The organism is Marinobacter lutaoensis (assembly GCF_001981305.1).
GTDB classification, from domain to species: domain Bacteria; phylum Pseudomonadota; class Gammaproteobacteria; order Pseudomonadales; family Oleiphilaceae; genus Marinobacter; species Marinobacter lutaoensis.
This window is the reverse complement of the sequence record NZ_MSCW01000003.1, coordinates 1-55295: the sequence shown is the minus strand read 5'-3', so window position 1 is coordinate 55295 and position 55295 is coordinate 1. Positions and strand designations below refer to the sequence as shown.

64 protein-coding genes (1 of these 64 running past the window's edge) are annotated in these 55295 nt (G+C 61.1%); 7 read left to right on the top strand and 57 right to left on the bottom strand.

Translation table 11 applies throughout. The features are described 5' to 3' along the window. A protein-coding gene (locus BTO32_RS04210; RefSeq protein ID WP_175618635.1) for an O-antigen ligase family protein crosses the window boundary here: on the top strand, positions 1–1331 show its 3' portion. The gene continues 31 nt to the left of window position 1, outside the view; only the last 1331 of its 1362 coding nucleotides appear in the window; the start codon falls outside the window, past its left edge; its stop codon occupies positions 1329–1331. 1 nt (position 1332) lies between these two features. Here BTO32_RS04210 and BTO32_RS04205 read toward each other — a convergent pair whose 3' ends face one another. From BTO32_RS04205 to glnE, 4 genes are all read right to left on the bottom strand, one after another. Beyond that, positions 1333–1842, bottom strand: coding sequence for a hypothetical protein (locus tag BTO32_RS04205; protein WP_076723203.1), 510 nt, complete (start codon positions 1840–1842; stop codon positions 1333–1335). Between the two features lie 92 nt (positions 1843–1934). Beyond that, on the bottom strand, positions 1935–3038 hold the full coding sequence (locus tag BTO32_RS04200) for an ELM1/GtrOC1 family putative glycosyltransferase (RefSeq protein WP_076723202.1): 1104 nt from the start codon (positions 3036–3038) through the stop codon (positions 1935–1937). A 68-nt stretch (positions 3039–3106) separates the two neighbouring features. Then, positions 3107–4030 carry a branched-chain amino acid transaminase gene (locus BTO32_RS04195; RefSeq protein WP_076723201.1) on the bottom strand — a complete coding sequence of 308 codons (924 nt, stop codon included), beginning with the start codon at positions 4028–4030 and terminating at the stop codon, positions 3107–3109. Positions 4031–4109: 79 nt separating this feature from the next. Further along, the gene (gene glnE, locus BTO32_RS04190; RefSeq protein WP_076723200.1) at positions 4110–7013 is read right to left on the bottom strand and encodes a bifunctional [glutamate--ammonia ligase]-adenylyl-L-tyrosine phosphorylase/[glutamate--ammonia-ligase] adenylyltransferase; all 2904 of its coding nucleotides are present in this window, start codon (positions 7011–7013) and stop codon (positions 4110–4112) included. Positions 7014–7093: 80 nt separating this feature from the next. Between glnE and BTO32_RS04185 the strand changes: the two genes are divergently transcribed. Beyond that, complete coding sequence (locus BTO32_RS04185; RefSeq protein ID WP_076723199.1) at positions 7094–8260, top strand: potassium channel family protein; 1167 nt, start codon at positions 7094–7096, stop codon at positions 8258–8260. A gap of 5 nt (positions 8261–8265) precedes the next feature. Here the strand turns inward: BTO32_RS04185 and BTO32_RS04180 are convergent, their stop codons facing one another. From BTO32_RS04180 to typA, 5 genes are all read right to left on the bottom strand, one after another. After that, on the bottom strand, positions 8266–9120 hold the full coding sequence (locus BTO32_RS04180; RefSeq protein ID WP_076723198.1) for a CYTH domain-containing protein: 855 nt from the start codon (positions 9118–9120) through the stop codon (positions 8266–8268). A gap of 101 nt (positions 9121–9221) precedes the next feature. After that, on the bottom strand, positions 9222–10199 hold the full coding sequence (locus BTO32_RS04175) for a porin (RefSeq protein ID WP_076723197.1): 978 nt from the start codon (positions 10197–10199) through the stop codon (positions 9222–9224). A 491-nt stretch (positions 10200–10690) separates the two neighbouring features. Next, positions 10691–11155, bottom strand: a complete 465-nt coding sequence (gene dtd / locus BTO32_RS04170; RefSeq protein ID WP_076723301.1) for a D-aminoacyl-tRNA deacylase — start codon at positions 11153–11155, stop codon at positions 10691–10693. 82 nt (positions 11156–11237) lie between these two features. Beyond that, positions 11238–12200 carry a prolyl aminopeptidase gene (gene pip, locus BTO32_RS04165; RefSeq protein WP_076723196.1) on the bottom strand — a complete coding sequence of 321 codons (963 nt, stop codon included), beginning with the start codon at positions 12198–12200 and terminating at the stop codon, positions 11238–11240. Between the two features lie 135 nt (positions 12201–12335). Next, positions 12336–14147, bottom strand: coding sequence for a translational GTPase TypA (gene typA / locus BTO32_RS04160; RefSeq protein WP_076723195.1), 1812 nt, complete (start codon positions 14145–14147; stop codon positions 12336–12338). A 413-nt stretch (positions 14148–14560) separates the two neighbouring features. Between typA and glnA the strand changes: the two genes are divergently transcribed. Beyond that, the gene (glnA, locus tag BTO32_RS04155; RefSeq protein ID WP_076723194.1) at positions 14561–15964 is read left to right on the top strand and encodes a glutamate--ammonia ligase; all 1404 of its coding nucleotides are present in this window, start codon (positions 14561–14563) and stop codon (positions 15962–15964) included. A gap of 171 nt (positions 15965–16135) precedes the next feature. After that, positions 16136–16660 (top strand): DUF4124 domain-containing protein, encoded by a 525-nt coding sequence (locus BTO32_RS04150; protein ID WP_076723193.1) that lies wholly within the window; start codon positions 16136–16138, stop codon positions 16658–16660. Here BTO32_RS04150 and BTO32_RS17670 read toward each other — a convergent pair. After that, positions 16653–16877 carry a hypothetical protein gene (locus BTO32_RS17670; protein WP_139339019.1) on the bottom strand — a complete coding sequence of 75 codons (225 nt, stop codon included), beginning with the start codon at positions 16875–16877 and terminating at the stop codon, positions 16653–16655. The genes BTO32_RS04150 and BTO32_RS17670 overlap by 8 nt on opposite strands. A gap of 27 nt (positions 16878–16904) precedes the next feature. Between BTO32_RS17670 and glnL the strand changes: the two genes are divergently transcribed. Together glnL and glnG are read left to right on the top strand one after the other, a co-directional pair. Continuing rightward, on the top strand, positions 16905–17996 hold the full coding sequence (gene glnL / locus BTO32_RS04145) for a nitrogen regulation protein NR(II) (RefSeq protein WP_076723192.1): 1092 nt from the start codon (positions 16905–16907) through the stop codon (positions 17994–17996). Beyond that, entirely contained in the window at positions 17993–19426 is a 1434-nt protein-coding gene (gene glnG, locus BTO32_RS04140; RefSeq protein WP_076723191.1) for a nitrogen regulation protein NR(I), read from the top strand. The genes glnL and glnG overlap by 4 nt, the downstream gene beginning before the upstream one ends. A gap of 56 nt (positions 19427–19482) precedes the next feature. On the opposite strand, the gene BTO32_RS04135 is transcribed toward glnG, so the two are convergent. The 19 genes from BTO32_RS04135 to BTO32_RS04045 form a co-directional block, all read right to left on the bottom strand. Continuing rightward, positions 19483–23160 carry a DUF6701 domain-containing protein gene (locus tag BTO32_RS04135; RefSeq protein ID WP_076723190.1) on the bottom strand — a complete coding sequence of 1226 codons (3678 nt, stop codon included), beginning with the start codon at positions 23158–23160 and terminating at the stop codon, positions 19483–19485. Next, complete coding sequence (locus tag BTO32_RS04130) at positions 23157–23570, bottom strand: hypothetical protein (protein ID WP_076723189.1); 414 nt, start codon at positions 23568–23570, stop codon at positions 23157–23159. Before BTO32_RS04130 ends, BTO32_RS04135 begins: the two co-directional genes overlap by 4 nt. Beyond that, positions 23560–24330 carry a type II secretion system protein gene (locus BTO32_RS04125; protein ID WP_076723188.1) on the bottom strand — a complete coding sequence of 257 codons (771 nt, stop codon included), beginning with the start codon at positions 24328–24330 and terminating at the stop codon, positions 23560–23562. Before BTO32_RS04125 ends, BTO32_RS04130 begins: the two co-directional genes overlap by 11 nt. Further along, on the bottom strand, positions 24330–24824 hold the full coding sequence (locus BTO32_RS04120) for a type IV pilus modification PilV family protein (protein ID WP_076723187.1): 495 nt from the start codon (positions 24822–24824) through the stop codon (positions 24330–24332). Before BTO32_RS04120 ends, BTO32_RS04125 begins: the two co-directional genes overlap by 1 nt. Further along, on the bottom strand, positions 24821–25282 hold the full coding sequence (locus tag BTO32_RS04115) for a prepilin-type N-terminal cleavage/methylation domain-containing protein (protein WP_076723186.1): 462 nt from the start codon (positions 25280–25282) through the stop codon (positions 24821–24823). The genes BTO32_RS04120 and BTO32_RS04115 overlap by 4 nt, the downstream gene beginning before the upstream one ends. A 76-nt stretch (positions 25283–25358) precedes the next feature. Continuing rightward, positions 25359–25856 carry a prepilin-type N-terminal cleavage/methylation domain-containing protein gene (locus tag BTO32_RS18190; RefSeq protein ID WP_139339018.1) on the bottom strand — a complete coding sequence of 166 codons (498 nt, stop codon included), beginning with the start codon at positions 25854–25856 and terminating at the stop codon, positions 25359–25361. A gap of 39 nt (positions 25857–25895) precedes the next feature. Continuing rightward, on the bottom strand, positions 25896–26420 hold the full coding sequence (locus BTO32_RS04105) for a prepilin-type N-terminal cleavage/methylation domain-containing protein (RefSeq protein WP_076723185.1): 525 nt from the start codon (positions 26418–26420) through the stop codon (positions 25896–25898). 44 nt (positions 26421–26464) lie between these two features. Further along, complete coding sequence (locus tag BTO32_RS04100) at positions 26465–27043, bottom strand: hypothetical protein (protein ID WP_076723184.1); 579 nt, start codon at positions 27041–27043, stop codon at positions 26465–26467. Positions 27044–27047: 4 nt separating this feature from the next. After that, a complete protein-coding gene (locus BTO32_RS04095; protein ID WP_076723183.1) occupies positions 27048–28277 on the bottom strand; it encodes a type II secretion system F family protein in 1230 nt (409 codons plus the stop codon). Further along, positions 28277–30028, bottom strand: a complete 1752-nt coding sequence (locus tag BTO32_RS04090; RefSeq protein ID WP_076723182.1) for a GspE/PulE family protein — start codon at positions 30026–30028, stop codon at positions 28277–28279. The genes BTO32_RS04095 and BTO32_RS04090 overlap by 1 nt, the downstream gene beginning before the upstream one ends. Then, a complete protein-coding gene (locus BTO32_RS04085) occupies positions 30028–31113 on the bottom strand; it encodes a tetratricopeptide repeat protein (protein WP_076723181.1) in 1086 nt (361 codons plus the stop codon). The genes BTO32_RS04090 and BTO32_RS04085 overlap by 1 nt, the downstream gene beginning before the upstream one ends. Continuing rightward, positions 31110–31949, bottom strand: a complete 840-nt coding sequence (locus tag BTO32_RS04080) for an ExeA family protein (RefSeq protein ID WP_076723180.1) — start codon at positions 31947–31949, stop codon at positions 31110–31112. Before BTO32_RS04080 ends, BTO32_RS04085 begins: the two co-directional genes overlap by 4 nt. A 1-nt stretch (position 31950) precedes the next feature. Continuing rightward, positions 31951–33660: a pilus (MSHA type) biogenesis protein MshL gene (gene mshL / locus BTO32_RS04075; RefSeq protein ID WP_245820267.1), complete on the bottom strand. Its 1710-nt coding sequence runs from the start codon at positions 33658–33660 to the stop codon at positions 31951–31953. Further along, a complete protein-coding gene (locus BTO32_RS04070; RefSeq protein WP_076723179.1) occupies positions 33657–33980 on the bottom strand; it encodes a hypothetical protein in 324 nt (107 codons plus the stop codon). The genes mshL and BTO32_RS04070 overlap by 4 nt, the downstream gene beginning before the upstream one ends. Before the next feature lies 1 nt (position 33981). Further along, positions 33982–34662, bottom strand: coding sequence for an MSHA biogenesis protein MshJ (locus BTO32_RS04065; RefSeq protein WP_076723178.1), 681 nt, complete (start codon positions 34660–34662; stop codon positions 33982–33984). After that, positions 34659–35276 carry a PilN domain-containing protein gene (locus BTO32_RS04060; RefSeq protein ID WP_076723177.1) on the bottom strand — a complete coding sequence of 206 codons (618 nt, stop codon included), beginning with the start codon at positions 35274–35276 and terminating at the stop codon, positions 34659–34661. Before BTO32_RS04060 ends, BTO32_RS04065 begins: the two co-directional genes overlap by 4 nt. Next, positions 35273–36187 (bottom strand): type IV pilus biogenesis protein PilM, encoded by a 915-nt coding sequence (locus tag BTO32_RS04055; RefSeq protein WP_084206778.1) that lies wholly within the window; start codon positions 36185–36187, stop codon positions 35273–35275. The genes BTO32_RS04060 and BTO32_RS04055 overlap by 4 nt, the downstream gene beginning before the upstream one ends. A gap of 208 nt (positions 36188–36395) precedes the next feature. Continuing rightward, on the bottom strand, positions 36396–36926 hold the full coding sequence (gene ssb, locus BTO32_RS04050; RefSeq protein ID WP_076723176.1) for a single-stranded DNA-binding protein: 531 nt from the start codon (positions 36924–36926) through the stop codon (positions 36396–36398). A gap of 56 nt (positions 36927–36982) precedes the next feature. Further along, a complete protein-coding gene (locus BTO32_RS04045) occupies positions 36983–38353 on the bottom strand; it encodes an MFS transporter (RefSeq protein WP_076723175.1) in 1371 nt (456 codons plus the stop codon). A gap of 189 nt (positions 38354–38542) precedes the next feature. Here BTO32_RS04045 and uvrA point away from each other — a divergent pair, with 189 nt between their 5' ends. Further along, positions 38543–41368, top strand: a complete 2826-nt coding sequence (uvrA, locus tag BTO32_RS04040; protein WP_076723174.1) for an excinuclease ABC subunit UvrA — start codon at positions 38543–38545, stop codon at positions 41366–41368. A gap of 63 nt (positions 41369–41431) precedes the next feature. On the opposite strand, the gene rplQ is transcribed toward uvrA, so the two are convergent. The 28 genes from rplQ to rpsJ all read right to left on the bottom strand — a co-directional run bounded on the left by rplQ (position 41432) and on the right by rpsJ (position 55055). Continuing rightward, complete coding sequence (gene rplQ / locus BTO32_RS04035; RefSeq protein WP_076723173.1) at positions 41432–41827, bottom strand: 50S ribosomal protein L17; 396 nt, start codon at positions 41825–41827, stop codon at positions 41432–41434. A gap of 33 nt (positions 41828–41860) precedes the next feature. After that, the gene (locus BTO32_RS04030; RefSeq protein ID WP_076723172.1) at positions 41861–42865 is read right to left on the bottom strand and encodes a DNA-directed RNA polymerase subunit alpha; all 1005 of its coding nucleotides are present in this window, start codon (positions 42863–42865) and stop codon (positions 41861–41863) included. Positions 42866–42900: 35 nt separating this feature from the next. After that, the gene (gene rpsD / locus BTO32_RS04025) at positions 42901–43521 is read right to left on the bottom strand and encodes a 30S ribosomal protein S4 (RefSeq protein ID WP_076723171.1); all 621 of its coding nucleotides are present in this window, start codon (positions 43519–43521) and stop codon (positions 42901–42903) included. An 18-nt stretch (positions 43522–43539) separates the two neighbouring features. Further along, positions 43540–43929, bottom strand: a complete 390-nt coding sequence (rpsK, locus tag BTO32_RS04020) for a 30S ribosomal protein S11 (RefSeq protein ID WP_076723170.1) — start codon at positions 43927–43929, stop codon at positions 43540–43542. 13 nt (positions 43930–43942) lie between these two features. After that, on the bottom strand, positions 43943–44299 hold the full coding sequence (rpsM, locus tag BTO32_RS04015) for a 30S ribosomal protein S13 (protein WP_076723169.1): 357 nt from the start codon (positions 44297–44299) through the stop codon (positions 43943–43945). Between the two features lie 145 nt (positions 44300–44444). Beyond that, a complete protein-coding gene (rpmJ, locus tag BTO32_RS04010) occupies positions 44445–44558 on the bottom strand; it encodes a 50S ribosomal protein L36 (RefSeq protein ID WP_004580765.1) in 114 nt (37 codons plus the stop codon). 30 nt (positions 44559–44588) lie between these two features. Next, positions 44589–45911, bottom strand: coding sequence for a preprotein translocase subunit SecY (secY, locus tag BTO32_RS04005; RefSeq protein ID WP_076723168.1), 1323 nt, complete (start codon positions 45909–45911; stop codon positions 44589–44591). 17 nt (positions 45912–45928) lie between these two features. After that, a complete protein-coding gene (gene rplO / locus BTO32_RS04000; RefSeq protein WP_076723167.1) occupies positions 45929–46363 on the bottom strand; it encodes a 50S ribosomal protein L15 in 435 nt (144 codons plus the stop codon). 1 nt (position 46364) lies between these two features. Continuing rightward, positions 46365–46553: a 50S ribosomal protein L30 gene (gene rpmD / locus BTO32_RS03995; RefSeq protein WP_076723166.1), complete on the bottom strand. Its 189-nt coding sequence runs from the start codon at positions 46551–46553 to the stop codon at positions 46365–46367. Between the two features lie 4 nt (positions 46554–46557). Continuing rightward, complete coding sequence (rpsE, locus tag BTO32_RS03990; RefSeq protein ID WP_076723165.1) at positions 46558–47058, bottom strand: 30S ribosomal protein S5; 501 nt, start codon at positions 47056–47058, stop codon at positions 46558–46560. A gap of 12 nt (positions 47059–47070) precedes the next feature. After that, a complete protein-coding gene (rplR, locus tag BTO32_RS03985) occupies positions 47071–47418 on the bottom strand; it encodes a 50S ribosomal protein L18 (protein ID WP_076723164.1) in 348 nt (115 codons plus the stop codon). A gap of 9 nt (positions 47419–47427) precedes the next feature. Then, positions 47428–47961: a 50S ribosomal protein L6 gene (gene rplF / locus BTO32_RS03980; protein WP_076723163.1), complete on the bottom strand. Its 534-nt coding sequence runs from the start codon at positions 47959–47961 to the stop codon at positions 47428–47430. Positions 47962–47970: 9 nt separating this feature from the next. Continuing rightward, the gene (gene rpsH, locus BTO32_RS03975) at positions 47971–48363 is read right to left on the bottom strand and encodes a 30S ribosomal protein S8 (protein WP_076723162.1); all 393 of its coding nucleotides are present in this window, start codon (positions 48361–48363) and stop codon (positions 47971–47973) included. Positions 48364–48452: 89 nt separating this feature from the next. Beyond that, a complete protein-coding gene (rpsN, locus tag BTO32_RS03970; protein WP_076723161.1) occupies positions 48453–48758 on the bottom strand; it encodes a 30S ribosomal protein S14 in 306 nt (101 codons plus the stop codon). Between the two features lie 12 nt (positions 48759–48770). Beyond that, the gene (gene rplE, locus BTO32_RS03965; RefSeq protein ID WP_076723160.1) at positions 48771–49310 is read right to left on the bottom strand and encodes a 50S ribosomal protein L5; all 540 of its coding nucleotides are present in this window, start codon (positions 49308–49310) and stop codon (positions 48771–48773) included. 15 nt (positions 49311–49325) lie between these two features. Then, on the bottom strand, positions 49326–49646 hold the full coding sequence (rplX, locus tag BTO32_RS03960; RefSeq protein WP_076723159.1) for a 50S ribosomal protein L24: 321 nt from the start codon (positions 49644–49646) through the stop codon (positions 49326–49328). A gap of 17 nt (positions 49647–49663) precedes the next feature. Further along, positions 49664–50032 carry a 50S ribosomal protein L14 gene (rplN, locus tag BTO32_RS03955; protein ID WP_076723158.1) on the bottom strand — a complete coding sequence of 123 codons (369 nt, stop codon included), beginning with the start codon at positions 50030–50032 and terminating at the stop codon, positions 49664–49666. 18 nt (positions 50033–50050) lie between these two features. Then, positions 50051–50317: a 30S ribosomal protein S17 gene (gene rpsQ, locus BTO32_RS03950; RefSeq protein ID WP_076723157.1), complete on the bottom strand. Its 267-nt coding sequence runs from the start codon at positions 50315–50317 to the stop codon at positions 50051–50053. A 1-nt stretch (position 50318) separates the two neighbouring features. After that, the gene (gene rpmC, locus BTO32_RS03945) at positions 50319–50510 is read right to left on the bottom strand and encodes a 50S ribosomal protein L29 (protein WP_076723156.1); all 192 of its coding nucleotides are present in this window, start codon (positions 50508–50510) and stop codon (positions 50319–50321) included. Beyond that, positions 50510–50923 (bottom strand): 50S ribosomal protein L16, encoded by a 414-nt coding sequence (gene rplP / locus BTO32_RS03940; RefSeq protein WP_076723155.1) that lies wholly within the window; start codon positions 50921–50923, stop codon positions 50510–50512. The genes rpmC and rplP overlap by 1 nt, the downstream gene beginning before the upstream one ends. Positions 50924–50935: 12 nt before the next feature. After that, positions 50936–51619, bottom strand: coding sequence for a 30S ribosomal protein S3 (gene rpsC, locus BTO32_RS03935; RefSeq protein ID WP_076723154.1), 684 nt, complete (start codon positions 51617–51619; stop codon positions 50936–50938). 11 nt (positions 51620–51630) lie between these two features. After that, the gene (rplV, locus tag BTO32_RS03930; RefSeq protein ID WP_076723153.1) at positions 51631–51963 is read right to left on the bottom strand and encodes a 50S ribosomal protein L22; all 333 of its coding nucleotides are present in this window, start codon (positions 51961–51963) and stop codon (positions 51631–51633) included. 16 nt (positions 51964–51979) lie between these two features. Beyond that, positions 51980–52255, bottom strand: coding sequence for a 30S ribosomal protein S19 (gene rpsS / locus BTO32_RS03925; protein ID WP_076723152.1), 276 nt, complete (start codon positions 52253–52255; stop codon positions 51980–51982). 23 nt (positions 52256–52278) lie between these two features. Beyond that, positions 52279–53106: a 50S ribosomal protein L2 gene (gene rplB / locus BTO32_RS03920; RefSeq protein WP_076723151.1), complete on the bottom strand. Its 828-nt coding sequence runs from the start codon at positions 53104–53106 to the stop codon at positions 52279–52281. A 17-nt stretch (positions 53107–53123) separates the two neighbouring features. Further along, positions 53124–53417: a 50S ribosomal protein L23 gene (rplW, locus tag BTO32_RS03915; protein WP_076723150.1), complete on the bottom strand. Its 294-nt coding sequence runs from the start codon at positions 53415–53417 to the stop codon at positions 53124–53126. Continuing rightward, positions 53414–54019, bottom strand: a complete 606-nt coding sequence (gene rplD, locus BTO32_RS03910) for a 50S ribosomal protein L4 (protein ID WP_076723149.1) — start codon at positions 54017–54019, stop codon at positions 53414–53416. Before rplD ends, rplW begins: the two co-directional genes overlap by 4 nt. A gap of 11 nt (positions 54020–54030) precedes the next feature. Then, on the bottom strand, positions 54031–54669 hold the full coding sequence (gene rplC, locus BTO32_RS03905) for a 50S ribosomal protein L3 (RefSeq protein ID WP_076723148.1): 639 nt from the start codon (positions 54667–54669) through the stop codon (positions 54031–54033). A gap of 74 nt (positions 54670–54743) precedes the next feature. Further along, a complete protein-coding gene (gene rpsJ / locus BTO32_RS03900; RefSeq protein WP_004580743.1) occupies positions 54744–55055 on the bottom strand; it encodes a 30S ribosomal protein S10 in 312 nt (103 codons plus the stop codon). Between the last annotated feature and the right edge of the window lie 240 nt (positions 55056–55295).

Sequence of the window (55295 nt, the reverse complement as noted above, 5' to 3'; positions counted from 1 at the left end):
CCCCCCCTCCAGCCCCCCCCGTCACCCGGGAGCGGCTCATCCGACTGGCCGGGTTGTTGATTCTCGCCGCCTTCAGCGCCACGTATCTTCTCTCGGAGGACGCCGCCCGGTATCTCAAGCCCCTGCTGCTGCTCATGGGATGGGGTGGCTTCTGCCTGTTTGGCGGCACACTCAGACGGAGCGCACCGGCCCTCTTCCTGATCTCGGCCCTCGTCATTGTACTGGCCTCGTGGGGCCTGTCCTGGCTCGATCACCCCCAGTGGGCCGAAAGCTCTCCCAAAGTCCATCGACTGACCAACTGGTGCGTCTTTATCGCCGTGGCCTGGCTGCTGAGGGGCAAAAGTTCCTGGACCCTGGCGGTCTGGAGCCTGGCCGGCCTGGCCCTGCTGGTTACACCATGGGTTCGGGGAGACGGCATCCAGGAATGGCTGAACGGGCTCAATGGTGCACGGGTCGACTTTGGCCTCAACAATGCCCAGCACACCGGCATGCTCACGGGCACGGTTTTTCTGGGAATCCTCGCTTACACACGGAAGATACTGACGCCAGGCCGATGGCAATGGGCCCGCACGCTGGGTTGGGTGGCGGCCCTTGTCGTTTTTGGCACCGCCGTGGTGATCAGCCAGACGCGGGCGGTGTGGATCGGAGTGTTCGCCGCGCTCTGCCTTTATTTCATTGGCTTCCTGGTCTGGATATGCCGGATGCCGCCTCAGTACAAGGCGCGCATGCTCCTGGCCACGCTCAGTGGCCTGATATGCCTCACAGCCCTGGCCGTCTACACGCTCGAACCGGTCATCGAGAAACGACTCCAAGCAGAACACGAAATCATCGAGGGGCTGGCGTCGCTGAAGCTCAAAGACGACGAGTTTTCCAGCATTTCCTACCGCACCAACAGCTGGAAAGCCGCCATTCCCTGGATTCTGGACCGCCCGCTGATAGGTTGGGGCGGCAATGGGCGCGGCCTCGTCCTTGAGCACTCCCCCAACCTGCCCGACTGGTTTATGGCCAAAACCGGCCATCTGCACAGTACCTATGTAGACACCCTGGTGAACTTCGGCCTGCTTGGGCTGGCTCTGTTTCTGGGGATCCTGGGGTGGACACTGGTCCGGGCATGGCAAGCCTGGCGACAGGATTACATGAGCAGCGAGATGTTCCTGTTCCTGCTCGCGTTTTCCATATACTGGCTGACCATCAACCTTACCGAGTCCTATATGTACTATTCCACCGGGCAATATGCCTTTGCCCTGGTGATCGGCGGCATGGTGACCCGCATATGGCGCATGCAGGCAGACCGGAAGTGGCCGTCTACGAACCGAACCACGGATGCTTGACTTACTCCGGCTGCGGCACCCTTGCGGAGAACCGGTAGCCGGCAAGAATTTTTCTGGCAACGAGGCGATCGGCAAATGCCTTGTTCCGCGCCCTGAACGCGCGTCTCACCGCCTCAGGGTCCGGCAGACAGGCGCCGGAGGCCTCCAGCTCCAGTCCCCGCAACGTCGTCACCAGCGCCCGTTCATCCCCGCGATCGTACTGCACGACCTTTTCCGGGGGGAGACCCAAGCCTGAAAACAAGCTATGAAACTTGGATGAATAGCCAATCAGGGCCACGGTTCTTCCGGACAGCAGCCCCCAATAGGCACCATGATAGGAGTTTGTGACGATCGATTTCGACCGGGCCAGGGCTTCGGAAAAGGCTTGCTCCGCGCAGTTGTTGTACAGCAGCTCCCAGCCCCGGTGTCGGGCAACTGTGGCCAGCTCGGCAAGTTCGCCTTCCCCGGAGACCTTGGGGTCCGCGTTTAGGAACAGCAGGGTATTCTGGGAGGTAACCGGGCTGTCCAGCATGCGGTGAAGGCAGCTGCAGCAGGGGACAAAGTGCGTATCGTCGACAACCCGATTCCGGTCCCGGCAGCTCCATTCAAGAAATGGCAGATGGTTTATCGGCTCCGGGTCCGCCACATCCCGAAGGGACTCCCCCACGCCCCACAGCACGGTTTTTTGGGGATCAATGCCGTGCTTCTGAACTCGAATGTCATTAGGTCACGGGCTTTCAGGCCGGACAATTGGCCCAGATCGACTCGCAGTACCCGCTGATTCCTTTCGAGAGACTCCAGCAACGGGGTGATCAGGCTGTTGAACCCTGCCCCTTCCGGCCTCAGGCATACCGTTCGCAACCTCTGGTTGACCGCTTCGGACACCATGGAAGCACTGTCCTCCGTGATCAGGACAGTGTCGGAACGACCGAGCAGGTCGCGCAACCCGGACCGGTCGCCCCGCCCCCAGACAACAAGCTCGTCCACCCACTCAGGATGCTGTCTGGCGAACGCCATCAAGGTCGTCTCCGCCGTGGCACCGGTTCTGGGCGAGGTACTGACGATCCATTGTATCCCCAGCGCGCGGGAGAGCCGCTCCATTTCCTGGCAGAGCAACCGGAAAAATTCCTCCCCGTAGTGATAGCCTTTGGCATCTCCCCCCACGATCAACGACCAGACAGGCGTTGAAGTCCGATCCGGCATCGTGGCTTTGGCCGGCGCCCCGTATACCTCGGTCGGCAAGGTTTCCAGCACGATGTCTGCATCCGCGCAGAACGTGGAGGGCGTCGACACGACGGTGTCGAAATCCCGTGTTGAGAAATGCCTTGGCGCTCCCAGAAAGACGGTTCTCGCCCCGGTGCCCGCGCCGAGAATCATGGCCGGGTACTCAAAGGGAGGTGTCTTGGCGATAATGACGTCCCGATCCGTCACCCGGACATAACCGTGCCTGAGCGCCAGCCAGGACAGGACCGCTGCAAACGGTCGAATACCTCCGGTCGACCGTTTCAGACGGACCAAAAGCCGACAGAAAAGACGAAACAGCTTGGATCGTGAACGCAGTTCGAACCGCTGCCTCATCACCGTATGTTCCGGAAAGATAGACTTCGCGATGGCCGCCAGCTGCTGATTGCTGCCATGGTGCCTCGACTGAAGTATAAACACCGTCCCTTTCACCACCGTCCCCATCACCAGATTTCCCCGGCCCGCCAGCCCCTGGTACAGCGGCATAAAAAAACCGCACCACGTGAGTGCGGTTTCAGCCGACTGTGAATCCAGAGAACCGCCAGCGGCTTCGCTCAGTGGACCAATGTGAGCCAGTGGCCAAACTGGTCACTCCGCCCCTTGACGGCATCGAAGTACATGGCCTGCAACTTCTCGGTCAGCGGGCCCCGCTTGCCGGCGCCGATCACCCGGCCGTCCAGCTCCCGGATCGGCAGCACTTCGGCCGCGGTGCCGGTAAAGAAGGCTTCGTCCGCGATGTAGATTTCGTCACGGGTAATGCGCCGCTCGCGCACCGGGATGCCCAGTTCGCGGGCGAATTCGATGATGGTCGCGCGGGTGATCCCCTCAAGGCAGGAGGTGAGCTCTGGCGTGTGCAGAACCCCGTCCCTCAGGATGAAGATGTTTTCCCCGGAGCCCTCGGCAACGTACCCCTCGTTGTCCAGCAGCAGTGCCTCGTCGCAACCGCAGGCAATGGCTTCGTTCAGCGCCAGCATGGAGTTGATGTAATTGCCGTTGGCCTTGGCCTTGCACATGGTGATGTTGACGTGGTGCCGCGTGTAGGAGGAGGTCCGAACCTTGATTCCCCGCTCCCGGGCTTCCGGAGACATGTAGGAGGGCCAGCTCCAGGCCGCCACCATCACGTGGACCTTCAGGTTATCGGCGCGCAACCCCATGCCCTCGGAACCGAGGAACACCATCGGGCGCAGGTACGCCTCATCCAGGTTGTTCTCGCGCACCGCGGCGCGCTGGGCCTCGTTCACGTCGTCCTTGGTGAACGGCATCTTCATGTTGAGGATATGGGCGGAGCGGAACAGCCGGTCCGTATGCTCCTGGAGCCGGAAAATTGCCGGGCCGTTCGCGGTGTTATAGGCTCGCACACCTTCAAAACACCCAAGTCCATAATGCAGGGTATGAGTCAGCACATGGGTTTTGGCTTCCCGCCAGGGAACCATTTCGCCATCGAGCCAGATAAGGCCATCGCGATCAGCCATCGACATTCTGAGTTGCTCCTAAAAAAGCGGTTTTCGGGGAATCGGCATTCTAGCAGGAAATCTCGACGAAAATAAATTTAGCTTACTAATCAAGCATGACCTTGTGCCACATTTCGCGGATATAGGCCCGCTCCTCCGGAAACGCCTGCCCATCCACCTGGCTGTTCAGGTTTTGCAGGGCGCGGCGGTGAATCGTTGAGCGCAGAGTGATGAAGGATTCACGGAGCCGTTCGGTATCGTTCCGGGGCAACACACCAACCCGGCCCAGCTCTTCCAACTGGCGGATGTTGTCCGACCATCGCGTCAGCTCCGGGTAGTCTGCGCTCCAGGCAAGGACCAGATACTGGACCATAAACTCAATGTCGACGATACCACCGGCATCGTGCTTGATATGAAACACGTCCGCCCGCCGGGACTCGGGGGTTCCCAGGCTGGCCCGCATTTTCTCCCGCATCGCCACCACCTCCTGGCGCAGGCGCTCCCGGTCGCGGCGCTGGCACAGGATGTCACGGCGGATGGCTTCGAATGCCGACAGTGTCCCCCGGCCACCCGCCACCCCACGGGCCCGGGCCAGGGCTTGGTGCTCCCATGTCCAGGCTTCGTTGCGCTGGTACTTTTCAAACGCCGCCAAGGTCGACACCAGCAGGCCGGAGTTACCCGAAGGCCGAAGCCGCATGTCCACTTCGTAAAGCTGACCGGAAGGGGTCTGGGTGCTGAGGATGTGGACAATGCGCTGCCCCAGGCGCGTATAGAACACGGCGTTATCGATGGGCCTGTCGCCATCGGTGGTCAACGAGGGGTCGGCACCGTGGATGAACACCAGATCCAGGTCCGAGGTGTAGCCCAGCTCTATCCCCCCCAACTTACCGTAGCCGATGATGGCGAAGTCACTGGTGCAGGGCGAGCCGTCCGCCCGCCGGGGGTAACCGTGCCGGTTTACCAGGCTGGACAGAGCCAGCTCCACTACGTGATCCAGCACCACCTCGGCAATCCAGGTCAGATAATCGCTGACCTTCATCAAGGGCAGCGTGCCCTTGAGTTCCGAGGCGGCCACGCGCAGGGTGTGCGCCTTTTTGAAATGGCGCAGCGATTCCATCTGCTCCTCCAGATCGTCCTCGGGGATCCGAAGCATCTGCTGCCGCAGGTCATCCTCGAGCTCCTCCTTGGTGGGCGGATGGTACAGGCTCTCAGCATTGAGCAACTCGTCCAGCAGCAACGGCGTCTCTGCCAGCTGACGGGCGATCCAGGGGCTGTCACTGCACAATGAAACGAGCTGGGCACGTGCCCCCGGGTTCTCCAGCAGCAGCACCAGATAGGCCGTCCGGCGCAGCACGGCGTGCACCAGTTGCAGGACCCGGGACAGGGTTTCGGAGGGATGGGGTACCTCGGTCACGGCATCCAGCAGGACCGGCATGCACTGGTTGAGGCGCTGCCGCCCCTGGGTCTGCATGGTCTGGACCGTGCGACTGTCTCGCAATGCCCGAACCTCCCGATAGCTGTCCTCGGGCCGTTCATACCCCCGGCTACGCAACCAGGCCACGGCCGCCGCATCCTCCATCTCGGTCAGCCAGATCTCCTGCCACTCCTCGGCCAGGGCCGGCTCCTGACGCTCGTCCTCTTCACCGGAGGCAATGATATTGGCGAAATGGGCGGCAACCCGCTGGCGATGGCGCTCCAGTTCCGTGGCGAAGGCATCCCAGTCGTCAAAGCCCATGATCAGGGCTACCCGGGCACGATTCAGGGCATCCTCAGGCAGAACCTGGGTCTGCTTGTCGGCCACGCCTTGCAGGGCGTGTTCCAGGTTGCGAAGGAAGACGTAGGCCTGTCGCAGTTCTCCCACGACCCCCGGAGGAAGCAGCTCCAGGCGCTCCAGTTCGGACAGGATCGCCAGCAGCGCCCGCTGTTGCAGTTCCCGGTCACGTCCGCCCCGAATCAGCTGAAACGCCTGGACGACGAATTCGATTTCCCGAATGCCACCACGACCAAGCTTGATGTTGGTCTCCAGCCCCTTGCGGCGGACCTCCCGGCGAATCATGGCCTTCATGCTGCGCAGCGACTCGAACGCGGAAAAATCAATGTACTTCCGATAGACAAACGGGCGCAGGCTGTCCATCAGTACCGCGCCGGCCCGACGATCACCCGCCACCACGCGGGCCTTGACCATGGCATAGCGCTCCCAGTCCCGCCCCTGATCCTGATAGTACGCTTCCAAAGCGGCGAAACTGAGAGCCAGAGCCCCACTCTGCCCGTATGGGCGCAGCCGCATGTCGACGCGGAAAACAAAACCGTCGGCAGTCATCTGGTCCAGAGCCTGAATCAGGCGCTGCCCCAGGCGGATGAAGAACTGCTGGTTATCGACGGCCCGGCGCCCGCCACGGGTCTCGCCGTTGCTGGGAAAGGCGAAGATCAGATCGATGTCCGAGGACACATTGAGCTCACGGCCTCCGAGCTTCCCCATGCCCAGGACCACCATTGACTGGGGCACGTCCTCCCCGGTCACCGGGTCCGGACCATAGGGGGTCCCCAGCTGGTCACAGGTGTCGGGGTACAACCAGTCCAGTGCGGCCTGGATGCAGGTATCGGCAAAGTCACTGGCGGAGGTCATGGTTTCGTTCAGGTCGGCCCAGCGCAGCACATCCCGCCAGATGATCCGAAATTGAATCTCCCGCCGGAACCGGCGCAGGGCCGCGTGCAGAGAGGCTTCGTCCTGAACGCCGGCCAGGTGCTCCCGGCAGCGTGCCGCCAGGTACTCGGCGGTGGTCGGCTCGGACAACGGACGAGAGCGCACCAGCTCCGCCACCTGAGCCGGGTGGCGTTCAAGCACCTGGCACAGGAACAGGCTGCGGCCGAGGGCATCGGCAACCACCGTCTCGCCCATACCGCTGCCCCGCCCGAGCCAGCCTGGAACCCCATCCGGAAACACCGACGGCCAACGCTCGGCCACATCCCTGGCGATGGCCGGCGGCAAGGCATTCCATCGCTCGGACATAATGCAAACCCCTGTCTCTCTGTTATATTTCCGGTACTGTATAACGAACTCACCCACGACTGAACAGGCCCCGCGCCCGGATGCAGAGAAACCGCCGCCCGCTCAACCCGGAACATGCCCGAACCCACCTGCCGATGGGACGGCTGATCCTCTCGCGCATGAAGCGCCTGTTCCTGATCCTCGCGGCGCTGCTGGCCACCCAGATTCTGATCATCTGGATGGTCGAGGATCTGACCTTGTTCGAGTCCGTCTGGATCACCATGACCACCGTGTCCACAGTCGGCTATGGTGACTACGCTCCCCAGACCATGATCGGGAGAATCAGCACCATCCTGATCATGTTCGTGGGCGCAATCACACTGCTGACCCTGATCGTCAGTGACTTCATCGAATACCGGTTCTACCGCCGGGAACGGATCATCACCGGACGCTGGATCTACGCCATGAAAGAGCACATTGTCATCATCAACACGCCCCGCAGTGGCGGAGCCCAGTATTTCATGCGCTTCGCCTCCCAGGTGCGCTCCATTCCGGGTTACGAAACCGTGCCGATCATGCTGCTCACCCGGCAGTTTCCCGAGGGCCTGCCCACGGAGCTGTCGGACTGCGGCGTGGTTCATTATCATGGTACCGGCAGCGACCCGGCGGCCCTGAAAGCGGTCCATGCCGGCAGCGCCCGACATATCATTGTGCTGTCCGCCGATGAGTCCGATCCCACCTCCGACAGCCTGACCTTCGACATCGCCCACCGATTGGCCGAGGCCAACCTGAGCCGGCTCACCACGGTGGAGTGCGTCAGCGACCACAACCGCGAACGGTTCAAGGCCCTGGGCATCCGCACCACCATCCGTCCGGTCCGGACCTATCCCGAAATCATGGTTCGGGCCGTCGTTGCTCCGGGCTCGGAAAAAGTGCTGGAAGACCTGTTCAATTACGAGCGGGACCACCCGCATCGCTACGAACTGGCCCTGGACGACCTGACCTGGGCCGACATTGTCAGCGCCCTGATCCGGCATGGCATTGGTACCGCCCTGGCCTACATCGACAAGGATGATGAGGTGATCTGCCACCCCCCCACCAACGAGGAGGTGGAGGGGAAAGGGCTGATCGTGCTGGTGAAATCGGCCGAGACACCGACGGTCGAGGCCGTGGAGGAGGCGCTGGCCCGTTATCGGCGCTTCCTGGCCAATTGGCATGAAAAGAGCCGGGCATCTGCGCCTCAGGAACCGGATACCGGTTCCCGGTAGTCCGCTCAGACGGCGGCCAAACTCAACTGGAGCTGCCCGAGGGCAGTCTCCCGGGCCAGTGAACGTACCAGGCGCCCCGCAGCCAACTCGGCCACGACCCACTGGAAGGCAGCTCCCTGCCCGACCCGTTCCGCGGCATCCGCAACGGTATCCAGGCGCAGGCGGGCGATGGGTACCGGCACCTCCAGCATCCAGGCGAGCCCGAGCAGATGCAGGAAATCCGTCACAGACAGGGACGCATCGGACGGCGCCAGAACCGGACGGTGCATTCCGGCCAGGAAATAGCCCTGCTCGGCCTTGCTCACCAGGTTCAGAAACACCGGCACTTGACCGGCAAGTGCCATCGCCAGTTCCAGAAGGCGCCCGGAAGCCCCGGACTTGAGTTCGAACTCCACCTCACACAGGGGAGAGCGCCGAGAGCCACTGACCACCGCTCCCTCGTCCAGAGCCATTTCCACCTCGGCGTCCCAATGGTTCAGCCGCCACGTTCGCCGACGAAAGTTGGTTTCGAAAACCACCGACAGCCGCTCGAGGTTGATGACACTCGCCAGTGGCGTTTCCGCCAGCAACGACACGTCCAGATTGGCACTGGAAAGCGGCCATTCCCATTCCTGCCGGCGATGGGCCCCTGCCACGAAATCCCCCCGAGTTTTCAGGGTCTGAACATAGTTCGTCCCCAGCCGGCGCACCCGCAATGCTGCCTGCTGCCGGTTCAGGACGGCATCCGGCGTGTCGTAATAGCGATTGAACAGCGCCTGCTCGGCCTCGTACCGGGCATCGGACCGGGCCGAGGCCCACAACGCCACCCGATTCAGGTCCGGTTCTGCCACGGTCAGTTTGATTTCCAACTCTTCCGCCATTGCTTTACCTACATCCACTCACTCCGGTGCCGAGCATACACAAAAAAACCGGCGGCCCGAAGGCCGCCGGTTTTCAGCTACTGGATTCGCGAAATCGCGGATCAGAAGTAGTAAACGGCACCAACCGCAGCGATGGTCTGCTCGTCGCCAGAACCGCCTTCCAGAGAGTAGATCTCTTCGTCGGCGTTGGACAGGTAGCCTTCGAAGTAGACGTACATGTTGTCAGACAGGTTGTGCAGAGCTTGCACCGCCAGGGTGTCGTTCTTGTCACCGCTGTCGTCGTCATCGTTGACCTGATAGGACAGGGCGAACTGGTTCGCACCCAGGGTGTAAACACCCATGATGCCGAATACGTCGGCAACGTCCTTGCGGGTCTGGTACTCACCGGTCAGGCTCAGGTCGCCCATGGTGTAGGTCGCGCGCAGACCGTAGGTGTTTTCATTGTTGGCGCTGAGATCGGAGCTGCTGCTGTACGCCAGGTGGCCGTCGTTGGAGTCCATGGCGAACGCCAGTTCCAGCGCGTCAGCGCTGTAGATGGCCGCCAGCTGGTACGGATAGGACTTGCCACCGGTCTTGCCGTCGCCGTTCACCTGAACCGCCGCACCCAGTTTCAGGCCACCGAAGGACGGGGACTCGTACTGGATCAGGTCACCTTCGCCGGTGTCGTAGCTGCCACCGATGTCGGAACCGACTTCGTGGAAGTTGGCGATGGTATCGATGGCGCGCTCGTAGGTGGAGTCGTCGGAGCCAACCCAGATCTTACCGAAGGTGTCGCCTTCCACACCGATGTAAGCTTCGTCCAGCTTGTCGATACCGCTGCTGCCGGCTTTGTCGTCAGCGTTGATACCTTCCAGCTCCAGCTTCAGGAAGCCTTTGATGCCCGGAGCGATTTCGTGGCTATGAGTGACGCCCAGGGTGGTTCCGTTGTCGAAGTGATCAATAGCAGAACCGCCGCCGTCAACGTTGGTCTGAGTGATCGCGTACTGGATGTTACCGTAGATGGTCGGCATTTCCGCGGCAGCGACAGCGCCAGAGAAAGTTGCTGCTGCAACAGCAGATGCGATGAGCGTTTTTTTCATGTTGCGTCTTCCTTTTTGAGTTAACTCAGGTTTAGCGACGGGTATTGCTTCCCGATTTTTTAGGCACCACCAGACGGGCTGGATGTGCCGGATTCTGCGCTATCTCCGTGTCACTTTCGTGACAATCCGATAACCTTTCTTCTTCTTTCTGAAAATCTGCAGCCCTTTTCAGCTCAATCACTTACAGAGCTTTTTTAAAGCTCCGCATGATGAACCTATTTTAATACAAAGAACCTATATTTGCAAATTTTAATCAGCGCTTTTTTAGCTCGTTTGGCACCATCAACGCAAGTCTTTATTAGATGTCGCACCAACGCGCGATATGAACAACCTGTTACAAATCCGGGGCCAAAACTCGCTTTTCCTTTCCAATTCAGCACACTACAAAAAACGCCTGGGCGTTTTGCCGGACCAAGGCCAGCCTTGGAGCCCCACGGAGCACCAAAAGTTCTCCACACCGCCAGGGTCGCACCAAATCAGTGCAGACCGCGTTATTTCCCCACCTCGCCCGGTGCCACCTCCAGCAGGAAGGTGACCGGTCCATCGTTGATCAGACGCACCTGCATGTCCGCGCCAAACTGCCCCTCCGACACCCGCTCGTGGCCCAACGCTTGGCGTGCCTCTTCCAGGAACCGGCGGTAGAGCGCCTCGGCCCGGGCCGGCTCCGCCGCCCGGGAAAAACCAGGGCGTGTGCCGGATCGAGTGTCCGCGGCGAGGGTGAACTGGGGAACAACAAGCAAGGCGGCGCCCTCATCCATGACACTTCGGTTCATGCGGCCTTGGGCATCGGGAAAAATTCGGTAGGACAGGATTCTTCGGCACAATTCCCTTGCCTGGCGCGTTCCATCACCCCGTTCGACTCCCAGCAGAAGCAGGATACCTTGGCCAATGGCGCCTATCGGACGACCACCGACCTCGACACTCGCTTCCGATACTCTCTGGATCAGCCCTTTCATTCGCTGCCTGATCGACGGGAAATTACGAATCGGCAAGAGTGTATCGGCGCCGTGGCCGAACCGCAACCCGTCTCAGACTTTTTTACCCCACGTTCCGGTCGGTTTTGGCCACCACTTCCTCCACCCCCCGGATCAGGGCGTCGACAATCGCCGGCTCCGTGGCAGAATGGCCGGCATCGCGGATAATGCGCAACTCCGCCTCCGGCCAGGCCCGGCTCAGCGCCAGAGCATTGTCCAGCGGGCACACCATGTCGTAGCGACCATGCACGATCATGCCCGGAATACCCGCGAGCCGGCCGGCATTCCGGACAATCTGATCCGGTTCGAGAAACGCTTGATTGATGAAGTAATGGCATTCGATCCGTGCCAGGGCAATCGCCACATGGGGATGCGCAAAATGCTCGACAACCCGGGGGTTCGGATGCAGGGTGGCGCAACGCCCCTCCCACACGGACCAAGCCTTCGCGGCCTGAATTTGCTCCAGCTCGTTGCTGCTGGTCAGGCGACGGTAATAGGCCTGCACCAGATGCTCCCGCTCCGATTCAGGGATGGGCGCCAGGAAGTCCTCCCAATAGTCCGGAAACACCCGGCTGGCACCTTCCTGGTAAAACCAGTGGATGTCTCGGGGGCGACACAGGAAAATTCCCCGCAACACCAGCCCCAGCACGCGCTCTGGGTGAGCCTGGGCGTACACCAGACTCAAGGTGGAGCCCCAGCTGCCCCCGAACAGCAACCAGCGATCGATTCCGAGGAACTGGCGCACCGTTTCCATATCCTGTACCAGCTTGTCGGTCTGGTTGCCGGCCAGTTCCGCCAGCGGCGTCGAGCGCCCCGCTCCCCGCTGATCCATCAGGATGATCCGGAAGCGCTCGGCATCGAAGAAGCGGCGCTGGTAATCCTCGCACCCGCCGCCAGGGCCTCCGTGCACCACCAGCACCGGAAGCCCATCGGGGTTTCCGCTTTCTTCTATGTACAGCTCGTGGGGCGGCTCGACGGCCAGACGGTGACGGGCGTAGGGTTCAATCTCAGGATAGAGGGTGAGCATGGGCACCAGTCCAATACAGTGAATGTCACCCCAGAGTTTAACCGAGGTCGCACGACTCAGGGCAATGCCGGCGGCCCAGCCCCATAAAAAAAGGCATGCAGAAACTGCATGCCTTTTGATCAGCGCGTGGCGCGACTACTTTTTGTTGGCCCGGCGACGCTCGTTCTCCTTGAGCAGTTTTTTCCGGATCCGAATCGACTGTGGCGTCACCTCCACCAGTTCATCATCATCGATGAACTCCAGGGCCTGCTCCAGGCTCATCCGGATCGGCGGGGTCAGCATGATGTTCTCATCCGAACCCGCAGCGCGGATGTTGGTCAGCTGCTTAGCCTTAGTCGGATTGACCACCAGGTCGTTGTCCCGGTTGTGGATCCCGATGATCATGCCTTCATAGACTTCGGTACCCGGCTCCACGAACAGCCGACCACGTTCCTGCAGGGTCATCAGGGCATAGCCCAGCACCTTGCCGTCCACCATGGACACCAGAACGCCGTTGTTGCGATGCTCGATCACGCCGCCCTTGACCGGCCCATAGTGATCGAACACGTTGGTCAGGATACCGCTGCCCGACGTCATGGTGAGGAACTGGTTTCGGAAACCGATCAGCCCGCGGGCCGGCATGACAAACTCCATACGGGTCCGCCCCCGGCCATCGGGCACCATGTTCTTCAATTCCGCCCGGCGATTGCCCATGGCTTCCATGATCGCGCCCTGGTGCTGCTCTTCCACGTCCACCACGACGAATTCGTAGGGCTCGTGGATTTCGCCATCCACGTCCTTCTGCACCACTTCAGGGCGGGACACCCCCAGCTCGAACCCTTCCCGGCGCATGTTTTCGATCAGTACCGAGAGATGCAGCTCTCCGCGGCCGGACACCTTAAACTTTTCAGCCGAGTCGCCCGGCTCCACCCGCAGCGCGACGTTATGCAGAAGCTCTTTTTCCAGCCGTTCCTTAATGTTGCGGCTGGTCACGAACTTGCCTTCCTTACCCGCGAACGGGGAGTCGTTGACCTGGAAGGTCATGCTCACGGTCGGCTCGTCCACCGTCAGGGGCGGCAACGCCTCCGGATTGGCCGGGTCACAGAGCGTGTCGGAAATGTAGAGTTCGTTCAGGCCACTGATGCACACAATGTCACCCGCCGTGGCCTCTTCCACCGGCACCCGCTGGAGCCCATGGAAGCCCTTGACCTCAAGCACCTTACCGTTACGTTTCTTGCCTTCGCGGTCAAGCACCGCCACCGCCTGGCCCGGGCGCAGCCGTCCCCGGGTGATGCGGCCGATGCCGATGACGCCGACGTAGCTGTCGTAGTCCAGCTGCGACACCTGCATCTGGAACGGAGCGTCCAGGTCGACTTCCGGTGCCGGCACATTTCGGACGATCGCCTCGAACAGCGGCGTCATGTCTTCCGCCAACTGATCCGGCTCGGGCCCGGCGACACCGTTCAGCGCGGAAGCGTAGACGATGGGAAAGTCGAGCTGTTCGTCGGTCGCCCCCAGGCTGTCGAACAGGTCGAACACTTCGTTGATCACCCAATCGGGGCGGGCCCCCGGACGGTCCACCTTGTTGACCACAACAATCGGGCGCAGCCCGCGGTCAAACGCCTTCTGCGTGACGAAACGGGTCTGGGGCATGGGCCCGTCTTGGGCATCCACCAGCAGCAGCACCGAATCGACCATCGACAGGACCCGCTCTACCTCACCACCAAAATCGGCGTGGCCCGGGGTGTCCACGATGTTGATCCGGTAGTCCTGCCACCGGATGGCCGTGTTCTTGGCCAGGATGGTAATTCCGCGTTCCCGCTCCTGGTCATTGGAATCCATGACCCGTTCGTCGCCGGCATTCTTGCGATCCAGAGTACCGGACTGCTGCAGCAGTTTGTCGACGAGGGTGGTCTTGCCATGGTCGACGTGCGCGATGATGGCAATGTTACGAAGCTTTTCAATCACAACTGATATCCTGAGGCTGGTTAAGCGGCGCGCAGTATATCGAAAACTGGTTGCCGTTAATATGAAGATTGACGACACACCCGCGCGCGCGGCAATTGCACCACTTTGAATCACAAATAGACGGCATGCACCACATAGGTGCGCAACTTTGGTGCGCATGGACCGGGCCCAATCCCCCCTTCCGCGTGACGAAGCGCTCGAAAATGGCGCCACTGCGCCGTTCTGGCGCAGGCGTCCAAAACTGGCAAGCCCCTTGCTTCAGTCTGAGCAGCCGAAATATGTGGGTAACGGTGAACAGCTTTTGATAAGCTGCCTGAACCTGAACCTTACGATCGGACTTCAGGCACCCTGGACGATCCGGCACAACGCATATGAAACAACCCGTACTCGGGTCCACTCACGGAGCATGCACAATGTCCAAAACGATTGATTTGATCAAAGAACACGAAGCCAAATGGATTGACCTGCGTTTTACCGACAGCCGCGGTAAAGAGCAGCACGTGACCCTGCCGGCCAGCGAAGTCAACGAAGATTTCTTCGCGGATGGCAAGATGTTCGATGGCTCCTCCATCGCCGGCTGGAAAGGGATCAACGAATCCGACATGATCCTGATGCCGGACGACACCACCGCCGTGCTGGACCCGTTCACCGAAGAGACCACCGTTAACATCACCTGTGACATCGTCGAACCCTCCACCATGCAGGGTTACGAGCGCGACCCCCGTTCCGTTGCCCGTCGCGCCGAGGAATACCTGAAATCCACCGGTATCGCCGACAGCGCGCTGTTCGGTCCGGAGCCCGAGTTCTTCGTGTTCGACTCCGTGAAATGGAGCGTGGACATGAAGGGCGCCATGTACGAGCTGCATTCCGAGGAAGCGGCCTGGGTATCCGGCGAGGACTTCGACCGCAACAACATCGGCCACCGCCCAGGTGTCAAGGGCGGCTACTTCCCGGTACCGCCGGTAGACAGCCTGCATGACCTGCGGGGTGCCATGTGTGCCGCCATGGAATCCATGGGCCTGAACATTGAGGTTCACCACCACGAAGTGGGCACCGCCGGCCAGTGCGAGATCGGCGTGGGCGCCAACACCCTGACTCGCAAGGCGGATGAGGTCCAGATCCTGAAATACTGCGTGCACAACGTCGCGCACGCCTACGGCAAGACGGCGACTTTCATGCCAAAGCCGGTGGTTGGTGACAACGGTTCCGGCATGCACGTGCACCAGTCCCTGAGCAAGGACGGCAAGAACATCTTCGCCGGCGACGGCTACGCGGGCCTGAGCGAGATCGCCCTGTACTACATCGGCGGGATCATCAAGCACGCCAAAACCATCAACGCCTTCACCAACGCCTCTACCAACAGCTACAAGCGCCTGGTACCGGGCTTCGAGGCGCCGGTCATGCTGGCCTACTCCGCCCGCAACCGTTCCGCCTCCATCCGGATTCCGTACGTGAACAGCCCGAAAGCCCGCCGCATCGAGGTGCGCTTCCCGGATCCGTCCGCCAACCCGTACCTGGCCTTCGCGGCCATGCTGATGGCCGGCCTGGATGGCATCCAGAACAAGATCCACCCGGGCGACGCCATGGACAAGGACCTGTACGACCTGCCGAAGGAAGAGGCCGCCAACATCCCGACGGTTGCCGCCACCCTGCAGGAAGCCCTGGACTGCCTGGAGCAGAACCACGAGTTCCTGACCCGCGGCGGCGTGTTCACCGAGGATATGATTGCCGGCTACATCGACCTGAAGCGGGCGGAAGTCGAGCGCCTGAACATGACCACCCACCCGGTCGAGTTCGAGCTGTACTACTCCTGCTGATCGGCTCACCGATACGCACGGACAAGCCCCGCTGCTGCGGGGCTTTTTTGTGCGCTCCCGCACACAGGCCCGCCCTTAACGATATGTAACCAAACTCGCCGGGGCATGGCGTTGAAAAGGCACGAACGGCTGCCGATAATCAGACCAAAGCAATTTCACGGGGCAAACCCTATGAAGGCATGGTACGGATTGGCAGCGGGCATCCTCATTCTGGCGGCGGCTCCGGTCTCGGCGGAGGTCTACCGGCATGTGGACGCCCAGGGCAACGTGACCTTCTCGGATGAGCCCATCGAAGGCGGGGAAGCCATCGAGGTCAAACCCGTGACCACCATCACCCTACCCAAGCCCCAGGTGGTCCAGGAAACCCGCAAGCTTCGAGCCGAGGTTCAGCGCGAGGGCGCGGTCTACGACAGCGTGTCCATCACCTATCCAAAGCAGGACCAAGCCTTTCACAGCGGCAACGGCGACATCCAGTTCCAGGTAACCAGCACCCCCGGCCTGCAACCAGGCCACAAGTACGAGCTGACCCTGGATGGCCAGCCGGTCGGACAGTCCGAGTCTGGCAACATCCTGGTCAACAACGTGTTCCGGGGCACCCACGAGGCCCGTGTCCACATCATCGATGAAAACGGGGTTCAGGTTAAAACCGGGCCCAGCGTGACCTTCACCGTCCACCGTCCTTCGGTTCTCAACTGACCTTCGCTTGCATCATTTTGGTGCGTACGCCCCATAAAAAGGCCATACTCTGATCATCAACGGGGCGACCGCTACCCGGGCCGCCGGCCGGCTTCGTAGCCATGCACCAGGGTACGGCAACCATGACGCGCCATTTCGAGCCAGTGCCCGAACTTTGCCCTTTTTTAATCTGGCCGTTGTCAATGTGGTTCAGTTCTTGCAATTTCACTACCGCCATCGATAAAACGACCGACAGGAATACCCCATGGCTTTCGCCCCGGCTTCTAACGACGGATACAAGAGCATTCTGGATAGCCTGACAACGGCGGTGCTCGTCCTCGAAGAGAACCTGAGAATCCGCTACCTGAATCCGTCCGCCGAGAGCCTGTTCGAAACCAGTATGACCCGCAGCCAGGGACAACCTTTCCAGGACATCCTGCTGGCCTCCGAGGATGCCCTGAAAACCCTGTACGCGGCCCTGAATAACGGCCAGCCCTACACCCGGCGCGAAGCGCAGTTCGTACTGACCAGCGGCAACCGCCTGACGGTTGATTACTCCGTCTCTCCCATTTCCCTGGAGCCCACCGAACTGTTGCTCGAAATCCAGCCCAGGGACCGGCTGTTGCGGATCACCCGGGAGGAAGACCTGATCTCCCAGCAGGAAACCACACGGATCCTGGTGCGGGGCATGGCCCATGAAATCAAGAACCCCCTCGGGGGTATCCGGGGCGCGGCCCAGCTGCTGGACCGGGAACTGAGTGACGAGAGCCAGCGAGAATACACCCAGGTGATCATCGACGAAGCCGACCGCCTGCGAAGCCTGGTGGATCGCATGCTCGGCCCCAACAAGGCGCTGCAGTTCGCCCCCACCAACATCCATGAGATTCTGGAGCGGGTTCGGACGCTGCTGGAGGCCGAAAGCAAGGGGCGGGTGCTGTTCCTGCGTGATTACGACCCCAGCCTGCCGGAACTTCGGGCCGACAAGGAGCAACTGATCCAGGCGTTCCTCAACATTGCCCGTAACGCTATGGAGGCCGCCTTCGAGCAGGAAAACCGGCCCGGCGACGAGCCGCCCACCATCACCTTCCGGACCCGGGCGCTGCGCCAGTTCACCATCGGCCATAAGCGTCACCGTCTGGCCTGCCGGGTGGACATCATAGACAACGGCCCGGGTATTCCTCCGGACCTATTGCAGAACATCTTCTACCCGATGATCAGCGGCCGGGCCACGGGCACCGGCCTGGGGCTGTCCATCACCCAGAGCATCATCGGACAACATCACGGGCTGGTTGAGTGCGAAAGCAAGCCCGGCCGTACCGACTTCATCATCTTCCTGCCCCTGGAGGAAACCCCATGAACCAACCGGCGAACGTCTGGATCATAGACGACGACCGCAGCATACGATGGGTCCTGGAGCGAGCCCTGACCCAGGCTGGCCTGCACCCCCGCGTCTTCGACAGCGGCGAGGGCATCATGGCCCGGCTCGAACACGAACGCCCCGACGCCATCATCAGCGACATCCGTATGCCGGGCATCGACGGTATTTCCCTGCTGGCACAAATTGTCGAGCGGCACCCGGATGTACCGGTCATCATCATGACCGCACACTCCGATTTGGAAAGCGCCGTCACCAGTTACCAGACCGGAGCCTTTGAATACCTGCCCAAGCCGTTCGATGTCGACGATGCCGTCGGCCTAGTCAAGCGGGCCGTGGCCCACAGCCATGAGCAGCGGGCCAACGCCGAACCACAGGCGGACAGCCTGCCCCGCAATGCCGAAATCATTGGCGAGGCACCGGCCATGCAGGAGGTGTTTCGTGCCATTGGCCGGCTGTCCCATTCCAACATCACCGTACTGATCAACGGTGAGAGCGGCACCGGCAAGGAACTGGTCGCGCAGGCGCTGCACAATCACAGCCCCCGGAAGAATGGGCCGTTTATTGCCCTGAACATGGCTGCCATTCCCAAGGATCTGATCGAGTCCGAGCTGTTCGGCCACGAAAAAGGCGCCTTCACCGGCGCCGGCTCGGCCCGCCAGGGCCGCTTCGAACAGGCCAACGGCGGCACCCTGTTTCTGGATGAGATCGGTGACATGCCGGCCGACACCCAGACTCGCCTGCTGCGGGTGCTGGCCGATGGCGAGTTCTACCGCGTGGGCGGCACCACCCCAATCAAGGTGGATGTCCGCATCATCGCCGCCACCCACCAGGATCTGGAAAAGCTGGTGCAGGCCGGCAATTTCCGGGAAGACCTGTTCCACCGCCTGAACGTCATTCGGGTGCACCTGCCCAAGCTGTCGGAACGACGGGAGGACATTCCCCGGCTCATGCAGCATTTTTTGAAGCGTGCGGCCAAGGAACTGGCGGTGGAACCCAAGGTCCTGCGTCCGGAAGCCGAGGAATACCTCACCACCCTGCCCTGGCCAGGCAACGTGCGGCAGCTGGAAAACACCTGCCGTTGGCTCACGGTGATGGCCAGCGGCCGGGAAATTCACATCGACGACCTGCCTCCCGAACTGCTGCATCAGGCGGAGACAGAAACCACCGCGACCGGCCACACCTGGCAGGAAGGGTTACGGCTCTGGGCCGAACAGGAACTGAAACGGGGCAAAAAAGGCATTCTGGACACGGCCGTGCCGGAGTTCGAGAAGATCATGATCGAGACCGCCCTGAAGCACACCGGCGGACGGCGCCGGGATGCCTCCATCCTCCTTGGTTGGGGCCGTAACACCCTGACCCGGAAGATCAACGAGCTGGGGATGGATCACCCCGACGGTGATGAAGACTGACGATCAGCGAACCGCCGGGGTTCGTTGAAAGTTCGGGCGGCTTCAGCCGCCCTTTTTTATCGCTCGTGCCAATAGATGACCCGGTCGTGGCCGCGGTAGACGCCAAAGGTGGCGGTGGCCTGGGGTAAGTCGAGACTGCCGTCGCCGTCGTCGTCATGGCGCAACCATTCCGGCACCTGCCATGTCAGGGTATCCGTGCCCCGGGTTCCATTCGGCACCAATTGCAACGGCCCGCCAATCCCGGTGGCAAACAAGCCGTTGTCTGGGCTCAGGGTATGGTGAGCCGCGGTGTCGAGAATATCCGCAGTATTCCAGGCGGAACACACATCGTCCGAGTGCGTGACAAAGGCACTTCCAGACCAGTATTCCACTCGAAACGGCAGGGTCAGGGCCGGCAGAGTCTCCGGCCCGTAGACGTTTTCCATCACCAGTCGCCCATAGCGGTTCTCGAAGTCCGCCGCCGGGGTGAAGGTATGGGGGGCACTCTGGGAAGCCACGCCATCGGCATCCTCGATCCGGTCCACCGAAAATTGCAGGGAGGGCGCGAACGGATCGGTCGGCGATGTCGCATCTTTGAGGTAGGTGAAGGCGTCATCCCCACTGTAGCGGTAGGCCAACAGCCCAGGCTCTACAACCGACAGCACTCCGCTTGAAACCGTCGTTTCCAGGGGCACCAGCGAGCCGTCGCTGAGGGTGGCCAGCGCGTCACTGACCGGCGCCGAGCGTTCAACGCCCGCTTCCGTCAGCTTCCGGAACCCCGCGTGGGTGTAGTTTTCGGTCCGGGATCCCCCGGTCGATCGGGGCTCGATCTCCAGTACCGGCGGCAGGCTCCAGCCAAAAGGCTCGCCCAGATAGGTAAAACCTCCGCCGTCACAGGACGCGGCCAGCGTTCCCGGGTCAATCGACACGGCGAAGTGATCCGGATAGAAGCGCCCGGTTGGGCGGCTCTGTGCGGAGGGCAGATCTCGGCCCAGGTAAGAGCCGGCCGTGGGCTGGACCAGAAAACGGAAAATCCCGACCTCCGATACCGATACCGACGCTGAGGTGATGGCATCGGACGACAGGACATGATCATACTGGGCCGGCGACAGGGTACCGAGCTCTCCGCCGGCGGGGGCCACCAGTTCGATGGCCAGGGGCATGTTGTCGTTCTGGAAGTTGGGCGTCGACGGATTGCCCTGGCACACGTCGGTATCTCCGGCCTGTTCCCAGCCCACCGCCTGAATCGACAGAGGGAATGGCTCCCCCGCCCTGCGAAAGGCCGAACAGGAGGCATCCGCCGCGTCGCATTCGCCTCCGGTACGGACGCAGAAGCCGGCAGGCACACTCACGAAACTGTCGGCCCCCAGCATGACCAAACCGTCGTCGCCCGTGGACGTGGTGCCGGAATAGCGCATGCCCAGGCTCACCAGTCCCGCATCCGGATAAGTCACCTGGATCTGGGCAACCCCGTTGGCGCCGAAGTTGAGGGTCACCGGGGTCGGTGAGGCGGCGTTCATGCTGACCTCGGTGCCGTCCACCGAGGGCGCACGGGTGCCGGACGTCGGGTTATCGTAGCTCGCCCAGACATCGACCGCTCGGCTGACATTCTCGAATGCCGGCACGCAGGCCTGTGTCAGATCATCCTGACGGACCGCCTGCACGGAGACCGGGCCTGACGGTTTGTGTGCGGTGAGGTCGGGCACATCGAAAGCCAGTCCAGACTCATGGAACGTCAGTCCACACAGGGAGGACGAAACGCTCCCCGCAACCTGACACAGGGTCTGCGACTGGGGTCGGGTGGAGGGCACCGAGCCGGTGACGTCCAACGTCACAGTGCCCTGCGTGGTATGGCTGAGCGTTGCCTGCCCCGTACCATTGGTCAGCGTAACCGCGTTGCCGCCCTGCCAGCCGGATACGGGGGCCAGCGTTGCGACCACCGGATCGGTGAACAGCTGGGTACAGTCAGCATTGGCGCAGGCCTTCAGGGTGACGGTCTCCGGCTGACAGGTCAGGGCCACGCCGTCGTGAATGATCTCAAAGTGATCTACCTGCTCGCCCACCTCATTGAGCCGGAGCGCACACAGCTGCACATCATCCAGCTCATGGATATTGGTCGAGCCCCCGGTGGAGCCGGTCAGGGATAACAGAAAATTATCCGGAACATCCGGCTGCCCCGTCTCCGCCAGAGCATTGAACGGCGCGATGAGGGTCTGGTAGCTGTTCCCCGTACCGGTCACGTCCCGTTCCACCGAGACCAGTGCCTGCCCGGCAGACCGAGAGTCCACTACGATGCGGTACCGGTGGGGTTGCGGATTGCTGCCGGTCTGATCGATTCCAGGCGACAGGGTCGACGTGCCCCGCAGATAGCGGTAGCCACTGGCCACGGCACCGCGAATCGCCACCGCATCCCGGCGGAACCCCGGGCCACCGATCCGTCCCTCCGTCGGATTCGAGAAATTGCCGTATTCGTCCAGCCCGATCCCGATCCAGCCACCCGCGAACCCCTGATCGCCGTTGCTTCGCTGGGCATACCCCAGAGAGCCGCCGTAACTGCCGGGCCGGGGCGTGATCGCCGAATCCGACAACACCACGGCGACACCATCGGCCCCGTTCCCTCCATAGGCGTAGTAATCAAACTCCAGAATGACCAGGTTGTCCGCCCCCGGGATCTCCCTCTGCAAGGTCGCGGCAGTCGCTTGGTTGGTGACCGCTTCGGTCATCCTCAGCCGACCGTTAACCACGCTGGGAGTAAAACGGCCGCTGGAGACGGAGGTTACCCAATCCTCGCCGGACAAGGCCGTGTTGGCAAAAGCATCGGCAAAACAGGTCAGGGGATTCTCGTCCACCACCTCAAGGGCGATATCGTCACTGCCATGGGTTTGCCAGCTGCCGCACAAAATCCCCCAAAAAAAACAATCCCGGTATTCGACGCTCAGCTCCATCACGTAGGACCCTGGCGAGTCAAACGCATCACTGTATGTCAGTGGCGAGCGGTCACAGCTGCTGTCCTCCGACAGGGTCTGCTGCACGGTCGCGCCATCCAGCCGCCAGCTCTCCCGCCACTGTCGTGTGTTGAACACGCTGGGATCCGACGGACAATCCCGGACTTCTCCGGAAAAGGACACCGTAGCCCCCAAAGCAACGGACACCGGCCCCACGGACTCCCCATTAGCAGACAGGACCACGGGAGTGCCACACAGGCCCGCCAGGAGCCCCTCATCAATGCCCTGGTAATCCTGGGCAACCGAGCTGTTGTTGCCCAGGGATAGAGCCCCTTCCGCCGCCAGCCCACCCTCGATCTGGCCGTTGTTACCCACACCGAGGCTGCCGGACGCATAGACGAGGCCGTTCAAACGAACACCGTTGCCTATCGAGAGAGTCCCCCGGGTCACCAGCAGCAGTTGCTTCGGCTCCCCCGAAGCGTTGATTCGGACGTTGTTGCCTACCGACAGGGCACCGTTGACGAAAATCCGGACCTGGGCACCGGACTGCACATTCAGCTGATAGTTGTTCCTCAGGGTCTCCCCCCGAAAATAGTAGTCGCCCGCCGTCAGAGTGCTTCCCGACGCCGGCCAGGCCGTACTGGCCCAGGGTACACCGGACAACTCCAGTGTATCGCCACCGCTGGCAAGGTTGGCGTTGATCCCCGTGGCGGAGCTGTACACATCGGTGCACTCCGCCGCTCGGGCCGTCGCCGCCACCGCCAGCAACACCAGCAATACCCCACCCAGGCGCCAGAGCTTGCCAATCATCGGACACGCACCTCGACTTCCCGCCGGGCGGCATCGCGGCCACTGCCACAGGTGCCGGCGCTGACCAAGGTGTACAGGGTTCCCCCGCCACTGCCGGATACGCCGGACGCATCCTCGGCAGAGCAGCTGAGTGCGGCGTGGCACGCGGCCAGGGCAGACTCGGTGAAATTCAGAGTCCATGTCGAAGGGCAGGCCCGCCCTTCGTACAGAACATCGGTGATGGCGACCTGTGCCCCACTCTCAGCGGCAAGGAAAGCCCGCTGGGACTGGACCTGAAGACCAACGGCCTCGCCTGTGGCCTGCTGCTGCAGGGACATGCCCAGGACCAGCAGTGCCAGCACCGTCACCACAAACAGGGCCAGAGGCAGACCAATGCCCCGTTGCCGGCCAATCGGAACGCTAGGGTACATTGCGAACCTGAACCTCCTGGACGGTGGTGGTGACTTCATTGCTACCGGTGTCGTAATCCTTCAACGACAGGGTGAACGCCACAACAGCCGCCCGCTGCAGGGACGCCGGTGTCAGCTGGAAATTGACCGGCGCCGCAAGGTTAGCCGACATTACCTCGCGCACCCCGCCCACCGGCGGTACCGGCTGGGCGGTGCTACGGCCATAGCCGGTGTAACGGTACAGCCACCGGCCGTCCTGGCAGACGCTTACCGGGTCGCCGATCGCAAATAGGCGCCGCTCGGGTGACTGCTGAGTAAAACGATGGGGGGACGTCAGCGTCACCGAGTTCCCGGCAACCAGGCTCACCGGCCCGGACACCGGCCCCGGGTCGGTGTCGGCATACAGATCCGAGGTGGCGCTGCCATAACCGTACACCACCAAGCGGCTGCCAACCGGCGGCACCGGGTTGAAGGGCACGACGGCCAGGGTATCGAACCCCGGCCCCTGAGTCAGCTGACGGTAGTTGGTCGCCGACAGCAGCGGGATCCACTCCAGGCAGGCACCGTTGGTACGCAACGACAGCGGGAAGGCTTCCCGTAGCTGTCTGGACAGTTGCTCGCCCAGAACCACACCCTGCAGGGCTCGCTGCTGTCGCGAGCCAAGGTCCAGGGCCCCCTGGGTGGAGAGCGACACGAAACGCACGGAGATCATCGCGACCAGCCCCAGAAGCACGATCACCATGACCAGTTCAACCAGCGTGAATCCGCGATGGCCCTGCATCAGTAATTGGCCCTGTAGAAGGTAAACCGATAATCATTGCCGGACGGGTCCCTGATGACCAGATCAACCCGCTTGGCATCGTCGGCGGGCAGCCCCACTTCAGCGCCGGCGCAACGGACCTGGACCGTCACTCTGAAACCACCGTAGGCGTCCGGATCGAGAGCCTGGCCCAGGGCATTTTCCGGCTCGGCGCCAACGATGTCACCGTAGTCGTCAGCATCGTCATAGTCGGCGCGGTCCGACTCCTCGGCCCCCAACGTACACCCGTTCTGGCGGGGCACGCCGCCGGGAGGCGTGTTGTCGTCGTAGGCCCGGGACAGGATTTCGTCCGCATACAACTGAGCCAGGGCAACGGCCCGAGTCTGGTTCAGCGGGTCGGCACTCCGCCCGGACAGGGTCGCAAACGCCCCGACCACGCCCGTGATGGCGATCCCGATGATCACGATCGTCATCACCAGCTCCACCAGGGTCACGCCACGAACTCGTCGCCTCATGACCGACAGCTCCCCGTGTACACCGCCCCCAGGGAACTGAGGCAGAGCTGGAATGTGCTGTCACCGGTAAAGGTCAGGGTGTAATTGCTGCCGGCAGCGGGCGCCCCCAGTTCATTGAAGTCGATATTCAGGGGAAGGCTCACTCCGGACAGCGAGGCACCCTCCCGGGGCAGGGAAAACGTACGGGACTCACTGGTACCGACGACGCCCACGATGAACCGAAATTCATTCGCCGCCTGCTCCACGCGCAGCGTGCCAGCGGGATTCCCCGCCAGCGCTGCCTGCTGGGCAAGCAACGTGGCGGAGGCGAGCTGCTGGGTGGCCAGCAGCGGAGAAAACGTGGTTCGGCTGGCAAATAAGCCAACGCCGATGGCTGAGAGCGTTCCGATCAGCACGATCACGACAACCAGCTCAACGATGGTGAAACCCTTCATGTGACCGGTTCGAAATCCCGCCATGCAGCGCCTCAAAAACGGAGGAAATCATCATAGAGGCGGCCCCAAGGACGGGGCCGCCTCTATGCATCAACCGTAATCAGCAGTCGTCTGTATTCCGATTCGAAACGGTGCCGGTGGCCTGATCGTACTGAAACGAGCATTCACCAGCTGTACCATCGCCATCACCGTCCGATGCCGCCCGTGCCGCAAGCGTGATCGTCGTAACACCAGCCGCGGCTGCGCCGATCGTGTAATCATTGGCATCCAGCTGCGCCGCCGCGCCGATACCCGCAGCATCCGCGGTGGGGAAGCCGTTACCCCCCGCCGAGTTATCAATGCTCACGGCGACGCCGTCCAGGGTCACCGAATTGGCGTTCGTTCCATCGGCCAGCCAGCGCGCATGGGCAATAGATGCCCCGGACTTGACGGCACCAATACCACCGTCGAGCGCCGCGGTGCTGGCTTCGCTGCCAAAATCCGCAAACCGCGGCAACGCAAACGCCGCCAGAATCCCCAGAATCACAATCACCATGACCAGTTCGATCAGGGTGAAACCTTTCTGCGCCCGGGGCGCCATGCCAGTCATCGTTTTCATGGTTTGTACTCCGTCTTGGTCAGTGAGGTCGTTTTCGTTTTAGTTGATGTTTGTGGTGATTTCGCCGGTATCGGCATCGTACACGATGTTGCTGCCCTGCCCGTCCGCCTGGTAGGTAAACACACAATCCTGGCCACCGCCGTTACCGTCGGCCTGTACAGAGATTTCGTATTCCGGCGTCGCGCCCGTGACTGTCGGCGCATTGGCCTGAAGCACACCCTGCCAAACCTGCTGGCACCGACCGGTGGTCATGTTGGTGCTATTGCTGTCGTTGGTTGCGGTCGGCCAGCCGTCCGGCCCGACATCGACATCATCATTACCGAAGCCGTCGATATTATCCGCCGCACCTGACAGTCCGTTACTGACCCACTGGGCCTTTACCAGCGCCACGCCGGCGCTGAGCGCACCCGCCGTAGCGCGGATGCTGGCCTCGTGCGCCTGCTCGGAAAGCTGAGCAAAGCGAGGCAACGCGAAAGCCGCCAGGATGGCCAGGATGGCAATCACCACCACCAGCTCGATGAGGGTAAACCCTGCTTGGGCGCGCGTTTTTCTGTACTGTTTCATTCGTCCACCTCTTTCGTTCGTTTTCAGGGTTGATGAATGGCCATTCATGGCCTGGCCCCCGGCCCGTCCACGCCGGTCATTGCCATCGGCACCGGTTCAAGGGCCAGACCGGTCAGACGCTCGCCCGCTTCCCGCCGGCGGTTGCCGTTACGGTCAACAAAGGTCGTCGTCACCTGCCACGCCACGGGCCGATCGGCCGGCAACAGATTGCCGTCCACGGTCACCGGTTGCCTGGGGGTGTACAGCAGCCACCCCTTCTTGGTTGTTTCTGAGCTCTCCCGCGAGCCCGGCTGAAAACACCAGTCGCCGGGCTCGGGAACCGCGTTCCCGCAGTCACCACGATAAGCGGGCCACGGCGCCTGCAGCCAGTCGAACGGGTTGCCTCCCGACAGCCCGGCCAGCCGCTCCGGTTGTGTCAGCATCGTTTCCGCCCCCTTCACCACCAGCGCCGCTCGCAACTGCGCCAGCACCAGACGGGTGCCCTGCTCCTCAGCGTATTGCAATTGGCGTTCCAACGCCGTCAGCAGGCACCACCAGAGCAGCCCGATCAGCCCCCAGACCACCGCCAGGCGGAACTTCCGGACGATGACCAGAGCACGGGCACTCGGACGCCCCGCCGGCATGGCACTAGCCCCGCCCCATGGCCGCGGCCCCCAGGTCCCAGATGGGCAGGAACACACCCAGCGCCAGGATCAGTACCAGCACCCCCATGGCGACAATGAGTATCGGTTCGATCGACTCGGCCAGGCGCTTGAGACCGTAGTCGACGTCTTCGTCATAGAAATCAGCCACGTGGTTGAGCATGTCATCCACGGCCCCGGTCTCCTCGCCCACCGCGATCATCTGTAGGATCAGTGGGGTGAACATGCCGCTGTGCCGCGCGGTACGGAGCAGGCTTTCCCCGCGTTCGATCCCCAGACGCATCTCCTTGATGTGGGTGGCGATCCAGGCATTGTCCGTGGCATCGGCAACAACCGTCAGGGCATGGGTGATGGGCATGCCAGCCGACAGCATGGTGGCGAAGTTACGGGCAAACCGGCTCAAGGTAATCAGTTCCAGCAAGTTGCCCATCACCGGCAGACGCAACTTGTAGCGGTCCCAGGTCAGCCGCCCCCCAGGTGTCCGGAGCCACTGCCGGACCAGCACGGCAGCGCCGGCCACCGCGAACAGCACCACGTACCAATACCCCAACAGGAATTCGGAGGTACCGACCAGGACCTGGGTCAGCACCGGCAGGTCCGCACCCAGCTTGTCGAACACTGCGGCGAACTTGGGGATCACCAGGAAATTCACGATCATCAGCGCCGCCAGCAACGCCACCAGCACGAACGTTGGATATCGCATGGCCTGTTTCAGGCGGCGTCGGGTATCCCGTTCCAGTTCCAGAATATCGGACAGGCGCTTGAACGACTCGTCCAGCATCCCGGTGTTTTCACCGACGTGAATCATGGCAACGAACAGATCCGAAAAAACCGCCGGATGCGCCTTCATCGCGGTCGCCATGGTGGTGCCCCCCTCCAACCGGGAGGTGACATCGTCCAACACCCGCGCCAGTGCGGGTGAGCGGGTTGTCTCCGCCAGCCCCCGCATGGTCCGGATCAGCGGAATACCCGCCCGGGTCAGCGCATACATCTGGCGACAAAAGACGATCAGTTCATCCAGCGTGACGGTTTGGCGCCCCGGCAGCAATCGCTGTCGCCAATCCGAAGCCCCCGGCGACGCCGGCCGCGGCCGAATCGTCAGTGGAGTGATGCCCTTGCGCATCAGCTCGGCTGCCGCAGCCTCCGCGCTCACGGCCACCAGCGTGCCCTGGTGGACCCCTCCCTGGGCGTCCCGGCCCCGGTAGAGAAACTCCATCAGTGCGCCTCCCCGGCCGACGCGTCCGGGGCCGTGAGCTCGGCCTCCGAGGTGGCCGCGACTCGGGCCACCTCGGCCAACGAGGTGATCCCACGCAGAGCGTAGTCCATGGCGCAGCGTCCCAGGGGGCGGTACAGCGGGCTCTGTCGCGCCGCCTGGGTGAAGCGGGCAACATCCCGACGCCGCAGGGCGTCCAGCATCGCCTCGTTCATCTCCAGCATTTCATAGACACCCACGCGCCCCTTGTAGCCGGTGTTGCTGCACTGATAGCAGCCCCGCCCCTGGACAAATCCGGCTTCCAGATCCACCGGATCCAGCTCGAAGCTCTCCAGCCAGATCCGTTCCTGTTCGGTCGGCTGATATGGCTCGGCACAGTTCTCACACACCCGCCGGACCAGCCGCTGCGCCACCACCCCCAACAGGGAACTGGCCACCAGAAAAGGTTCCGCCCCCATGTCGATCAGGCGCATGGCGCTGCTGATCGAATCGTTGGTGTGCAATGTGGACAGCACCAGGTGGCCGGTCATGGCGGCCCGCAGGCCAATCTCAACGGTTTCCGAATCCCGCATTTCGCCCACCAGGATGACATCCGGGTCCTGACGCAGCGCCGCCCGGAGTACGTCGGAGAATTCAAGCCCGATTTTGGGGTTCACCTGCACTTGGGTGACCCGAGGCAGACGGTACTCGACCGGGTCTTCAGCCGTAATGATCTTGACTTCCGGACGGTTCAGTTCGGACAGGGCTCCATACAGGGTGGTGGTCTTGCCGCTGCCGGTTGGCCCGGTCACCAGGATCATGCCATGGGGGCGCTGAATCATCCGCCGGAACCGGGCCAGCAGTTCCGGCGGCATGCCGGTGCTTTCCAGGTTGAGCATGCCCTGGCTCTGATCCAGCAACCGCATGACCACCGACTCGCCATACTGCACCGGCATGGTGGAGACACGCACATCAATGCTGCGCCCCTTGACCCGGACGTTGAAGCGCCCGTCCTGTGGCAACCGTTTCTCGGAGATGTTGAGTCCGGCCATGAGTTTCAGGCGCAGAACCAGAGCGGCATTGACGCGCTTCTCCTTCATCACCTGCTCCTGCAGCACGCCGTCCACCCGCTGCCGGATCCGTACCACCGACTCGTCGGGCTCAATGTGAATGTCGGAGCTGCGGGCCTGCACCGCGTCCTCGAACAGCGTTTTCAGCAGCTTGACGACCGGAGCGTCTTCGCTGGAAGACTCGGCCGTCAGATCGGCCAAGTCGAAGGCATCGTCATCCAGCTCGTCTTCCAGCTCTTCCGCCAGCGAGGCGATTTCTTCGGTCCGGCGGTACACCAGATCCAGGGTACTGAGCAGCTCGCTTTCCCGGACCACTGCCTGCTTGATGGGCTGTTTAAGAATCCGGACGATCTCATCGTAAGCGAAGATGTCCAGAGGGTCGGCCATGCCCACCAGCAGTTCCCCGTTCCGTTCCGCCAGAACAATGGCCCGGAACCGTCGGGCCACGGCTTCCGGCAGTTTCTTCACCAGATGGTTGTCGAACTGGTAATGGCGCAGCTGTACGAAGGGCACGTCCAGCTGCCGGGACAGGATGTTCAGCAGGCTGTCCTCGTCGACGTACCCCAGGTCGATCAGGGTACGCCCCAGCTTGCGACCGGTGCGTTTCTGCTCCCGCAGCGCCGTCCCCAGCTGATCTTCGGTGATCACCGCATTCTGGACCAGCAGGTCGCCTATGCGGATTTTCTTTTTCGGTTCAGTTGCCATCATCCCGCCTGCAATTGCCTGAGACGTTCGCGAACAAAGTCCGCCAATGCGGTGGAGAGCCCGGGCAGGGCCGCCGCCTGACCATAGGCCCGAATCGCGCTGGCGATCTTGCCCTGCCCCTCCAGAGCCAGGGCCAGCCCGACCCACCAGGCGGCCCGACTGTCGTCGGCCATCAGCAATGCCGTCCAGTGCCCGGCTGCCGCCTCGCTGTCCCCAGCCTGCTGCAACAGGGTGGCCAGGGTCACACGGTATTCGATATGTCCGGCCACAGGCGGAATCCGGTGACTCAGGAGGGCCACCGCCCCGTCCAGATCGCCTCTGGCCAGCAGAGCCCGTGCACGCAGCAGCCGCAGCTCCGGATCGGCCTCGGTCACTGCCGGAGGCAACCAACTCAGGGCCGCCCCGGCCTGGCCGTCGACCAGCAACGCCCGGGCGACCACCGCACGACTGACCGGCGCGGGCTGTCGCGCCAACAGATCGGACAATCGCCGCTCAGCCTCAGCCAGCCGGCCCTCGCGAACCAGTCGCTCCAGTTCTTGGCCGGTGGCTCGATCCCGCGCTTCCGGTGTTCTCGGCACCTGCTTCACCACCGGAGGCGGTGAAGACGGCTCCACGGACGCCACCGAGGTGCGGGGCTCGGGGGCGGAAACCACCGGCTCAGCGACCGGAGCGCTCACAGCCGCCGCCGGAGGGGGGGGCGTCAACGGCGCTTTCGGGACCGGGGCCGCCGTGACTTCGACCGGCTTCGGGGCCGGTCCTGGGGGCGGCAACACCGGCACGGGCGGGGGAGCCACGGCGTCCTGGGGCCCACGTGAAATTCTTGCTGGCACCTCTGCCGGGGGAGACGGCGGAGACTCGTCATCTCCGGTCACATCCAGTGTCACCTCACCTGTGGCGGCCACCGGTTGCGGTGCCCGCCACAGGTGGATGGCCACCACGGCGCCAGCCGCCAGCACCAGGGGAAGCACCAGCAAGGCGACGCGCCGGCGCGGACGACCGGGCCGGCGCCCCAGATAGGGCACCGGTCGCTGCGACGGGCGCTGGCGCTGTTCGGCGGCTCGCAATGCGTCGTTGAGCAAGCTCATAACCACCTCGCAACCCAACCGGGCCGGTATGCGCTTTCAGTATCGTCCACAGCCCGCAGGACATGGCCCCGGTCGACTTTCCGCTCGCCCTCTCCCCAGGCCGCCAGCATGGCCTTGTGTGCCAGCACGTTCACCAGCCTGGGAATTCCCCGGGAGGCTCGGGCGATGAGTTTCAAGGCACCGGGCGTAAACAGCTCCCCCCGGTCATAACCGGCCTGGGCCAGTCGATGCCGGAGATAGTGCTCCACCGAGGCCCGGTCCAGCGGTGCCAGTTGGTAATGGAAAGTGATCCGCTGGCGCAGCTGACGCAGGGAACGCTTGGCCAACACCGAGTCCAACTCCGGCTGTCCGAACAGCACCACCTGCAGCAGCTTACGGCTCTCGGTCTCCAGATTGGTCAGCAGCCGCAGGGCCTCCAACGTAGGCTCCGGCATGGCCTGGGCTTCGTCGATCACCAGCACCGCGGGCTTGGCGGCCATGGCCAGATCAATCAACCGCTGATTCAGGGCCTTGAGCACCTGGTGGCCATTGGCGCATGTGGCCACATCCGCACCGAGTTCCTCGGCTACGGCCTCGTACAGAGTCTCCGGCGGCAGGTTGGGGTTCGGGATATAGGCGGTATGAGCCTGCGCGTCCAGTTCATTCAACAGCAACCGGCACAACAGAGTTTTGCCGGTTCCAACCTCACCGGTGATCTTGATGAACCCCTCCCGCTCCCGAAGCGCAACCAACAGCAGCTCCAGGGCGTCGGCATGACTCGGCGCCCGCAGGAAATAACGGGTGTTGGGCGTCAATGCAAATGGAGCTTCCCGCAGTCCGAAATGGGCCTCGTACATGTCAGTGTCGCGTGTTCTCCGGTTCCGGCATGACTGATTTCGAGGATTGCAGCAACTCCCGCAGTACGCTCATCCGCTCCCGGCTGGCGGCGATGTCCTTTGCCATAGTGTCGAGTTGCACCACCACCGGCCGCAACAGGATCACCAGCTCGCTCTTGCGGGCGTCGAAATGGCGCTGCTTGAACAACTCACCCAGCAACGGAATCTCACTGAAGAACGGGACCGCCGAGTTGTTGTCCTCGCTGGTGTTCTGGATAAGACCGCCAATCACTACGATCTGGCCGCTCTGGGCCCGGATCACACTGTCGGTTTCACGGACGGTGCTGCTGGCCAAGGGCAGGGTAACGTCCCGCTCACCGATGGTGATCACCTTTTCCTGATCGGTGACTTCGCTGACCGACGGATGCACGTGCAGGGTGACCGTTCCGTCCTCGCCGATCTGTGGCGTAACATCGAGGGAGATGCCGGAGAAGAACGGCGTCAACTCCACCGAGGTGGACGTGGTGTCGGAGGCGGTCACTGCGGAGTTGTCTTCATCAAAGTCGATGTCCGTGACGAAGAACTCATCGGTCCCCACCTTGATCACGGCCTTCTGGTTGTTGACGGTCGAAATCCTCGGGCTGGACAGGATCTGGACATTGCCCTGGGTACCGAGCAGTTCAATCAGCGCCGTGAAACTGCCATTACGGAACGTGGCGGAGAACAGGCCGCCGATATCCGGGGACTGAATACCCTGGCCGCTTAGAACTTGCGAAGTGAAATCAATCGGGAGGCCATCTGAAGCAGCAGTGGAGGAGTATCTTTGCAAATCCGACCAGCTGATGCCCTGCTGGTAGCCTTCATTCAGGGTGACTTCCAGGATCTTCGCCTCCAGCACCACTTGGCGCTTCATGATCAGCTCGGTCCGAGTCAGGTAGTCCTCGACCAGGCGCAGCTGCTCGCCACTGGCGCGGACCATCACCAGGCCGGCCCCAGGATTGACGACCACTTGGCCGTCAGCTCCGACCATCATCGCCAGGGTGCCCTGGATATCCTGCCAGAAGTCCGACTCGGTGGCGGTGGAGATGGAGGTGCCCACTAAATTACGGGTTTCCTCGGAGTCCGCACTCGCGTTCCCGCTATCGCCGTTGTTTCTGGCGCTGGTCACCTGTCCGGAGCTGACCCGGGTTTCGGAGCTGCCCCGGCGCTTGAAGTGCAGATAGTCGATGGGAAAGATCCGCGTCTGAACACGATTCGAGCGCACCTGGTACAGACGTCCCTTCCGTTCAATGTCCAGGTCGTAGACATCGGCCACGATGTCCATCACTTCCGGGACCGTGACATCCCGGAGCCGAAGATCGATGTTGGCCACCACATCCGGATGCACCACTACGTTATAACGGGTGCCGTTGACCAGGGACTCGAAAAAGGCGCCGGCGTCAACGCCCCGTGCATTGACATCGAAACGTTCCTCCCGGTCGGCCTCCGGCGCCAGCGGAGGCAGCAATGCGGCACTGATGTCCGGCGGCGGGACGGTAGCATGGGCGTTGGCAGCCGTGGCACCGGAGGGGCCTGAATCCAGGGCCCGAACGATATCATCGGCGGCATCGGTGGAGGTGGCGGTCGCCGAGCGCATCAGCGGATGGCTGCTGCAGGCGGCCTGAGCCAGCAGGGCCAACAGCAACAGCCCCCGGAAACCTAGACTGAACATGGGCTTCTTGAAGTTGATCATGGCGTTTCCCGCACCTCTGGCAGCGTATTCAGGCGCAAGACCCGGAGCTGCCCTCCGTCCAACACCTCGACTCGATCCCGATGGATTTTTCGTACCTTGATACCGTCCCCCGCCTGACCTTCCCTCAGTGCCACCCCGTCAATGACCGCCACCCGGCGGGTCTCGCCGTAGACAATCGAGTCCAGTGACAGCGGGCGCTGGGGCAGGGCCACCGGTGCCGGCGCCGATGCATCGGGGGGCCGCGTAGGGTCCCGCAACGCCCACGCGAAGGAGCCGCCCATCGCCAAACACACCGCGACACCCCAGACACACACCCTCATGTCAAACTCCCAACCACGTTTTTTCAAGACTCAGAGTGCGCACCTCGATTACCGCCTCGCCCTGGGGCCACTCCCCGGCCTGATAGGACACACTCACCCAGCCCAGTCGTTCATCCACCGCCTCAAGCCTTTCCAGATAGGACAGGACATCCAGATAGGCTCCCTGGATTCGCAGCTCGACCTGGTGCGCGTAAAGCAAGGGGGGCGGAGCCGAATCGCCGGTGCCTTCCCCGGACGGGTCGCCATAGATCGGCGTGGGTGTCTTCAGCGCCATGGACTGAAGAGTCAGCCCCGGCTGCGTTGCCAGAATGTCCTTCAGCAGGGCAACCATGGCACGCGGCGCGATCAGCTGACCGGTGGTCGCCGCGATGTCCCGCTCCAGCCGGTCCAGCTGTCGTTGGCGGCTGGCCAGCTGTGCCTGCAGCTCGCGGGATGGATCCTCAGAGAGCAGGCGCTCAAGCCGACGTTGTTCGCCCCTCAGTTCGTCCCGGCGGCCTTCAGCGGACTGAATGGCAAACTCCAGGTTGTTGTTGGCCTGCCACATCGGCGCCAACCCCCAGTGCCACCCCAGGAACAGGATCACCAACAGCACGGTGGCAAGCAGCAGCGCGCGTTCGCGCAGCGGCCGTTCGTCAAACCAGACCAAGCCCCGCTTCCAGGCATTCACAACAGGCGAAGTCATTCGTCTCCCTCCGGCTCCGGCTCACTGGCCACGAAGAACGACACCCAAGACCGCTCTTCAGGCGCCTCGGGACGGTTCAGGCGAAAGGCCCCGAACGTACGTCCCGAGAACTCCGGTGCTTCCCCCAGGCGTTCCAGATACAGCGGCACCAAGGGGGCGGCGGTCGCACGCCCGGCAATGGCAATGGTCGGGGGATTCGCAGCCAGGCGGACCCGAGTCAGCCAAACGCCGTCAGGAATCTGACGCGCCAGCGCGGCCATCTTCGGAGAAAAGACGCCTCCCCGCTGCAACACCAGCCCCTCGACCCGTTCCAGCAAACGTTGCCGTCGTACCAATGCCTCATTAACGCGCGCCAACGCGGCGGTCAGCTCCGGATCGGGCTGACGCCGCTGCAGTTCCTGATTCAGCGCCTGCAGTGCAGCCACCTGCTGCTCATTTTGCTGCTCAAGCGCCGCCAGCCGATCCCTCAGGTCGTGCTTCCGGTAAGCCAGCCAAGCACCGGCGACAAGCATCAGCAACACCAGTCCCAGACAACAGGCCACCACGAACGTCCCCTGAATTCGCTCCTTTCGGGGCCGCAATTCCGGCGTGTAAAGGTTAACCTGCTGCCTCATGATTCAATCCGCTCCGCCGCCATGGCACATCCCCAGGCCAGCAGGCAACGGCCATCCCAAGAGCCGTCCACCCCCAACTCAGCGCCATCCACCATTTCGGTTCTGGCCGCGACGTATGCGGACAACATCGCGGTGAGCGGCAGTGCAGCATCCCGGGCCGCCAGTCGCACCACGGCGGGGGGCACCTGCCCCATCTGGCTTTCGAAGTAGTCCAGGGAACGCTGCAGCTCCAGCCCCAGCGCCTGAAGCGCCGCGTCCTGACGTGCTGCGTCCCGGAGGTCCTCGGTGGTCACATCCAGACGCCGGGACAGATACAGCGTCTCACCGCGGCAGATGACCACCTGACCGTACCGTTCCCGCAGGTGCACCAGTGCCGCACTGCCCTGCGCCCCGTCCAAGCGAGCCGCCAGGTTTCGGAGAGCCAGCTCGGCAATATCGATGCGCGTCAGCGCCAGCCCGGCGCCGGCCACCAGGGCCACCAGCTCCGACACCAGGGACCTTCGCGCGACAACGACATTGACCAGATGCCCACGCCCGCGGGTGGCATCCTGGGGAAACGGGAACACGTCACACACCGCCTCGCTGGGGCTGAACTCAATCAGATCGCCCAGTTTCCAGCGTAGAGCATCTGCCAGCTCCGCGTCCTCGATGCCGTCCGGGCGTTCCATCTGAAATACCTGATACTGTTCCATCGGCAACACCAGGCTCGCCCGCAGCCCCGACCAGTCCTGTTGCCGGACCAAGTCGGCCAACTCCGCTTGCCGGCGGGCGGGCGAGCACTCGACAACACCGTGCGCATGCTCGGCCACACCCCGGGACGCCACCCAAGCGATACCGTCCGGACGCACCTCAAGGCTGACCTGACCACCTTGGCCGGAACGTTTGAACAGTCCACGGATCCTGTCGAGCATGGAAGTCTCAGTTTCTGTGATGGAGAAGTTGTCTTGTTGAACACAGACAGGCAGTCGTTACATTCCGTTGCATATTAAATGAGAAAGCAACGCTAACTCTACGTTTTATTAAGCTATTTCACAGATTTTTTGCATAGCGCTTACAAAAAGCCCCCGGTACCGTCGGGCACCGGGGGCCTGCTGCGCTCAGTCAATACACGGATTGCACTCAGAACGGAATGTCGTCATCAAAGTCGTCGACCGGCTCAGGCATGCTTCCCTGAGACGGCTGACTGTACCCCCCGGAGGGAGCACTGGACTGGGCGGGCGCACCCTGGGAAGGCTGGCCGCCACCGTACCCGGATGACTGCGGCCGGCCCGCCGGCGCACTGCCCTGGCCCATTCCGCTGTCGCCCCGGCTGTCGAGCATTTGCATCTGGCCATTCATATCAACCACCACCTCGGTGGTGTAACGGTCCTGGCCGTCCTGCCCCTGCCATTTGCGGGTCTGCAACCGCCCCTCGATATAGACCTTGGAGCCCTTGCGCAGATACTGGCCGGCGACTTCCGCCACCTTGCCAAACAATACCACCCGGTGCCATTCGGTCCGGGGCACCATCTGACCGGTCTGGCGATCCTTATAACTTTCGTCGGTCGCCAGATTCAGGTTCACCACGGCATTTCCATTCGGGGTGTAACGGGTTTCCGGGTCCTGCCCCAGATTCCCGATGAGAATGACCTTGTTTACGCCTCGCGCCATTGTTCACTCCTGACTGTGTTAAAGGGAAAACCAGCCGTCCGTGCCGGTTTCCGGATTCAAGAATTGCTACCCTGCCGGACAAACGCCAAGCCTGCAAGCGACTGCTCATCAAAATGCTGCCGATCCACCTTCAGGTAAGCGGTGGCTTCATCTTTCAGGATGACCACGTCCTGAACCCCGGGCAACCCCCGCAGGCACTGATCGACCGCCCCATAACTGCCGTCAGCCGCTTCTTTCAACTGTACCACGAAACTCGTCGTGTAACCTGGCGCCGGCATGGTAAGCGCAACCACGAGCCAGCTCAGCAGCACCAGAACCATCAAACCGATGACCCCCGGGATGCCCACAGACTCCTGCAACAGCCCTCCCAGGGCACCACCGATAAACGCACCCAGGAACTGTGAGGTGGAATACACCCCCATAGCGGCCCCCTTGCCCGCCGCCGGCGCTTCCTTACTGACCAGCGACGGCAATGTGGCCTCGAGCAGGTTGAACGCCATGAAGAAGGCGAACAACACCGCCCAGGTGCCCACCAGACTGTGTCCGGACAGCAGCAGCGCGGCGGCCGACAGCGTCAGCAGCGCCACCGCACCGCACAGCACGGCCTTCATCTTGCGTTTCTTTTCACCAATGATGATAAAGGGCACCATGGCAAAGAAAGAGGTCGCCATCACCGACAGATAAAACCACCAGTGGTCGCTGCCCGCCAGCCCCAGACGCTGCTCGAGAAAAACCGGAACCACCAGAAACAGCGACGTCAGCACCAGGTGCAGGGCGAAAATGCCAAAATCGAGGCGCAGCAGGCGGCCTTCGGTCAACACCCGGACCAGCATCTGCCGCGCGGGCAAGGCATCGGCGCTGGCCTTGTGCTGACGCGGCGTGGGCACCACCCGCCCTACGATCACCAGGGCCACCAGGGCCAGCCCGGCCGTGACATAAAACAGGCCGGACAACCCCCAGAGCGACCCCAGCACCGGCCCGAGCACCAGCGATACGGAAAACGACACGCCGATCGACATACCCACGACGGCCATGGCCTTGGTGCGCTCTTCCTCCCGGGTCAAGTCGCTCAGCAACGCCATGAGCACACTGGCAATGGCGCCGGCGCCTTGTAACATGCGCCCGGCGATCACCAGGTAGATCGAATCCGCCGCCCCGGCCAGCAGGCTGCCGCCAGCAAACAACAGCAACCCCAGGTAGATCATCGGCTTGCGCCCCACCCGGTCGGACAGCAGGCCAAACGGAATCTGCAACAGCGCCTGACTCAGGCCGTAAGCGCCAATGGCCAGTCCCAGGAGGGCCGGAGTGGCGCCCTGAAGGCCTTCCCCCAGAAGCACGAAGACCGGCATGACCATGAACAGGCCAAGCATCCGCATGGCGTAGACAGATGCCAGCGCGGCCACGGAACGTCTTTCCAGCGCATTCATGACAATGGCAACCTCAAAGCGGGAAAGTGTTAACAGGTCACGACAAACCACCAGCAGGATCGCCGCAGGTCGCGCATTGTAACAGAAAGGCCACCCCCGAGGGACCGGGAGAATTCCGGGCCCTCATCGTTTCACCGCCACCCGGTGAACACGGTATACTTGCCGTTTTGCTTCCGTAGAGAGGGGGTTATGGACCGCATCCAGATCAAGGGCGCTCGCACCCACAATCTGAAAAATATCGACCTGGACATGCCGCGGGACAAGCTGATCGTCATCACCGGCCTGTCCGGCTCGGACAAATCCTCGCTCGCGTTCGATACCCTATACGCCGAAGGACAACGCCGTTACGTGGAGTCGCTGTCCACTTATGCGCGGCAATTCCTTTCGATGATGGAGAAGCCGGACGTGGACCACATCGAAGGACTGTCCCCGGCCATTTCCATTGAGCAGAAGTCCACCTCCCACAACCCGCGCTCGACCGTGGGCACCATCACCGAAATCTACGACTACCTGCGCCTGCTGTTTGCCCGGGCGGGGGAGCCGCGCTGTCCCGACCACGGTCAGCCCCTTGAAGCGCAGACCGTCAGCCAGATGGTAGACCAGGTTCTGGCCATGCCGGAAGGCAGCCGCCTGATGATCCTGGCCCCGGTGGTTCGTGACCGCAAGGGAGAACACCTCCAGGTCATCGAGGCCATGCGCAGCCAGGGGTTCATTCGGCTGCGGGTGGATGGCACCGTATATGACATTGACGACATCCCCCCGCTCGACAAGAAACGAAAGCACCGGATCGACGTGGTGGTGGATCGATTCAAGGTCAAGCCCGGCCTGGAACAGCGACTGGCCGAGAGTTTCGAAACAGCGCTGGAGCTGGCCGACGGTCTTGCCTTGGTCGCTGCCATGGACGAGTCGGAGCATGAGCACACCTTCTCCGCCCGTTTCGCCTGTACCCAGTGCGGCTACTCTCTCAGCGAGCTTGAACCGCGCCTGTTTTCCTTTAACAACCCCGCCGGCGCCTGCCCTACTTGTGACGGCCTGGGCGTACGGCAGTTCTTCGACCCGGAAAAAATCATTCAGCACCCGGAGGCCACGCTCGCCGAAGGCGCCATCAAGGGGTGGGACCGGCGTGCCGTGTACTACTTCCAGATGATCTCCAGCGTTGCGGAACACTACGGCGTCGACCTGGATACGCCCTGGCTCGATCTGCCGGAGTCGTTTCGCAACATACTGCTCTATGGTTCGGGAGACGAAGACATCCCCTTTCGCTACGTCAATTCCCGGGGCCATATCATGGAGAAGGCCCATCCGTTCGAGGGCATCATTCCCAATCTGGAACGGCGCTATCGGGAAACGGACTCCCAGAGTATGCGAGAGGAACTGGCACGGAACCTCAGCACCCAACCCTGCAAGGACTGCGGCGGCTCCCGGCTACGCCGAAGCGCGCGCCATGTCTTTATCGGAGACCGCAACCTGCCGGACATTACCCGACTGCCCGTGGGGGAAGCCTACGAATACTTCCAGAACCTGACCCTGCCGGGCCGCAAAGGCGAAATTGCCGAAAAGATTCTCAAGGAAGTCCGGGAGCGCTTGAAATTTCTGGTCAACGTCGGTCTTGAATACCTGACGCTGGAACGCAGTGCCGACACGCTTTCCGGCGGCGAGGCCCAACGCATCCGCCTGGCCAGCCAGATCGGTGCCGGCCTGGTCGGCGTCATGTACATCCTCGACGAGCCGTCCATTGGTCTGCACCAGCGTGACAACGATCGCCTGCTGGCCACCTTGACCCACCTGCGAGACCTTGGCAACACCGTCATCGTGGTCGAGCACGACGAAGACGCCATCCGCGCCGCCGACCATATCATCGACATTGGCCCAGGGGCGGGCGTGCATGGCGGCCGGGTCGTGGCTCAGGGCTCCCCCGAACAGATCATCGGCAACCCCGATTCCCTGACCGGCCAGTACCTGAGTGGACGCCGGAAAATCATGGTGCCCGCCGAGCGCAACACCGGTTCGGGCAAACAGCTTGTGCTCAGGGGAGCCTCCGGCAATAACCTCCAGGGTGTCACGCTCACGCTGCCACTGGGCGTGATGACCTGCATTACCGGTGTCTCAGGCTCGGGCAAGTCTACCCTGATCAATGGCACGCTGTACCCGGTTGTCGCCGCCAAACTGAACAAGGCAAGCACTCTGGGCCACGCCCCTTACCACGCCATCGAGGGACTGGAGCACCTGGACAAGGTCATCGACATCGACCAAAGTCCCATCGGGCGGACCCCACGATCGAACCCGGCAACCTACACCGGCCTGTTCACTCCCATACGGGAACTGTTCGCGGGCACTCAGGAGGCACGCTCCCGTGGCTACAAGCCTGGGCGTTTCTCCTTCAACGTCAAAGGGGGCCGCTGCGAAGCCTGTCAGGGCGACGGCGTCATCAAGGTCGAAATGCACTTTCTGCCCGACATCTACGTACCTTGCGACGTCTGCAAGGGCAAGCGTTACAACCGGGAAACCCTGGAGGTCCGGTACAAGGGCAAAAACATTCACGAAGTGCTCGAAATGACCGTGGAGGAGGCTCGGGAATTCTTTGACCCCGTGCCGTTCATTGCCCGCAAGCTGCAAACGCTCATCGACGTCGGGCTGTCCTATATCCGGCTTGGCCAGAGTGCCGTCACCCTATCCGGTGGCGAGGCCCAGCGGGTCAAACTGGCGAAGGAGCTGTCCAAACGGGATACCGGTAAAACGCTTTATATCCTGGACGAGCCGACCACGGGCCTGCATTTCTATGATATCCAACAGCTGCTCAACGTCCTCCAGCGCCTGCGAGACCACGGCAACACCATCGTGGTAATCGAGCACAACCTGGACGTGATCAAGACGGCGGACTGGATCGTGGATCTCGGTCCGGAAGGCGGCTCCGGAGGCGGGCGCATCATCGCCGAAGGCACGCCGGAAGAGGTTGCCGAACACCCCGACTCCCATACCGGTCGTTACCTCAAGCCCCTGCTTGGCGACGCCTGACACGGGCAACAAAAAAGCCGGAGGTTTCCCTCCGGCTTTTTTGGATGACCGCGAAGCGCGAACTTACTCTTCGTCGTCAATCTCTTCGGCGTCCACATCCATCGGACGACCGACCAGCTCGACATACGCCATGGGCGCATTGTCACCGGCACGGTAACCGCACTTCAGGATGCGAAGATAACCACCCGGACGGTCGCTGTAGCGGGGCCCCAGCTCGTCGAAAAGCTTGGCGACCGCCGCGTCGTTGCGCAGGCGGGCAAACGCCAGGCGACGGTTCGCGACCGAATCCGTTTTGGACAGCGTGATCAACGGCTCTGCCACCCGACGCAGCTCTTTGGCTTTCGGGAGAGTCGTTTTGATCAGCTCGTGCTCAACCAGCGACGCGGTCATGTTACGGAACATGGCCTTGCGATGCGCGCTGGTCCTGTTGAACTTACGACCACTCTTACGATGACGCATTGCTCTGATTCCTTACCTTAAACTAATCGGCGATCAACCGCCCAGAACCCGGTCATCGCCGCGCAGGCTAGCCGGGGGCCAGTTGTCAAGCCGCATACCCAGAGACAGACCACGGGACGCCAGAACGTCCTTGATCTCGGTCAGCGACTTCTTGCCAAGGTTAGGCGTCTTCAGCAGCTCCACTTCTGTGCGCTGGATCAGATCGCCGATGTAGTAAATGTTTTCAGCCTTCAGGCAGTTTGCTGAACGCACGGTCAATTCCAGATCATCCACCGGCCGCAGCAGAATCCGATCGATTTCCTCCTCTTCCTCTACTCGTTCCGGCTCTTTCTCGTGATCGAAATCGACAAACACCGCCAGTTGCTGCTGGAGAATGGTCGCGGCCCGACGAATCGCTTCTTCGGGGTCGATCGTACCGTTGGTCTCCAGGTCAATCACCAGCTTGTCCAGGTCCGTCCGCTGTTCCACCCGGGCGCTTTCCACCGAGTAGGCGACACGGCGAACGGGGCTGAAGGTCGCGTCCAGCTGGAGGCGTCCGATGGCGCGAGTTTCGTCCTCGTCAAGGCCACGCTGGTCAGCGGGCTCATAGCCCCGGCCACGCGCGACGCGCAGGCGCATGTTCACTTCGCCGTTTTCGCTCAGATGACAGATCACATGATCCGGATTGGCGATTTCGACGTCGTGGTCAAGCTTGATATCCCCTGCGGTCACAACACCGGGACCTTTCTTGCTGAGTGTCAGCTCAGACTCATCCCGACCGTTCATCTTCACGGCAACGCCCTTGAGATTCAGCAGAATCTCAATAACGTCTTCCTGGACCCCTTCAATGGCGCTGTACTCGTGCAGGACTCCATCAATCTGCGCTTCAGTAATGGCGCAGCCCGGCATCGAAGACAAGAGAATGCGCCGCAGCGCACTGCCCAGGGTATGGCCAAAGCCCCTTTCCAGAGGTTCCAACGTCACCTTGGCATGCGTGGCGCTAAACTCTTTTACGTCAATGGTACGAGGTGTCAATAACTCATGTACTGAACGCTGCATAGACGCCCCTATCTGCTGTCGTTGCTTACTGGGCTTTACTTGGAGTAAAGCTCGACGATGAGGTTCTCGTTGATGTCCGCCGGCAGTTCAGTGCGCTCGGGCACCGCCTTGAAAACACCGGACATCTTGTTGGCGTCAACCTCAACCCAGCTGACCGGAGCGCGGCTTGCCGCCAGCTCCAGGGCGCCTTTGACACGCAGCTGGTTCTTGGCTTTGTCCCGTACGCTCACGACGTCGCCCGGCTTGACCTGGTAAGACGGAATGTTCACCGTCTTGCCATTGACGAGAATCGCCTTGTGAGACACGAGCTGACGAGCTTCTGCACGGGTAGAACCAAAGCCCATGCGATAGACAACGTTATCCAGACGGCCTTCCAGCAGGCGCAACAGGTTTTCACCGGTCGCACCCTTTTGGCGGGCGGCCTCTTTGTAGTAATTGCGGAACTGCTTCTCCAGCACGCCGTAAATGCGGCGGACTTTTTGCTTTTCACGAAGCTGTACGCCGTATTCGGACAGACGACCGCGACGCGCGCCGTGCATACCCGGCGGAGTCTCGATGTTGCACTTGGAATCGAGCGCGCGAACGCCGCTCTTCAGAAAAAGATCTGTCCCTTCACGACGAGACAGCTTGCACTTCGGGCCTATGTAACGAGCCATATTTCACTGTCTCCTGTGTTAGACGCGGCGCTTCTTGGGCGGACGACAGCCGTTATGAGGAATCGGCGTCACATCAGTGATATTGGTAATCTTGAAGCCACACGCGTTCAGCGCGCGCACGGCAGATTCCCGTCCGGGCCCAGGACCCTTAACCTCTACGTCCAGGTTTTTAAGGCCGTATTCAGCAGCCGCGTTACCGGCTCTTTCAGCTGCTACCTGCGCAGCAAAAGGTGTACTTTTACGTGAACCGCGGAAACCGGAACCACCGGCGGTGGCCCAGGACAGGACGTTGCCCTGACGGTCCGAAATGGTCACGATAGTGTTGTTGAAGGACGCATGGATGTGAGCGACGCCATCAACAACCGTCTTTTTCACCTTTTTACGGGTACGTGTACCTGGCTTTGCCATGTTTGCCTACCTGTTACTTGCGAATCGGTTTGCGAGGACCTTTGCGGGTGCGCGCATTGGTCTTGGTGCGCTGGCCACGGACCGGGAGGCCATGACGATGGCGCAGACCACGGTAGCAACCGAGATCCTTCAAACGCTTGATGTTCATCTGTACTTCACGACGCAGATCGCCCTCGACGGTAAACTTGCCCACTTCAGTACGAAGTGCCTCAAGCTGCTCGTCGCTCAGGTCCTTGACCTTGACGTCCGGCTTGACGCCGGTTGCATCGCAAAGCTTTTGCGCTGTCGTCCGGCCGATCCCATAGATATAGGTCAGCGAGATAACAGCATGTTTGTTGTCGGGTATATTGACACCGGCTATACGTGCCATCCAAATTACTCCGCGTTCAAAGCTTTGCTGTGTGAATTTTCCGCCACAAAAAGGGCGCGAAATAATAGCGCCTGACTCGGGATTGAGTCAAGCGCTACCATCTCGCAGCCCTCTGTACAGCGCAGACCTTGGGTCCCGGCAGGGATCAGCCCTGGCGCTGCTTATGGCGAGGTTCCGTGCAAATGACCCGAACCGAGCCATTGCGACGAATTACTTTGCAGTTACGGCAAATTTTCTTTACCGAAGCGCGTACTTTCATGGTCCACTCCAGTTTTCGAGGGGAACGGCCTCAACCGTTCCGACCATAGCCCTTGAGATTGGACTTCTTCATCAGCGATTCATACTGATGCGACATCAGGTGCGACTGAACCTGCGCCATGAAATCCATCACCACGACTACCACAATCAGCAGTGAGGTTCCCCCAAGGTAGAACGGCACATTGCCGGCCACCATCAGGAACTGGGGAAACAGCGACACTGCTGTAATGTACATTGCACCGAACAGCGTCAGACGAGTCAGCACGCCATCGATGTACTTGGACGTTTGCTCACCGGGACGGATGCCGGGAATAAAGGCGCCGGAGCGCTTGAGGTTGTCCGCGACTTCCTTCGGGTTGTACATCAGCGCCGTATAGAAGAAGCAGAAGAACACAACTGCCGCTGCAAACAGAATGATGTACAAAGGCTGGCTCGGCGCCAACGCCTGGGAAATATCGCTCAGCCACTCCATGCCCTCACCCTGACCAAACCACTGCCCCAGCGACGCTGGGAACAGCAGAATGGAAGAGGCGAAGATGGGCGGAATCACGCCGGCCATATTCACCTTCAAGGGCAGATGACTGGACTGCTGGGCAAACATCCGACGACCCTGCTGCCGCTTGGCGTAGTTGATCGTCAACCGACGCTGCCCCCGCTCCATAAAGACCACGAAGCCGATGACAGCAACCGCCAGCACGCCGATACCAAGCACCACCAGCAGGCTCATTTCACCGTTGCGCGCCTGCTCAAGCGTCTGGCCGATGGCTCCGGGGAGCCCGGCCACGATACCGGCAAAGATCAACAGCGAGATGCCGTTACCTACGCCACGCTCGGTGATCTGCTCACCCAACCACATCATGAAGACGGCGCCACACACGAACGACACCACCGCCACGAAATGGAAGCTGAAGCTGTCGGTGAAGGTCACCCCCTGGGAGGCCAGACCAACGGATATACCGAAGCCCTGCACCAGGGCCAGGATCACCGTGCCGTAGCGGGTGTACTGGCTGATTTTCCGACGCCCGGCTTCGCCCTCTTTTTTCAGCTGCTCAAGCTGCGGACTGACCGCAGTCATGAGCTGCATGATAATCGAGGCGGAAATGTACGGCATGATGCCAAGCGCGAAGATACTCATCCGCTCAAGCGCACCACCGGAGAACATGTTGAACATGCTCAGGATTGTGCCCTGATTCTGCTCAAACAGTGCCGCCAACCGGTCAGGATTGATTCCCGGCACGGGGATATGGGCTCCCACCCGATATACCAGTAGCGCCAGGAAGACAAACCAGAGCCGGGAGCGAAGCTCCGCAAGCCCTTTTCCCATTCCTGCCGGCAATGATGCTGTCTTGGCCATCTAGTCCTCGACTTGCCTTAGTCCTCGACTTTACCGCCCGCGGCGACAATTGCCTCGCGTGCCCCTTTGGTGACCCGCAGGCCTTTGACGGTGACGGCCCGATCCAGTTCCCCGGACAGAATCACCTTGGCTTCGCGGATTTCCTCACGGATCACGTCGGCTTTCTTCAGGGCTTCCAGATCCACCAGGTCGCCGTCCACCTTGGTCAGCTCGTTCAGGCGGATTTCCGCCACGTACCGTTGCTGACGAGAGGTAAAGCCGAATTTCGGCAGACGACGGGCCAGAGGCTGCTGACCACCCTCGAAGCCGGGCGCGACCTTGCCACCCGAACGGGATTTCAGACCTTTGTGGCCGCGACCACCGGTTTTTCCGAGACCGCTTCCGATACCACGACCCACCCGCTTGGCGGACGGACGTGAACCGGGTTCCGGAGCAAGTTCGTTAAGACGCATCTCAGTTCTCCTCAACCCGAACCAGGTAGTTTACCCGGTTGATCATGCCGCGGACGGAAGGAGTATCCTCCAGCTCCACGGTCTGACCGATTTTACGAAGACCCAGGCCCTTGACGCACAGTTTGTGCTTGGGCTGACAGCTGATAGGGCTGCGGGTCAGTGTAACCTTGATTGTTTTCGCGTTCGCCATGACTTCAACCCAGAATCTCTTCGACGGATTTACCGCGCTTGGCTGCCACGTCTTCAGGCGCCTTCATGGCCTGGAGACCCTTGATGGTGGAACGTACCACGTTCACCGGGTTGGTCGACCCGTAGCACTTGGAGAGTACGTTCTGGACACCCGCCACTTCCAGCACCGCGCGCATCGCACCGCCGGCGATGATCCCGGTACCCTCGGAAGCCGGCTGCATGTACACCTTGGAGCCGCCGTGCTGGGCTTTCACCGGATACTGCAGCGTGGTGCCGTTCAGCGCCACGTCCACCATGTTTTTCCGGGCTGCTTCCATGGCTTTCTGGATCGCAACCGGTACCTCACGGGCCTTGCCGCGACCGAATCCCACACGGCCTTTACCGTCACCGACGACCGTCAGTGCTGTAAAGGCGAAAATCCGGCCACCCTTGACGACCTTGGCGACCCGGTTGACCTGAACCAGCCTTTCCTGGAGCTCAGGCGCCTTCTGATCATTAACGCTCATCTTCTCCACCTCTTAGAATTGCAAGCCAGCTTCACGAGCGGCGTCGGCCAGCGCCTGGACACGCCCGTGATAACGGTACCCGGAACGGTCAAAAGCGACCTTTTCAACACCCACTGCCTTGGCACGCTCTGCAATCAGCTTGCCTACCTTCTTGGCAGCTTCCACGTTACCGGTCGCACCCTGGCGCAGCTCCTTATCCAACGTGGAGGCAGAGGCCAGCACCTTGCTGCCATCTGCGGTCGTGATCTGGGCGTACATGTGACGCGGCGTGCGGTGCACACACAGCCGATGGGTACCCAGCTCACGGATCTTCATGCGCACTTTGCGTGCGCGACGCAATCTTTCAATATTCGCGCTCATAGTCCCGCCTTATTTCTTCTTGGCTTCTTTGCGTCTGACCTGCTCATCCGCATAACGCACACCTTTGCCCTTGTACGGCTCGGGCGGACGGAACGCGCGGATTTCGGCAGCGACCTGGCCAACCTGTTGCTTGTCGATACCACGGATAACCACTTCCGTGTTGGACGGGGTTTCCGCAGTGATCCCCTCAGGCAGCTCATACTCGACCGGATGGGAGAAACCCAGAGTCAGATTGAGCTTCTTGCCCTGTGCCTGCGCACGGTAACCCACGCCGGTCAGCATCAGTCGACGCTCCCAACCCTGAGATACCCCGGTAACCATGTTGTTAACGAGGGCACGGGTGGTACCGGCAAGCGCGCGGGACTGCTTGGCGCCATCGCGGGGAGCGAAGCGGAGCACGTTCTCTTCCTGCTTCACTTCCACCGCACTGTGAATGGTGAACTGAAGCGCTCCCTTGGAGCCCTTCACACTGATTTCCTGTCCGTTCAGCTTAACCTCAACACCGGAAGGCAGCACGACAGGATTATTGGCAACCCTGGACATGTCGATCTCCTAGAATACGGTGCAGATGACTTCGCCACCCACGCCCGCGGCACGCGCAGCGCGGTCTGTCATAACGCCCTTGGACGTTGAGACAATCGCGACCCCCAGACCACCGGCTACTTTCGGCAGCTCCCCTACGCCTTTGTACTGGCGCAGGCTCGGGCGACTAACCCGCTTGATCTCTTCAATAACCGGCTTGCCGCCGAAATATTTCAGAGTGATGGTCAGCTCGGGCTTCGCATCGGCTGAAACGGAAAAATCCTCAACGTAGCCTTCGTCCTTCAGGACCTGGGCCACGGAGACCTTCATTTTGGAAGACGGCATCGTCACTTCTGCTTTGGACGCCATCTGGGCATTACGGATACGAGTGAACATATCCGCAAGCGTGTCTTGCATACTCATCGGTATGAGGCTCCTGATCTTTTTAGTTGTGCAGCGGCTCGCCGCACCGCTTACCAACAGGCACCTGACCGAAGTCAGGCGGCCTATCTTTACCAGCTTGCCTTGGTCAGGCCCGGTACGTCACCACGCATGCCGTACTCCCGAAGCTTGATTCGGGACAGTTCGAACTTGCGCAGAACGCCATGGGGACGACCAGTCACCTGGCAACGATTCCGAAGGCGGGACGGGCTGGCATCACGAGGAAGCTTCTGCAGCTTCATCTGAGCTTCCCAACGCTCTTCATCGCTGGTGTTCGGGTTTTTGATAATTGCCTTGAGCTCGGCGCGCTTGGCGGCGTATTTCGCAACCAGTTTCTCACGCTTGAGCTCGCGGTTTTTCATGGAAACCTTAGCCATTGCATTCGTCCCTTATTTCTTGAACGGAAAGCCGAAGGCTTTCAGCAGTTCACGACCTTCGTCGTCGGTTTCGGCAGTGGTGGTGATGGTGATATCCAGACCGCGGATCTTGTCGACTTTGTCGTAGTCAATCTCCGGGAAGATGATCTGCTCACGCACACCCATGCTGTAGTTTCCACGACCATCGAAGGACTTCGGATTCAGACCACGGAAGTCCCGGATACGGGGCACCGCGATGTGAATCAGGCGATCGAAGAAGTCCCACATGCGCTCGCCGCGCAGCGTGACCTTACAGCCGATCGGCCAGCCTTCACGGATTTTAAAGCCCGCAACGGACTTGCGAGCGCGAGTGACCACCGGCTTTTGACCGGCCAGCCGCTCAAGATCCGCCACCGCGTTTTCGATCAGCTTTTTATCGCCAACCGCTTCGCCGACCCCCATGTTCAGGGTGATCTTCTCGATACGCGGTACCTGCATCACGTTCTTGTAACCGAACTCTTTCTGCAGGGCGGGTACCACTTCCTTCACGTATAGCTCTTTACTGTTCAGCATCGTAACCACCACCGCTTACTGGTTATCGACGGCTTCTTTCGTGGACTTGAAAATCCGCACCTTGGCGCCGTCTTCCTTGATCAGGAAGCCCACGCGATCGGCTTTGCCGGTCTGCGGATTGAAAATAGCCACGTTGGAAACCTGGATAGGTGCTTCTTTTTCGACGATACCACCTGGAGTGCCCAGCATCGGGTTCGGCTTGGTGTGCTTCTTGACCATGTTCACGCCAGAAACAATCACACGGCCATCAGCCAGGACTTTCAGGACTTTACCACGTTTGCCCTTGTCTTTCCCGGTGGTGACGATTACTTCGTCATCGCGTTTGATCTTTTTCATAACCGGCCTCTGGTCCTTTAAAGTACTTCGGGTGCCAGTGAGATAATCTTCATGAACTTTTCGCTACGCAGTTCACGGGTAACCGGTCCGAAGATACGGGTACCAATCGGTGCGTCCTGGTTGTTCAGAAGTACCGCTGCGTTACCGTCGAAACGGATCAGCGAACCGTCCGGCCGACGCACGCCCTTACGGGTACGCACGACGACGGCCTTGAGGACCTGGCCCTTCTTCACCTTGCCGCGGGGGATGGCCTCCTTGACGGTCACCTTGATGATATCGCCAACGCTGGCGTACCGCCGGTGTGAACCGCCCAGGACCTTGATGCACTGGACCTGGCGTGCACCGCTGTTGTCCGCGACTTCAAGCATGGTTTGAGTCTGAATCATGGTAGTTCTCCGGGCGAATTACACCTTGGATGCACGCTCGGTAACTTCCACCAGGGTCCAGCTTTTGGTCTTGGAGACCGGGCGGGTTTCCTGAATGGTTACGATGTCACCGATGTTGCACTGATTATTCTCATCGTGAGCGTGGATTTTGGTAGAGCGCTTCACGTACTTGCCATACAGCGGATGCTTTACCTGACGCTCGACCAGAACCACGATGGACTTGTCCATCTTGTTGCTCACGACCTTGCCGCTCAGAGTTCTGGCAGTTTGGGTAGCTTCGGTCATGTCACTGTCCTGCCTTTTCATTCAATACGGTTTTGACACGGGCAATGTCCCGCTTCACCTTGCCGAGAAGGTGAGTCTGATTCAGCTGACCCGTCGCCTTACGCATGCGCAGGTTGAACTGCTCCTTCAGGAGAGAGATCAGCTCCTGGTTCAGCTCCTCGACTGACTTTTCACGCAGCTCTGTTGCTTTCATCACATCACCGTCCTCGTTACAAAGGTGGTCTGTACCGGCAGTTTGGCCGCCGCGAGCGTGAAGGCTTCGCGTGCCACTTCCTCGGGCACACCTTCCATCTCATAGAGCATCCGGCCAGGCTGGATCTCGGCGACCCAGTACTCGACAGAACCTTTACCTTTACCCATACGTACTTCCAGGGGCTTGCCGGTGATCGGCTTGTCCGGGAACACCCGGATCCAGATCTTGCCGCCCCGCTTGATGCGGCGGGTCATGGTCCGACGCGCCGCTTCGATTTGGCGAGCCGTTATACGCCCACGGCTGGTCGCCTTCAATCCGTACTCACCGAAGCTGACCTTGTTGGCGCGGTGAGCCAGGCCGGTGTTACGGCCCTTCTGTACCTTGCGGAATTTGGTGCGTTTTGGTTGCAGCATTAGAGTGCCCCTTTACTTAGAACCTTTCTTCCCAGAGGCTTTCTTGTCAGCACGGACCTGCTCCATACCACCAAGAATCTCACCTTTGAAGATCCATACCTTGACACCGATGACCCCGTAGGTGGTATGCGCTTCGTAGGTTGCGTAGTCGATGTCTGCACGCAGTGTGTGCAGAGGCACGCGACCTTCACGATACCACTCGGAACGTGCGATCTCGGCACCCCCGAGACGACCGCCCACCTGGATCTTGATGCCCTTGGCACCCTGACGCATGGCGTTCTGAACGGCACGCTTCATGGCACGACGGAACATCACGCGACGCTCGAGCTGGCCAGCGACGTTCTGTGCCACCAAACGAGCATCCAGATCCGGCTTGCGGACCTCTTCGATGTTGATGTGCACGGGCACACCCATCATGTCGCTGACTTCGCGACGCAGACGGTCAACATCCTCACCCTTTTTCCCGATCACGATGCCGGGACGGGCGGTATGGATCGTGATCCGGGCGTTCTGAGCCGGGCGCTCAATCACGATCTTGCTGACAGACGCCTTTTCCAGGCGCTTTTCCAGAAACTCGCGAACCTGGATGTCATTCAGCAGGTTTTTCGCGTAGTTCTTCTTCTCGGCATACCAGACTGAGTTGTGCTCTTTGATCACACCCAGACGAATGCCGGTTGGATTTACTTTATGACCCATCTGAGCATCTCCTACTTGTCGGCGACCTTGACGGTGATATGACAGGTGCGCTTGAGAATACGGTCAGCGCGCCCCTTGGCCCGAGCCTTGATCCGCTTGAGCGTCGGCCCTTCGTCCACCATGATGGTGGACACCCGCAGGTCATCCACGTCAAGACCTTCGTTGTGCTCAGCATTGGCAATCGCGGACTCAAGCGCTTTCTTGATGACCACGGCTGCCTTTTTTGGGCTGAAAGTCAAAATGTTCAGGGCATCCTCAACGGTCTTGCCGCGCACCTGGTCAGCGACAAGACGTGCTTTCTGAGCTGAGAGGCGAGCGCCCTTGTACTTGGCTGCTACTTCCATTTCTTTTACCTCACAATCAGCGTTTAGCTTTCTTGTCGGCCGCATGACCACGGAAAGTACGCGTTGCCGCGAACTCACCCAGTTTATGCCCAACCATGTCTTCGGTGACATAAACCGGCACGTGCTGCTTGCCGTTGTGGACTGCAATGGTCAGGCCTACCATCTCCGGGAAGATCGTCGACCGGCGGGACCAAGTTTTGATCGGCCGCTTGTCATTCGCTTCCAGAGCTGCCTCGACCTTCTTCAACAGATGCAGGTCTATAAAGGGACCTTTCTTCAAAGAACGTGGCACAGCAATTACCTCTATGTAGTCGTTTACTTGGCCGAACGACGACGTACTATCATCTTGTCAGTACGCTTGTTCTTACGAGTCTTATGCCCTTTGGTCGGAACACCCCACGGAGTAACCGGGTGACGTCCGCCAGAGGTACGCCCTTCACCACCACCATGCGGGTGGTCAACTGGGTTCATAGCAACACCACGTACTGTTGGCCGTTTGCCGCGCCAACGTGATGCACCCGCTTTACCAAGTTGCTTGAGGCTGTGCTCGCTGTTGGACACTTCGCCCAGCGTGGCACGGCAATCTACAAGCACCTTACGCATTTCACCTGAGCGCAGGCGGATAGTGGCATATGCCCCTTCCCGAGCTACCAGCTGTACGGATGCGCCCGCGGAGCGAGCCAGCTGGGCACCTTTGCCAGGCTTCAGTTCGACGCAATGGATCACGGAACCGACCGGAATATTCCGGAGCGGCAGCGTGGAGCCCACCTTGATCGGCGCGTCGACGCCGGAGCGCACTTGGTCACCCACTTTCATACCCTTGGGAGCGATGATGTAACGACGCTCGCCATCGGCGTACTTCAGCAGGGCAATGTGCGCAGAGCGGTTCGGATCGTATTCCAAGCGCTCGATGACCGCCGGGATACCATCTTTGGTCCGCTTGAAGTCAATGATCCGGTAGTGGCGCTTGTGACCACCACCGATATGACGAGTGGTGATGCGACCAAAGTGGTTACGACCACCCGTCTTGGTCAGAGTCTCTACCAACGGCTCGTAGGGGCGCCCCTTATGGAGATCCGGGTTGTAAACCTTTACAACGTGGCGGCGTCCGGCAGATGTTGGCTTGGTTTTGACGATCGGCATATTACGACCCCTTTACCTTATTCCACATCCATAAAATCGATGTTCTGACCTTCCGCCAGCTTGACATAAGCCTTGCGAACGTCATTACGTTTGCCGAACCCGCGGATAGTGCGCTTGACCTTACCCTTGCGGTTCAGAACCTGAACACCCTCTACCTTGACGTTGAACAACTGCTCAACGGCCTTCTTGATCTCCGGCTTGGTGGCGTCAGGCGCGACACGGAACACGACCTGACCACGCTCTGCTGCCAGAGACGCTTTTTCTGATACGTGCGGCCCCAACAGGACCTTGTAGATACGTTCCTGATTCATCCCAGCATCTCCTCGATCTTCTTCAGAGCGGGAACAGTCACCACGACGTTCTCGAAGGCCACCAGACTGACCGGGTCGAGACCGGCAACATCACGAACATCAACGTGCGGGATATTGCGGGACGCCAGGTGCAGATTCTCTTCCACGCTCTCGGCAACGATCAGCGCATTGGACACACCGAGATCCTTGAGCTTGGCATTGAACAGCTTGGTCTTCGGAGCTTCGACGCTCAGATCCTCGACCACGACCAGACGCTCCTGACGCACCAGCTCGGAGAAAATGGAGCGCATGGCCGCCCGATACATCTTGCGGTTCACTTTCTGGGCGTAATCGCGGGGCTTGGCTGCAAAGGCAACACCACCAGAGCGCCAGATCGGGCTACGAATGGTACCCGCGCGGGCACGGCCGGTGCCCTTTTGCCGCCAGGGCTTCTTGCCACCACCGCTGACCTCGGACCGAGTCTTCTGAGCCTTGGTACCCTGGCGTCCAGCCGCCATATAGGCAGTCACCACCTGGTGCACCAGAGACTCGTTGAAATCTTTGGCAAATGCAGCGTCGGAAACTGAAATTTCCTTGCCGCTACCGGTAATAGTCAATTCCATCGCACCGCTCCTCAGGCTTTAACTGCAGGCTTGATGACAACATCGCCGCCAGTTGCGCCGGGGACGGCACCACTTACCAGCAGCAGGTTGCGCTCGGCGTCGACACGGACAACTTTCAGGTTCTGCACGGTAACCCGCGCATTGCCCATCTGGCCCGCCATCTTCTTACCCTTGAATACACGACCCGGAGTCTGGTTCTGGCCGATGGAACCCGGAGCCCGGTGCGACAGGGAGTTACCGTGGGTTGCGTCTTGCATAGAGAAATTCCAGCGCTTAACGCCGCCCTGGAAACCCTTACCCTTGGATTGACCAGTTGCGTCGATCAGCTGACCTTCCTCGAAGATGGAGGCATTGATCTCGGCGCCGAGCTCCAGACCTTCACCTTCGCCTTCAGCCAGCCGGAATTCCCAGACGCCACGACCGGCCTCAACGCCGGCTTTGGCAAAATGACCGGCTTCCGCCTTGGTTACACGGGAGGCACGACGGGTACCCACGGTCACCTGAACCGCCCGGTATCCATCATTTTCGAGAGTTTTCAGCTGGGTAATGCGGTTGGGCTCAACCTCAATTACCGTTACGGGCACTGCACGCCCGTCTTCCATAAAAATACGGGTCATACCGGCCTTGCGACCGACAACACCAATTGCCATGGTTCACCTCTTAAGTGTACGGGGCTCTCACCCTCTATGGCCTTATGACAGTTACACAGACTAATGCGGACGCATTAGCCGAGGCTGATCTGAACGTCTACACCTGCTGCCAGGTCCAGCTTCATCAGAGCATCTACTGTCTTCTCCGTCGGCTCAACGATGTCGAGCAGACGCTTGTGAGTACGGATCTCGTACTGATCGCGCGCATCCTTGTTGACATGCGGGGAGATCAGAACGGTGTACTTTTCCTTCCGCGTCGGCAGAGGAATCGGGCCACGCACCTGAGCGCCTGTCCGCTTGGCGGTATCGACGATCTCCTGCGTGGACTGGTCGATCAGGCGATAGTCAAACGCCTTCAACCGAATTCGAATTTTTTGGCTTTGCATGATGCACCAAACTCCACTCGTAGCAGCTACTGTTTAGCCGACCTTCAAAAAAAGGAGCCGCATTGTATGCATAATACTCAACCCTGTCAACAGCCTGGCTGCTTGACCGGGTCAAGTACCTATGTCGTTCAGCGGCCGGAACAGAAAAGGGGCTGAAGAATCAGCCCCTTTTGTTCAGGCGTGAGTGACCGGGATCACTCAATAACCTTGGAGACCACGCCGGCACCCACGGTACGGCCA

Coding starts and splice junctions, on each gene's coding strand:
- BTO32_RS04205 (WP_076723203.1), bottom strand. CDS start 1,842: ATGCTGGACAGCCCGGTTACCTCCCAGAATACCCTGCTGTTCCTAAAC.
- BTO32_RS04200 (WP_076723202.1), bottom strand. CDS start 3,038: ATGCCGCTGTACCAGGGGCTGGCGGGCCGGGGAAATCTGGTGATGGGG.
- BTO32_RS04195 (WP_076723201.1), bottom strand. CDS start 4,030: ATGTCGATGGCTGATCGCGATGGCCTTATCTGGCTCGATGGCGAAATG.
- glnE (WP_076723200.1), bottom strand. CDS start 7,013: ATGTCCGAGCGATGGAATGCCTTGCCGCCGGCCATCGCCAGGGATGTG.
- BTO32_RS04185 (WP_076723199.1), top strand. CDS start 7,094: ATGCAGAGAAACCGCCGCCCGCTCAACCCGGAACATGCCCGAACCCAC.
- BTO32_RS04180 (WP_076723198.1), bottom strand. CDS start 9,120: ATGGCGGAAGAGTTGGAAATCAAACTGACCGTGGCAGAACCGGACCTG.
- BTO32_RS04175 (WP_076723197.1), bottom strand. CDS start 10,199: ATGAAAAAAACGCTCATCGCATCTGCTGTTGCAGCAGCAACTTTCTCT.
- dtd (WP_076723301.1), bottom strand. CDS start 11,155: ATGAAAGGGCTGATCCAGAGAGTATCGGAAGCGAGTGTCGAGGTCGGT.
- pip (WP_076723196.1), bottom strand. CDS start 12,200: ATGCTCACCCTCTATCCTGAGATTGAACCCTACGCCCGTCACCGTCTG.
- glnA (WP_076723194.1), top strand. CDS start 14,561: ATGTCCAAAACGATTGATTTGATCAAAGAACACGAAGCCAAATGGATT.
- BTO32_RS04150 (WP_076723193.1), top strand. CDS start 16,136: ATGAAGGCATGGTACGGATTGGCAGCGGGCATCCTCATTCTGGCGGCG.
- BTO32_RS17670 (WP_139339019.1), bottom strand. CDS start 16,877: ATGGCGGTAGTGAAATTGCAAGAACTGAACCACATTGACAACGGCCAG.
- glnL (WP_076723192.1), top strand. CDS start 16,905: ATGGCTTTCGCCCCGGCTTCTAACGACGGATACAAGAGCATTCTGGAT.
- glnG (WP_076723191.1), top strand. CDS start 17,993: ATGAACCAACCGGCGAACGTCTGGATCATAGACGACGACCGCAGCATA.
- BTO32_RS04135 (WP_076723190.1), bottom strand. CDS start 23,160: ATGATTGGCAAGCTCTGGCGCCTGGGTGGGGTATTGCTGGTGTTGCTG.
- BTO32_RS04130 (WP_076723189.1), bottom strand. CDS start 23,570: ATGTACCCTAGCGTTCCGATTGGCCGGCAACGGGGCATTGGTCTGCCT.
- BTO32_RS04125 (WP_076723188.1), bottom strand. CDS start 24,330: ATGCAGGGCCATCGCGGATTCACGCTGGTTGAACTGGTCATGGTGATC.
- BTO32_RS04120 (WP_076723187.1), bottom strand. CDS start 24,824: ATGAGGCGACGAGTTCGTGGCGTGACCCTGGTGGAGCTGGTGATGACG.
- BTO32_RS04115 (WP_076723186.1), bottom strand. CDS start 25,282: ATGGCGGGATTTCGAACCGGTCACATGAAGGGTTTCACCATCGTTGAG.
- BTO32_RS18190 (WP_139339018.1), bottom strand. CDS start 25,856: ATGAAAACGATGACTGGCATGGCGCCCCGGGCGCAGAAAGGTTTCACC.
- BTO32_RS04105 (WP_076723185.1), bottom strand. CDS start 26,420: ATGAAACAGTACAGAAAAACGCGCGCCCAAGCAGGGTTTACCCTCATC.
- BTO32_RS04100 (WP_076723184.1), bottom strand. CDS start 27,043: ATGCCGGCGGGGCGTCCGAGTGCCCGTGCTCTGGTCATCGTCCGGAAG.
- BTO32_RS04095 (WP_076723183.1), bottom strand. CDS start 28,277: ATGGAGTTTCTCTACCGGGGCCGGGACGCCCAGGGAGGGGTCCACCAG.
- BTO32_RS04090 (WP_076723182.1), bottom strand. CDS start 30,028: ATGGCAACTGAACCGAAAAAGAAAATCCGCATAGGCGACCTGCTGGTC.
- BTO32_RS04085 (WP_076723181.1), bottom strand. CDS start 31,113: ATGAGCTTGCTCAACGACGCATTGCGAGCCGCCGAACAGCGCCAGCGC.
- BTO32_RS04080 (WP_076723180.1), bottom strand. CDS start 31,949: ATGTACGAGGCCCATTTCGGACTGCGGGAAGCTCCATTTGCATTGACG.
- mshL (WP_245820267.1), bottom strand. CDS start 33,660: ATGATCAACTTCAAGAAGCCCATGTTCAGTCTAGGTTTCCGGGGGCTG.
- BTO32_RS04070 (WP_076723179.1), bottom strand. CDS start 33,980: ATGAGGGTGTGTGTCTGGGGTGTCGCGGTGTGTTTGGCGATGGGCGGC.
- BTO32_RS04065 (WP_076723178.1), bottom strand. CDS start 34,662: ATGACTTCGCCTGTTGTGAATGCCTGGAAGCGGGGCTTGGTCTGGTTT.
- BTO32_RS04060 (WP_076723177.1), bottom strand. CDS start 35,276: ATGAGGCAGCAGGTTAACCTTTACACGCCGGAATTGCGGCCCCGAAAG.
- BTO32_RS04055 (WP_084206778.1), bottom strand. CDS start 36,187: ATGCTCGACAGGATCCGTGGACTGTTCAAACGTTCCGGCCAAGGTGGT.
- ssb (WP_076723176.1), bottom strand. CDS start 36,926: ATGGCGCGAGGCGTAAACAAGGTCATTCTCATCGGGAATCTGGGGCAG.
- BTO32_RS04045 (WP_076723175.1), bottom strand. CDS start 38,353: ATGAATGCGCTGGAAAGACGTTCCGTGGCCGCGCTGGCATCTGTCTAC.
- uvrA (WP_076723174.1), top strand. CDS start 38,543: ATGGACCGCATCCAGATCAAGGGCGCTCGCACCCACAATCTGAAAAAT.
- rplQ (WP_076723173.1), bottom strand. CDS start 41,827: ATGCGTCATCGTAAGAGTGGTCGTAAGTTCAACAGGACCAGCGCGCAT.
- BTO32_RS04030 (WP_076723172.1), bottom strand. CDS start 42,865: ATGCAGCGTTCAGTACATGAGTTATTGACACCTCGTACCATTGACGTA.
- rpsD (WP_076723171.1), bottom strand. CDS start 43,521: ATGGCTCGTTACATAGGCCCGAAGTGCAAGCTGTCTCGTCGTGAAGGG.
- rpsK (WP_076723170.1), bottom strand. CDS start 43,929: ATGGCAAAGCCAGGTACACGTACCCGTAAAAAGGTGAAAAAGACGGTT.
- rpsM (WP_076723169.1), bottom strand. CDS start 44,299: ATGGCACGTATAGCCGGTGTCAATATACCCGACAACAAACATGCTGTT.
- rpmJ (WP_004580765.1), bottom strand. CDS start 44,558: ATGAAAGTACGCGCTTCGGTAAAGAAAATTTGCCGTAACTGCAAAGTA.
- secY (WP_076723168.1), bottom strand. CDS start 45,911: ATGGCCAAGACAGCATCATTGCCGGCAGGAATGGGAAAAGGGCTTGCG.
- rplO (WP_076723167.1), bottom strand. CDS start 46,363: ATGCGTCTTAACGAACTTGCTCCGGAACCCGGTTCACGTCCGTCCGCC.
- rpmD (WP_076723166.1), bottom strand. CDS start 46,553: ATGGCGAACGCGAAAACAATCAAGGTTACACTGACCCGCAGCCCTATC.
- rpsE (WP_076723165.1), bottom strand. CDS start 47,058: ATGAGCGTTAATGATCAGAAGGCGCCTGAGCTCCAGGAAAGGCTGGTT.
- rplR (WP_076723164.1), bottom strand. CDS start 47,418: ATGAGCGCGAATATTGAAAGATTGCGTCGCGCACGCAAAGTGCGCATG.
- rplF (WP_076723163.1), bottom strand. CDS start 47,961: ATGTCCAGGGTTGCCAATAATCCTGTCGTGCTGCCTTCCGGTGTTGAG.
- rpsH (WP_076723162.1), bottom strand. CDS start 48,363: ATGAGTATGCAAGACACGCTTGCGGATATGTTCACTCGTATCCGTAAT.
- rpsN (WP_076723161.1), bottom strand. CDS start 48,758: ATGGCTAAGGTTTCCATGAAAAACCGCGAGCTCAAGCGTGAGAAACTG.
- rplE (WP_076723160.1), bottom strand. CDS start 49,310: ATGCTGAACAGTAAAGAGCTATACGTGAAGGAAGTGGTACCCGCCCTG.
- rplX (WP_076723159.1), bottom strand. CDS start 49,646: ATGAAAAAGATCAAACGCGATGACGAAGTAATCGTCACCACCGGGAAA.
- rplN (WP_076723158.1), bottom strand. CDS start 50,032: ATGATTCAGACTCAAACCATGCTTGAAGTCGCGGACAACAGCGGTGCA.
- rpsQ (WP_076723157.1), bottom strand. CDS start 50,317: ATGACCGAAGCTACCCAAACTGCCAGAACTCTGAGCGGCAAGGTCGTG.
- rpmC (WP_076723156.1), bottom strand. CDS start 50,510: ATGAAAGCAACAGAGCTGCGTGAAAAGTCAGTCGAGGAGCTGAACCAG.
- rplP (WP_076723155.1), bottom strand. CDS start 50,923: ATGCTGCAACCAAAACGCACCAAATTCCGCAAGGTACAGAAGGGCCGT.
- rpsC (WP_076723154.1), bottom strand. CDS start 51,619: ATGGGTCATAAAGTAAATCCAACCGGCATTCGTCTGGGTGTGATCAAA.
- rplV (WP_076723153.1), bottom strand. CDS start 51,963: ATGGAAGTAGCAGCCAAGTACAAGGGCGCTCGCCTCTCAGCTCAGAAA.
- rplB (WP_076723151.1), bottom strand. CDS start 53,106: ATGCCGATCGTCAAAACCAAGCCAACATCTGCCGGACGCCGCCACGTT.
- rplW (WP_076723150.1), bottom strand. CDS start 53,417: ATGAATCAGGAACGTATCTACAAGGTCCTGTTGGGGCCGCACGTATCA.
- rplD (WP_076723149.1), bottom strand. CDS start 54,019: ATGGAATTGACTATTACCGGTAGCGGCAAGGAAATTTCAGTTTCCGAC.
- rplC (WP_076723148.1), bottom strand. CDS start 54,669: ATGGCAATTGGTGTTGTCGGTCGCAAGGCCGGTATGACCCGTATTTTT.
- rpsJ (WP_004580743.1), bottom strand. CDS start 55,055: ATGCAAAGCCAAAAAATTCGAATTCGGTTGAAGGCGTTTGACTATCGC.